The sequence below is a fragment of the Ruegeria sp. N7 genome (assembly GCF_056531345.1).
This window is the reverse complement of record NZ_JBQFLR010000001.1, coordinates 626,400-682,910: the sequence shown is the minus strand read 5'-3', so window position 1 is coordinate 682,910 and position 56,511 is coordinate 626,400. Positions and strand designations below refer to the sequence as shown.

General features: G+C 58.3%; 52 protein-coding genes (2 of these 52 running past the window's edge). 29 read left to right on the top strand and 23 right to left on the bottom strand.

From position 1 onward, the window contains the following. The 4 genes from ACR0ES_RS03360 to ACR0ES_RS03345 all read left to right on the top strand — a co-directional run. A protein-coding gene (locus ACR0ES_RS03360) for a YhdP family protein (protein WP_480869490.1) crosses the window boundary here: on the top strand, positions 1-1,574 show its 3' end. It extends 1,810 nt beyond the left edge of the window; only the last 1,574 of its 3,384 coding nucleotides appear in the window; the start codon falls outside the window, past its left edge; its stop codon occupies positions 1,572-1,574. A gap of 42 nt (positions 1,575-1,616) precedes the next feature. Further along, on the top strand, positions 1,617-2,666 hold the full coding sequence (gene queA / locus ACR0ES_RS03355) for a tRNA preQ1(34) S-adenosylmethionine ribosyltransferase-isomerase QueA (protein ID WP_480869487.1): 1,050 nt from the start codon (positions 1,617-1,619) through the stop codon (positions 2,664-2,666). 108 nt (positions 2,667-2,774) lie between these two features. After that, a complete protein-coding gene (locus ACR0ES_RS03350) occupies positions 2,775-4,052 on the top strand; it encodes an MFS transporter (protein WP_480504774.1) in 1,278 nt (425 codons plus the stop codon). 109 nt (positions 4,053-4,161) lie between these two features. Beyond that, on the top strand, positions 4,162-4,737 hold the full coding sequence (locus tag ACR0ES_RS03345; RefSeq protein ID WP_480869681.1) for a DUF924 family protein: 576 nt from the start codon (positions 4,162-4,164) through the stop codon (positions 4,735-4,737). A gap of 38 nt (positions 4,738-4,775) precedes the next feature. Here the strand turns inward: ACR0ES_RS03345 and ACR0ES_RS03340 are convergent, their stop codons facing one another. After that, positions 4,776-5,210, bottom strand: coding sequence for a hypothetical protein (locus ACR0ES_RS03340; protein WP_480558145.1), 435 nt, complete (start codon positions 5,208-5,210; stop codon positions 4,776-4,778). Between the two features lie 215 nt (positions 5,211-5,425). Here ACR0ES_RS03340 and lpdA point away from each other — a divergent pair, with 215 nt between their 5' ends. Next, a complete protein-coding gene (gene lpdA, locus ACR0ES_RS03335) occupies positions 5,426-6,820 on the top strand; it encodes a dihydrolipoyl dehydrogenase (protein ID WP_267364003.1) in 1,395 nt (464 codons plus the stop codon). A 153-nt stretch (positions 6,821-6,973) separates the two neighbouring features. Here lpdA and ACR0ES_RS03330 read toward each other — a convergent pair whose 3' ends face one another. Further along, entirely contained in the window at positions 6,974-8,359 is a 1,386-nt protein-coding gene (locus tag ACR0ES_RS03330; RefSeq protein WP_480869485.1) for a M20/M25/M40 family metallo-hydrolase, read from the bottom strand. Positions 8,360-8,686: 327 nt separating this feature from the next. On the opposite strand from ACR0ES_RS03330, the gene hemA reads away from it, so the two are divergent. The 4 genes from hemA to ACR0ES_RS03310 all read left to right on the top strand — a co-directional run bounded on the left by hemA (position 8,687) and on the right by ACR0ES_RS03310 (position 13,422). Further along, the gene (gene hemA, locus ACR0ES_RS03325) at positions 8,687-9,910 is read left to right on the top strand and encodes a 5-aminolevulinate synthase (RefSeq protein ID WP_480584809.1); all 1,224 of its coding nucleotides are present in this window, start codon (positions 8,687-8,689) and stop codon (positions 9,908-9,910) included. A 129-nt stretch (positions 9,911-10,039) separates the two neighbouring features. Further along, positions 10,040-11,245 (top strand): helix-turn-helix domain-containing protein, encoded by a 1,206-nt coding sequence (locus ACR0ES_RS03320; RefSeq protein WP_480869483.1) that lies wholly within the window; start codon positions 10,040-10,042, stop codon positions 11,243-11,245. Between the two features lie 71 nt (positions 11,246-11,316). Beyond that, the gene (ispG, locus tag ACR0ES_RS03315; RefSeq protein WP_209503626.1) at positions 11,317-12,438 is read left to right on the top strand and encodes a flavodoxin-dependent (E)-4-hydroxy-3-methylbut-2-enyl-diphosphate synthase; all 1,122 of its coding nucleotides are present in this window, start codon (positions 11,317-11,319) and stop codon (positions 12,436-12,438) included. A gap of 165 nt (positions 12,439-12,603) precedes the next feature. Further along, positions 12,604-13,422 carry a DUF2189 domain-containing protein gene (locus tag ACR0ES_RS03310; protein ID WP_480480460.1) on the top strand — a complete coding sequence of 273 codons (819 nt, stop codon included), beginning with the start codon at positions 12,604-12,606 and terminating at the stop codon, positions 13,420-13,422. Positions 13,423-13,479: 57 nt separating this feature from the next. Here ACR0ES_RS03310 and ACR0ES_RS03305 read toward each other — a convergent pair whose 3' ends face one another. Together ACR0ES_RS03305 and ACR0ES_RS03300 are read right to left on the bottom strand one after the other, a co-directional pair. Beyond that, positions 13,480-14,238: a DsbA family protein gene (locus tag ACR0ES_RS03305; protein ID WP_480558133.1), complete on the bottom strand. Its 759-nt coding sequence runs from the start codon at positions 14,236-14,238 to the stop codon at positions 13,480-13,482. Beyond that, positions 14,235-15,617 (bottom strand): M48 family metalloprotease, encoded by a 1,383-nt coding sequence (locus ACR0ES_RS03300; RefSeq protein WP_480869480.1) that lies wholly within the window; start codon positions 15,615-15,617, stop codon positions 14,235-14,237. Before ACR0ES_RS03300 ends, ACR0ES_RS03305 begins: the two co-directional genes overlap by 4 nt. On the opposite strand from ACR0ES_RS03300, the gene ACR0ES_RS03295 reads away from it, so the two are divergent. The 3 genes from ACR0ES_RS03295 to ACR0ES_RS03285 all read left to right on the top strand — a co-directional run bounded on the left by ACR0ES_RS03295 (position 15,616) and on the right by ACR0ES_RS03285 (position 20,650). After that, on the top strand, positions 15,616-16,779 hold the full coding sequence (locus ACR0ES_RS03295) for a pyridoxal phosphate-dependent aminotransferase (protein ID WP_480545439.1): 1,164 nt from the start codon (positions 15,616-15,618) through the stop codon (positions 16,777-16,779). The genes ACR0ES_RS03300 and ACR0ES_RS03295 overlap by 2 nt on opposite strands. Positions 16,780-16,845: 66 nt before the next feature. Further along, entirely contained in the window at positions 16,846-18,066 is a 1,221-nt protein-coding gene (locus tag ACR0ES_RS03290; protein ID WP_480545441.1) for an N-acetylmuramoyl-L-alanine amidase, read from the top strand. A 94-nt stretch (positions 18,067-18,160) separates the two neighbouring features. Then, the gene (locus ACR0ES_RS03285; RefSeq protein ID WP_480869478.1) at positions 18,161-20,650 is read left to right on the top strand and encodes a penicillin-binding protein 1A; all 2,490 of its coding nucleotides are present in this window, start codon (positions 18,161-18,163) and stop codon (positions 20,648-20,650) included. Here the strand turns inward: ACR0ES_RS03285 and ACR0ES_RS03280 are convergent. Beyond that, a complete protein-coding gene (locus ACR0ES_RS03280; protein WP_480504794.1) occupies positions 20,644-21,474 on the bottom strand; it encodes an aminoglycoside phosphotransferase family protein in 831 nt (276 codons plus the stop codon). The genes ACR0ES_RS03285 and ACR0ES_RS03280 overlap by 7 nt on opposite strands. Before the next feature lie 78 nt (positions 21,475-21,552). On the opposite strand from ACR0ES_RS03280, the gene prfB reads away from it, so the two are divergent. The 4 genes from prfB to ACR0ES_RS03260 all read left to right on the top strand — a co-directional run bounded on the left by prfB (position 21,553) and on the right by ACR0ES_RS03260 (position 25,700). Beyond that, complete coding sequence (gene prfB / locus ACR0ES_RS03275) at positions 21,553-22,680, top strand: peptide chain release factor 2 (RefSeq protein WP_267364019.1); 1,128 nt, start codon at positions 21,553-21,555, stop codon at positions 22,678-22,680. A 1-nt stretch (position 22,681) separates the two neighbouring features. Further along, complete coding sequence (locus tag ACR0ES_RS03270; RefSeq protein ID WP_480869476.1) at positions 22,682-23,386, top strand: M50 family metallopeptidase; 705 nt, start codon at positions 22,682-22,684, stop codon at positions 23,384-23,386. 102 nt (positions 23,387-23,488) lie between these two features. Further along, positions 23,489-24,889, top strand: a complete 1,401-nt coding sequence (locus ACR0ES_RS03265) for an amidase (protein ID WP_480869473.1) — start codon at positions 23,489-23,491, stop codon at positions 24,887-24,889. Positions 24,890-24,914: 25 nt separating this feature from the next. Continuing rightward, on the top strand, positions 24,915-25,700 hold the full coding sequence (locus ACR0ES_RS03260; RefSeq protein WP_480869470.1) for a DUF2189 domain-containing protein: 786 nt from the start codon (positions 24,915-24,917) through the stop codon (positions 25,698-25,700). 9 nt (positions 25,701-25,709) lie between these two features. Here the strand turns inward: ACR0ES_RS03260 and ACR0ES_RS03255 are convergent, their stop codons facing one another. The 3 genes from ACR0ES_RS03255 to ACR0ES_RS03245 all read right to left on the bottom strand — a co-directional run bounded on the left by ACR0ES_RS03255 (position 25,710) and on the right by ACR0ES_RS03245 (position 29,123). Continuing rightward, the gene (locus ACR0ES_RS03255) at positions 25,710-26,429 is read right to left on the bottom strand and encodes a helix-turn-helix domain-containing protein (protein ID WP_480869468.1); all 720 of its coding nucleotides are present in this window, start codon (positions 26,427-26,429) and stop codon (positions 25,710-25,712) included. A 313-nt stretch (positions 26,430-26,742) separates the two neighbouring features. Beyond that, on the bottom strand, positions 26,743-27,303 hold the full coding sequence (gene ilvN, locus ACR0ES_RS03250) for an acetolactate synthase small subunit (RefSeq protein ID WP_209503637.1): 561 nt from the start codon (positions 27,301-27,303) through the stop codon (positions 26,743-26,745). A 68-nt stretch (positions 27,304-27,371) separates the two neighbouring features. After that, positions 27,372-29,123, bottom strand: coding sequence for an acetolactate synthase 3 large subunit (locus ACR0ES_RS03245; protein WP_480772832.1), 1,752 nt, complete (start codon positions 29,121-29,123; stop codon positions 27,372-27,374). A 420-nt stretch (positions 29,124-29,543) separates the two neighbouring features. On the opposite strand from ACR0ES_RS03245, the gene ACR0ES_RS03240 reads away from it, so the two are divergent. After that, positions 29,544-30,389, top strand: coding sequence for a HalD/BesD family halogenase (locus tag ACR0ES_RS03240; RefSeq protein ID WP_267363842.1), 846 nt, complete (start codon positions 29,544-29,546; stop codon positions 30,387-30,389). 91 nt (positions 30,390-30,480) lie between these two features. Here the strand turns inward: ACR0ES_RS03240 and ACR0ES_RS03235 are convergent, their stop codons facing one another. Both ACR0ES_RS03235 and ACR0ES_RS03230 read right to left on the bottom strand, forming a co-directional pair. Continuing rightward, positions 30,481-31,128, bottom strand: coding sequence for a response regulator transcription factor (locus tag ACR0ES_RS03235; protein WP_267363844.1), 648 nt, complete (start codon positions 31,126-31,128; stop codon positions 30,481-30,483). After that, a complete protein-coding gene (locus tag ACR0ES_RS03230; protein ID WP_209503642.1) occupies positions 31,125-32,558 on the bottom strand; it encodes a cache domain-containing protein in 1,434 nt (477 codons plus the stop codon). Before ACR0ES_RS03230 ends, ACR0ES_RS03235 begins: the two co-directional genes overlap by 4 nt. Positions 32,559-32,803: 245 nt before the next feature. Here ACR0ES_RS03230 and ACR0ES_RS03225 point away from each other — a divergent pair, with 245 nt between their 5' ends. The 3 genes from ACR0ES_RS03225 (at position 32,804) to ACR0ES_RS03215 (ending at position 37,307) form a co-directional block, all read left to right on the top strand. Next, a complete protein-coding gene (locus ACR0ES_RS03225; RefSeq protein ID WP_209503643.1) occupies positions 32,804-33,886 on the top strand; it encodes a TRAP transporter substrate-binding protein in 1,083 nt (360 codons plus the stop codon). A 122-nt stretch (positions 33,887-34,008) separates the two neighbouring features. Continuing rightward, positions 34,009-34,935 carry a TRAP transporter small permease subunit gene (locus ACR0ES_RS03220; protein ID WP_209503644.1) on the top strand — a complete coding sequence of 309 codons (927 nt, stop codon included), beginning with the start codon at positions 34,009-34,011 and terminating at the stop codon, positions 34,933-34,935. A 17-nt stretch (positions 34,936-34,952) separates the two neighbouring features. Further along, positions 34,953-37,307 (top strand): TRAP transporter large permease, encoded by a 2,355-nt coding sequence (locus ACR0ES_RS03215; protein WP_480480486.1) that lies wholly within the window; start codon positions 34,953-34,955, stop codon positions 37,305-37,307. Positions 37,308-37,441: 134 nt separating this feature from the next. Here ACR0ES_RS03215 and ACR0ES_RS03210 read toward each other — a convergent pair whose 3' ends face one another. The 4 genes from ACR0ES_RS03210 to ACR0ES_RS03195 all read right to left on the bottom strand — a co-directional run bounded on the left by ACR0ES_RS03210 (position 37,442) and on the right by ACR0ES_RS03195 (position 39,659). After that, positions 37,442-37,831 (bottom strand): VOC family protein, encoded by a 390-nt coding sequence (locus ACR0ES_RS03210; protein ID WP_480558104.1) that lies wholly within the window; start codon positions 37,829-37,831, stop codon positions 37,442-37,444. A 7-nt stretch (positions 37,832-37,838) separates the two neighbouring features. Next, complete coding sequence (locus tag ACR0ES_RS03205) at positions 37,839-38,663, bottom strand: arginyltransferase (RefSeq protein WP_480480490.1); 825 nt, start codon at positions 38,661-38,663, stop codon at positions 37,839-37,841. Positions 38,664-38,738: 75 nt separating this feature from the next. After that, the gene (locus ACR0ES_RS03200) at positions 38,739-39,170 is read right to left on the bottom strand and encodes an RDD family protein (RefSeq protein ID WP_209503648.1); all 432 of its coding nucleotides are present in this window, start codon (positions 39,168-39,170) and stop codon (positions 38,739-38,741) included. 66 nt (positions 39,171-39,236) lie between these two features. Beyond that, complete coding sequence (locus ACR0ES_RS03195) at positions 39,237-39,659, bottom strand: DUF2852 domain-containing protein (protein ID WP_209596676.1); 423 nt, start codon at positions 39,657-39,659, stop codon at positions 39,237-39,239. Positions 39,660-39,807: 148 nt separating this feature from the next. Here ACR0ES_RS03195 and ACR0ES_RS03190 point away from each other — a divergent pair, with 148 nt between their 5' ends. From ACR0ES_RS03190 to ACR0ES_RS03170, 5 genes are read left to right on the top strand one after another with little or no spacing between them, the layout of a single operon-like run. Next, complete coding sequence (locus tag ACR0ES_RS03190) at positions 39,808-40,191, top strand: DUF4440 domain-containing protein (RefSeq protein ID WP_480538074.1); 384 nt, start codon at positions 39,808-39,810, stop codon at positions 40,189-40,191. Between the two features lie 49 nt (positions 40,192-40,240). After that, complete coding sequence (locus ACR0ES_RS03185; protein ID WP_480869465.1) at positions 40,241-43,036, top strand: [protein-PII] uridylyltransferase family protein; 2,796 nt, start codon at positions 40,241-40,243, stop codon at positions 43,034-43,036. Next, a complete protein-coding gene (locus ACR0ES_RS03180) occupies positions 43,020-43,292 on the top strand; it encodes a hypothetical protein (RefSeq protein ID WP_480504821.1) in 273 nt (90 codons plus the stop codon). The genes ACR0ES_RS03185 and ACR0ES_RS03180 overlap by 17 nt, the downstream gene beginning before the upstream one ends. A 38-nt stretch (positions 43,293-43,330) precedes the next feature. Next, on the top strand, positions 43,331-44,533 hold the full coding sequence (locus tag ACR0ES_RS03175) for an RSP_2647 family RNA methyltransferase (protein WP_480869463.1): 1,203 nt from the start codon (positions 43,331-43,333) through the stop codon (positions 44,531-44,533). Then, positions 44,530-45,072, top strand: coding sequence for an RSP_2648 family PIN domain-containing protein (locus ACR0ES_RS03170; RefSeq protein ID WP_480480498.1), 543 nt, complete (start codon positions 44,530-44,532; stop codon positions 45,070-45,072). Before ACR0ES_RS03175 ends, ACR0ES_RS03170 begins: the two co-directional genes overlap by 4 nt. A 71-nt stretch (positions 45,073-45,143) precedes the next feature. Here ACR0ES_RS03170 and ACR0ES_RS03165 read toward each other — a convergent pair whose 3' ends face one another. The 7 genes from ACR0ES_RS03165 to ACR0ES_RS03135 all read right to left on the bottom strand — a co-directional run bounded on the left by ACR0ES_RS03165 (position 45,144) and on the right by ACR0ES_RS03135 (position 50,764). Beyond that, positions 45,144-45,830 (bottom strand): M48 family metallopeptidase, encoded by a 687-nt coding sequence (locus tag ACR0ES_RS03165; RefSeq protein ID WP_480869460.1) that lies wholly within the window; start codon positions 45,828-45,830, stop codon positions 45,144-45,146. A gap of 100 nt (positions 45,831-45,930) precedes the next feature. After that, on the bottom strand, positions 45,931-46,527 hold the full coding sequence (locus tag ACR0ES_RS03160; protein WP_480485358.1) for an NAD(P)H-dependent oxidoreductase: 597 nt from the start codon (positions 46,525-46,527) through the stop codon (positions 45,931-45,933). A 101-nt stretch (positions 46,528-46,628) separates the two neighbouring features. Beyond that, positions 46,629-47,813 (bottom strand): vWA domain-containing protein, encoded by a 1,185-nt coding sequence (locus tag ACR0ES_RS03155; protein ID WP_480869457.1) that lies wholly within the window; start codon positions 47,811-47,813, stop codon positions 46,629-46,631. Positions 47,814-47,817: 4 nt separating this feature from the next. After that, positions 47,818-47,988: a hypothetical protein gene (locus ACR0ES_RS03150; RefSeq protein ID WP_209503658.1), complete on the bottom strand. Its 171-nt coding sequence runs from the start codon at positions 47,986-47,988 to the stop codon at positions 47,818-47,820. A gap of 7 nt (positions 47,989-47,995) precedes the next feature. Next, positions 47,996-49,363, bottom strand: a complete 1,368-nt coding sequence (locus ACR0ES_RS03145; RefSeq protein WP_480869455.1) for a DUF2927 domain-containing protein — start codon at positions 49,361-49,363, stop codon at positions 47,996-47,998. Next, a complete protein-coding gene (locus ACR0ES_RS03140; RefSeq protein WP_480480508.1) occupies positions 49,360-49,809 on the bottom strand; it encodes an N-acetyltransferase family protein in 450 nt (149 codons plus the stop codon). The genes ACR0ES_RS03145 and ACR0ES_RS03140 overlap by 4 nt, the downstream gene beginning before the upstream one ends. Before the next feature lie 109 nt (positions 49,810-49,918). Further along, positions 49,919-50,764 (bottom strand): AAA family ATPase, encoded by an 846-nt coding sequence (locus tag ACR0ES_RS03135; RefSeq protein ID WP_480504831.1) that lies wholly within the window; start codon positions 50,762-50,764, stop codon positions 49,919-49,921. Positions 50,765-51,145: 381 nt separating this feature from the next. Between ACR0ES_RS03135 and dksA the strand changes: the two genes are divergently transcribed. After that, a complete protein-coding gene (gene dksA, locus ACR0ES_RS03130; RefSeq protein WP_209504868.1) occupies positions 51,146-51,568 on the top strand; it encodes an RNA polymerase-binding protein DksA in 423 nt (140 codons plus the stop codon). Positions 51,569-51,639: 71 nt separating this feature from the next. Then, the gene (locus tag ACR0ES_RS03125) at positions 51,640-52,788 is read left to right on the top strand and encodes an FAD-dependent monooxygenase (RefSeq protein ID WP_480772825.1); all 1,149 of its coding nucleotides are present in this window, start codon (positions 51,640-51,642) and stop codon (positions 52,786-52,788) included. Between the two features lie 4 nt (positions 52,789-52,792). On the opposite strand, the gene xth is transcribed toward ACR0ES_RS03125, so the two are convergent. Beyond that, on the bottom strand, positions 52,793-53,572 hold the full coding sequence (gene xth, locus ACR0ES_RS03120; RefSeq protein WP_480538056.1) for an exodeoxyribonuclease III: 780 nt from the start codon (positions 53,570-53,572) through the stop codon (positions 52,793-52,795). Between the two features lie 279 nt (positions 53,573-53,851). Next, positions 53,852-54,175, bottom strand: coding sequence for a HesB/IscA family protein (locus ACR0ES_RS03115; RefSeq protein WP_480538054.1), 324 nt, complete (start codon positions 54,173-54,175; stop codon positions 53,852-53,854). A 76-nt stretch (positions 54,176-54,251) separates the two neighbouring features. Between ACR0ES_RS03115 and ACR0ES_RS03110 the strand changes: the two genes are divergently transcribed. Continuing rightward, positions 54,252-55,391, top strand: coding sequence for a deoxyguanosinetriphosphate triphosphohydrolase (locus ACR0ES_RS03110; RefSeq protein WP_480480518.1), 1,140 nt, complete (start codon positions 54,252-54,254; stop codon positions 55,389-55,391). Between the two features lie 252 nt (positions 55,392-55,643). After that, positions 55,644-56,511 carry the beginning of an arginine--tRNA ligase gene (gene argS / locus ACR0ES_RS03105; protein ID WP_480772822.1) on the top strand. It continues 878 nt past the right edge of the window, so only the first 868 of its 1,746 coding nucleotides appear in the window; the start codon lies at positions 55,644-55,646; its stop codon lies beyond the right edge, outside the window.

Genomic DNA, 56,511 nt, shown 5'->3' with positions numbered 1-56,511 from the left:
TTGCCAAAGGCACGGTTGCGTTGACCGGAACGCTGTCCCTGCCGCTGATAAAAGAGCTAAAGTTTCAGGATACCGAATTTCACTTCAACGGAACGCTGGCCAATCTGTCCAGTGACCGTCTGGTGCCGGGATTTTCCGTAAGTGCCCCGATGCTGGATATTTCCGGCAATCAGTCGGGTGTTCAGATTCAGGGGCTGGGTCAGTTCGGCGATGTTCCGCTAGAAGCACTTTGGCAGCAGCCTATTGACGGCGAAACCGAACAGCGCAGCACCTTGACCGGCCAGATCGAACTGTCCCCGCGTCTGATGGATGAGATCAGGGCCGGCCTGCCGCCGGGGATGCTGACGGGCAAAGGGGTTGCCGATATTACACTGGGCCTGGGCGCTGGGGCACCTCCGAAACTGTCTGTTGCTTCGGACCTTCAGGGCGTCGCACTTGCCATCCCTGAACTCGGCTGGCGCAAGGCGGCGAACACCAAAGGATCGCTGACTGCCGACGCGACGTTGGGCGCGCAGCTGAAGGTGGACGACCTGCGGATCAACGCAGCGGGACTGCGCACAACCGCATCCATTTCCTTTCACGAAAACGGTGAATATGACCGTGTCCAGTTCAGCTCGTTCGATCTGGGGGACTGGCTCGCGGTTCCGGCGGAACTGATCGGGCGGGGGGCTGCTGTCCCGGATATCCGCGTCTTAGGCGGTGTGCTGAACATGGGGCGTGCAAACTTCGGGGAAAGCGGCGGATCGGGCGGAGGCGGAGGTGCCGGACCAAAACTGGACGTGACATTGGACCGTCTTCAGGTCACCGAAACTGTTGCGCTGACAGGTTTCCGGGGTGCGTTCCAGACGACCGGTGGCGTAAATGGCACCTTCACAGCGCGGGTGAACGGCGGTGCGGCTGTTTCCGGTCAAGTGACCCCGCGAGGAAATCGAAGCGCCGTTGACCTGACGTCGAAAGACGCGGGGGCCGTTTTGCGATCAGCCGGGGTTCTGACACAGGCGCGCGGCGGTGATCTGGACCTAAAGCTTGAACCAGTAGCTGCGCCCGGCAGTTACGACGTGATCCTGAAGATCGTTAATACCCGGATCACCGATGCCCCGGCCATGGCCGCGATCCTGAACGCGATCAGCCTTGTTGGTCTGCTGGACGAGATGGCCGGGCAGGGGATCTTCTTTTCGGCGATTGACAGCCGCATGAGGATATCACCCACCGACATCAAAGTGCTGAGTGGCAGCGCTGTTGGCCCGTCAATGGGGCTTTCGTTTGATGGCACAATCGACACCGTGAACAGCCTGCTGAACCTGCGGGGGGCGATTTCACCGATTTACCTTCTCAATGCCGTTGGCAGCGTATTTACCCGCAAGGGTGAAGGCGTCTTTGGGTTCAATTACACGCTCACCGGGCCGATATCCTCGCCCAAAGTCGCGGTGAACCCTCTGTCCGGTCTGGCGCCCCTTTTTCTGCGTGATCTCTTGCGTCAGCCTGCGCCAACGGTCTCGGACGGCCCCAATGCTGCGCCGGTGGAACCTGACGAGCCGAAACCGACTTTTGGCTCTCCTCCCAGTGACCGCTGACGGGATATGGCAGAATCTTTTGCGGGGTTGTAAGGCGCGGTCATGAAGCTCAGCGATTTTGATTTTGACCTGCCCGACGACCTGATTGCCACGCGGCCTGCCAGCCCGCGATCCTCTGCGCGCCTGCTTGTGGCGCAGGGGGGTGCTACAGTGGACAGCGACGTGTTCGATCTGCCCGATTTCCTGCGGCCGGGCGACCGGCTGGTGCTGAACGACACGCGCGTTATCCCGGCGCGCCTGAACGGGCGGCGCCACAGGGACAGCGCGCAAGGCCCGGTTTCCGCCGGGATCGAGGCCACTCTGCTGGATCCGCAAGCCGATGGCACCTGGTCTGCGCTCATCAAGCCGCTGAAGAAAGTGAAGCCGGGGGAAGTGATCGTGTTTTCGGCCGATCTGAGCGCGACGCTGGATCGGGTGGAAGACGGGCAGGCCATTTTGCGCTTCAATCTTAGCGGAGAAGATTTCGACAAGGCGCTGGATCAGGCCGGTGCGATGCCGTTGCCGCCCTATATCGCCGCCAAACGTCCGGCGGATGAGCAGGACAAGACGGATTATCAGACCATCTGGGCCCGCAGGTCCGGTGCGGTGGCAGCCCCGACCGCCTCGTTGCATTTTGACGATGCCCTGATGCAGGCTTTGTCGGAACGGGGTGTCGCCGTCACACATGTGACCCTGCATGTTGGCGCCGGAACCTTCCTGCCGGTCAAGGTCGAGGATGTGACAACCCACAAGATGCATGCCGAATGGGGGCAGGTCAGCGCCGAGGCTGTCGCCGAGATACAGGCCACCAAAGCTGCTGGCGGGCGTGTCATCCCGGTGGGCACCACTGCCCTGCGCCTGATCGAAAGTGCTGCGCGTTCGGGCACGATCGAACCGTGGGAAGGTGACACCGATATCTTCATCTATCCCGGTTTCCGGTTTCACGTTACCGATGCGCTGATGACAAATTTTCATCTGCCGAAATCCACGTTGCTGATGCTGGTTTCGGCGTTGATGGGTCAGGACCGGATGCGCGAGGTTTACGCCCATGCCATCGCGCAGAAATACCGTTTCTTTTCTTATGGCGATGCGTCGCTTTTGATCCCCGGATAGGCGCGCATACGGCATCACCGACAGGGAATGTCGTAGACAAGCGCGATGGAAGCGGTCTTTGATCGCAGAACAAAACTCAAACCAGCTTGGCACCTATCGGAGGCCCAAATGATTCAGGTTCTGTCCAGCGCATGGGCATTGTTGCTCGGCATGGGGTTGCTGATGGTCGGAAACGGCCTTCAGGGCACGATCCTGGGTGTTCGCGGACAACTCGAGGGGTTTTCAACTCTTGAGATGTCTTTTGTAATGTCAGCATATTTTGTTGGTTTTCTGGGCGGTTCACGGCTTGCGCCCGAGATGATCCGGCGTGTTGGCCATGTGCGGGTCTTTGCGGCACTGGCGTCTTTCATTTCGGCCGTGATGATCATGTATCCGATGCTGGCAGACCCGATTGCCTGGGTTCTGGGGCGCGTGGTGATCGGGTTCTGTTTCTCGGGTGTTTACGTCACTGCGGAAAGCTGGCTCAACAACGCAGCCAATAATGAAAACCGCGGTCAGGCCCTGTCGCTTTACATGATCGTTCAGATGTTGGGTATCATCGGCGCGCAGGGCCTTTTCCTGTTGGGCGACCCGGCCGGGTACGAAACATTCGTGATCGCCTCGATCCTTGTTTCGGTTTCTTTCGCACCGATTTTGCTGTCGATCTCACCAACTCCGGCGTTCGATACCACCAAGCCGATGACGTTGCGGGAGTTGATGAAAAGCTCTCCGCTGGGGTGTGTCGGCATGTTCCTGCTGGGGGGCGTGTTTTCGGCGCAGTTCGGGATGTCGGCGGTTTATGGGGCTCAGGCCGGATTGTCCTTGGTTGAAATCTCGGCATTTGTGGCGGCGTTCTATGTTGGGGCAATTGTCCTGCAATACCCGCTGGGCTGGTTTTCCGACAGGATGGACAGGCGTTTTCTGATCCTGTTGGTTGCGGCAACCGGGGCTGTTGGCGCCGTCAGTGGTATGCTTTATGGCTTTTCCTTCGAAATCCTTCTGGCGTCTGCTTTTGTGATCGGCGGAATGACCAACCCTTTGTATTCATTGCTGATTGCGCACACCAACGATTTTCTGGAATACGAAGATATGGCCGCAGCATCCGGCGGCCTGATCTTTATCAACGGCCTTGGTGCAATTACCGGACCTGTTATCACAGGTTGGCTGATGGGGGATGCAGTGTTTGGCCCTCCGGGCTTTTTCCTGATCATCGCCGTGTTGCTTGTCGCGTTGGCCGCCTATTCGGTCTACCGGATGACCCAGCGTGCAGCCATTCCTGTTGATGAAACCAGCACCATGTCGACGCTTTATCCAACCGCATCGCCCGTTGCATTCGAGGTTGCACAGGAAGTTGCGATAGAGGCGGCAGAAGCCGAGTTCGAAGAGGGTTCGCGCGAAACCGCTTGAGACACGGAATTATGTCGTTTGTGTTGCAATATGTTACTGTAACAGTTCTGTAAAAGGGACTTAAATGACGTTACGTCTGGGGCGCGGGCAATTGACGGAGTTTAAGGCAATGGTAACGCCTGAAGAAGTATTGAGTTTTTGGTTAGATGAAGTTGGCCCTAAGGGCTGGTATATTGAAAATGAGGCGCTGGACGCAGACATTCGGGCGCGGTTTCAGCCAACTTGGGAAGCAGCGGCAGCAGGCCGGTTTTCGCTCTGGCTGACTTATCCCAGCGGGGCGCTTGCTTATATCATCCTGACAGATCAGTTCCCACGTAACATGTTCCGGGGGGAGGCGCGTGCCTTCTCGACCGATCGTGCGGCATTGGCGGCAGCAAAATGCGCAGTCGACAAAGGCTGGGACAAGAAGATCGACGAACCGGCCAGACAGTTCTTTTACCTGCCCATGATGCACTCGGAAAACCTGTGTGATCAGGAACGCTGTGTGCGTCTGATCTGCCAAAACATGAGCAGCGACGCAAGCAACCTGCTGCACGCCAGAGCGCATCGCGAGGTGATCCGCAAGTTTGGTCGTTTCCCGTATCGGAACGCAGCGTTGTCCCGCAGCTCGACCCCGCACGAAACTGCTTATGTCGACATGGGCGGGTACGGGACAACCGTGCGCGAACTACAGGCAACGGGCTAAGCGCTAAACCGCAACCGCGCTTTGGCCGCGGCTGCGCTTTATGACTTAGGCGTGCATCCACTTAATGCCAGAACGCGTTCCGCTGCGATATCGGCACCGGTTTGGATCGCCTGCGCAATCAGCACTTCTGGCGTGTCAGCAAGTTCCGAAATCCGCTCCTGAACCGTTTGCAGCTTCTGTTCTGCTGCATTCAGGCGGCCCAGCGTTGCCTGGAGGTTTTGCGCGGCTTGGCTGTCTGCCAACGTGTCTTGATGTGAAATCGCCGCCAAATCAGTCCGCAGCGCCGCAAGCTCGTCCCGAATGCCCTTCGCCTCATCCCGGAGGGGGGCCACGGCCTGAACCGTATGCGAGACTTCAGCAGTGATGCTTTCGGCTTTCGACGCCAGTTTCCAGCCCAGAAACAGGCACAGCGCAACAAGTATCAATGTGGCGTTGAGCAGGGCAAGCAGCAGATCTTTCAGAGTTTTGGCCATGGTCAGCCCCTTGAATGGGTTGAGAAAAGAATAGGTCCGACCGGTGTCGGCGTTTCTTTTCTAGCCATTGCATGGCCCGGGGTATAGGCTGAAATCCGCAAGTTCAGGCATCGCTTACCCTGCGTCCTATTTGTCGCGGGACGGGTATATTGATGCGTTCCGAATAATAGTTTAATGGTAAACTAAATTTTCAACTCCTGCGCCGAGAGGAACACATGGCTGCACAATCCTATGATCTGATCGTAATCGGGGCTGGCCCCGGCGGCTATGTCGCTGCAATCCGCGCAGCCCAGCTGGGCTTGAAAACCGCGGTTGTCGAGCGCGAGCATTTGGGGGGGATCTGCCTGAACTGGGGCTGTATTCCCACCAAGGCGCTGTTGCGGTCGTCCGAAGTGTTCCATCTGATGGAGCGCGCCAAGGATTTCGGTCTGAAAGCCGAAAAGATCGGATATGATCTGGATGCGGTGGTCAAACGATCCCGTGGCGTGGCCGCACAGCTGTCAGGTGGCATCGGCCATCTGCTGAAGAAGAACAAGGTTGCCGTTGTGATGGGTCAGGCCACGATCCCCGCAAAGGGCAGGGTCAGCGTCAAGACCGACAAAGGCACCGAGGAACTGACCGCCAAGAACATCATTCTCGCAACCGGGGCACGGGCACGGGAACTGCCGGGCCTTGAAGCTGACGGCGATCTGGTCTGGACCTACAAGCACGCGCTGCAACCGCCGCGGATGCCGAAAAAACTGCTCGTCATCGGGTCTGGTGCAATCGGCATCGAGTTTGCCAGTTTCTACAATACACTGGGCGCAGACACCACGGTCGTTGAGGTGATGGACCGGGTGTTGCCGGTAGAAGATGCCGAGATCAGCGCATTGGCCAAGAAGGCGTTCACCAAACAGGGCATGACCATCATGGAAAAGGCCATGGTCAAGCAGTTGGATCGTGGCAAGGGGAAAGTGACCGCGCATATCGAGGTTAAAGGCAAGGTTGAAAAACACGAGTTCGACACAGTGATCTCGGCCGTCGGGATCGTTGGCAATGTCGAAAACCTCGGTCTGGAAGCTCTGGGTGTCAAGATCGACCGGACACATGTGGTCACGGACGCGTATTGCCGCACCGGGGTTGAGGGACTTTATGCGATCGGTGACATCGCGGGCGCGCCCTGGCTTGCGCACAAAGCAAGCCACGAGGGTGTCATGGTCGCGGACCTCATCGCTGGTCAACATGCGCATCCGGTCAAACCCGAAAGCATCGCAGGGTGCACCTATTGCCAGCCTCAGGTTGCCTCGGTTGGATATACCGAAGCAAAAGCTAAAGAACTGGGTTACGACATCAAAGTCGGCCGCTTCCCCTTTATCGGCAATGGCAAGGCCATCGCTTTGGGTGAACCGGACGGGCTGATCAAAACCGTATTCGATGCAAAAACAGGCGAGTTGCTGGGCGCCCACATGATCGGTGCCGAAGTCACCGAACTGATTCAGGGATACGTGGTTGGTCGCCAGTTGGAGACAACGGAAGAAGACCTGATGAACACCGTCTTCCCGCACCCGACACTGTCAGAGATGATGCACGAAAGCGTGCTGGATGCCTATGGCCGCGTGATCCATATGTAAGATCGGCGTATTTGCCCCGACCGGGTGGGGGCTCTGCCCCCGCCGCGCGTGCCGCGCGCCTCCCCCGGGATATTTTGGGCCAGATGAAGCAGGGATCCTTTATTCATCTGGCTGCAAATATCCCGGAGCGCGAGGCAGAGCCTCGCAAAAAACCTATGTGTTCAAAGCATCCAGAATGCGCGCCCATGACCGGATGCCCTTGTGGAAGCTTTTCACGTCATATTTCTCGTTCGGCGAATGGATGGCATCATCTTCGTTTGCATATCCAACCAGCATCGAGTCGAGCCCCAGAACGGTGTTGAAATAGCCGACAACAGGGATTGATCCCCCCATGCCGGTGAACACTGCCTCGCGGTCCCATTCATCCGACAGCGCGCCGCGCGCGGCTTCGAATTCGGAGCGGGTGATATTCATGACCGAAGCGGGAGAGCCTTCCATGTCGTTGTCCCAGACCACTTTGGCGTCAGGGGAGAGCCGATCCTCGACATGTTTGCGGATTTTGGCGCGCAGCGCGTCCGGGTCCATGTCACCAACAAGGCGGCAGGTAATTTTGCAATGGGCCTTGGACGGAATAACGGTTTTGGAGCCCGCACCGTTATAACCGCCCCACAGACCGTTCACTTCGAGCGTTGGTCGTGCCCATTGTTGCTCCAAGGTGGAGTACCCCTTTTCGCCATGCGGTTGGGTGTAGCCGACCGAATTCAGATAATCCGCTTCGTCGAAGCCGCAATTCTGCCATTGGCGCAACTGGTCTTCGGGTACTTCATGCACACCTTCGTAGAACCCGTCGACCGCGACCCGCCCGGTTTCGTCGTCATAAAAAGAGGTCACGATTTTCGACAGTTCGCGCAGCGGGTTCAGGCCCGGGCCGCCATAGTGGCCGGAATGCAGGTCGATGCGTGGTCCCACGATGGTAAATTCGTCCTTCAGCATGCCCCTCAACTGCGCCGCAATCGACGGAACGCCGCGTGACACCATGGATGTATCGCAGACCAGCGCCAGATCCGCTTTGAGTTCGGCGGCATTTTCCTTGAGGAAAGGAACCAGTGAGGGCGAGCCTGATTCTTCTTCGCCCTCGAAAAAGAAAGTGATGCGGCAGGGCAAGGATCCGTGCACGGCCTTCCAGGCGCGGCAGGCTTCGACAAAAGTCATCAGCTGACCCTTGTCGTCTGATGCTCCGCGTCCGCGGATGACCGGACCGGTTTCGGTGTCCTCAATGGCGGGATCGAACGGATCCCGTTTCCACAGGTTCAGCGGATCGACCGGCTGCACATCGTAGTGGCCGTAAAACAGGAAATGCGGCGCAGTCGCCTCCTCACCCACGTGACCGACAACCATTGGGTGGCCCGGTGTTTCCCGTTTCTCAGCCGCAATTCCGATACTGTTCAGATCGGCAACCAGCCAGTCTGCGGCGCGGCTGACCTCGGCCTTGTATGCGGGGTCGGTCGAAATCGACGGGATGCGCAGCAGTTCCATCAGGCGGTCGATCGAGGTTTGCAAATCTTCGTCAATCCGGTTCAGCACGGCGTCTAGCGACATGGGGGGCTCCTGCCTGTTTTTTTGTTCCTGCGAACCCTAGCAGCGTTGTCGGCGCCGTCCAGAGGTGTTGACACGGATTGCGGCCCGGCAGTGTAAGCTTGGGTAGGGCGGCGAGCCCTGCGTCGTTTCCACGCGTCCGATGGCCGTAACTTTACTTGTCGGACGGGGTGCAAACTTATATTTGATGCAAATCAAAGTTGGGTTCACCTTTTCGGCTGTAACCAGCTGAATAAGGGAACACAAAGCCACCGAAACAGGGTAAGCTGTGGGATGTGGCGAAAATATCGCCCAGTGGGAAACCGGATACGGGCGTTCAAGGAGGGTCCTTTGGACTATACTGCTCAGCTCGATTCAGCGATTGCCAGGCTGCATGATGAAGGTCGTTACCGGACCTTTATCGATATCGAACGTCGCAATGGACATTTCCCCCATGCGGTGCGCACGCGTCCGGACGGGTCACAGCAGAATATCACCGTATGGTGCGGCAACGATTATCTGGGCATGGGGCAAAACCCCTTCGTTCTGAATGCAATGCACGAAGCTGTTGATGCAGCCGGTGCAGGTTCGGGCGGTACACGCAATATCTCGGGCACCACAGTTTATCACAAAAGGCTTGAGGCTGAACTGGCCGATCTGCACGGCAAGGAAGCCGCGCTGCTTTTTACCAGCGCCTATATCGCCAATGACGCAACGCTCAGCACGCTGCCCAAACTGTTCCCGGGCCTGATCATCTATTCTGACGCGCTGAACCATGCCTCGATGATCGAAGGCGTACGCCGGAATGGCGGGGCTAAGCGCATCTTCCGGCACAATGACGTGGCGCATCTGCGCGAACTGCTTGAGGCGGATGACCCCGCCGCGCCCAAACTGGTCGTATTCGAGTCGGTTTATTCAATGGATGGCGATTTTGGTCCAATCGAAGAAATCTGTGATCTGGCAGATGAATTCGGCGCGCTGACCTATATCGATGAAGTGCATGCCGTGGGCATGTATGGCCCCCGCGGGGGCGGTGTGACCGAGCGCGATAACCTTGCCCACCGGATCGACATCATCAACGGCACGCTGGCAAAAGCCTATGGCGTGATGGGCGGCTATATCGCGGCCAGCGCCAAGATGTGCGACGCCGTGCGGTCATACGCACCGGGCTTTATCTTTACCACGTCCCTGCCACCTGCGGTTGCGGCCGGGGCTGCAGCATCTGTTGCCTACCTGAAAACTGCACCTGAACTGCGCGAGCAGCATCAGACGCAGGCCAAAATCCTCAAGCTGCGGTTGAAGGGGATGGGACTGCCGCTGATCGACCACGGAAGCCATATCGTGCCCGTGATCGTCGGAAACCCGGTCCATACCAAGAAGCTCAGCGATATGCTGTTGGATGATTACGGCATTTATGTGCAACCGATCAATTTCCCGACCGTTCCGCGCGGAACCGAGCGTCTGCGCTTTACCCCTTCTCCGGTGCATGGACCTGACGAAATGAACCGTCTGGTACAGGCGATGGACGAACTTTGGTCACATTGTGCGCTAAATCGCGCCGAACTTGCCGGTTAACCTCACGCCAAAGTGTGCAACGTATTTGCCGCGTGTTAAGCTTACGCTAACAAAATTGGCAGACGAATCGTTTTGGGGATGATTCGCCGCTAACGCGAAACACGCGACAGGCAGAATGGGGCAGCAGGAATGATTGGGCGCAGATCACAGCGCGAATCTGATAAGGACGTAGATGTCAGACCCAAAGGGTTTGATGACTACGAGGTACGCCTTGGTGACAAGATGCGCGGCGAACGCGCAACCATGGGCAAATCCCTGTTGGATGTTCAGCGCGAGTTGAGGATCAAAGCCAACTACATTGCTGCCATCGAAAACGCGGATCCCGACGCCTTTGACACGCCCGGCTTTATCGCCGGGTATGTGCGTTCTTATGCGCGTTATCTGGGTATGAACCCGGATGAAACATTCTCGACTTTCTGCGCGGAAAGCGGTTTTTCGGTCGCGCATGGCATGTCGGCCGAGGCTTCGGTGGTGCGAAAGCCGACCGGTGCGCTTCCGGCGCGTGGGCCAATGGGGCGCGATCCCTTCATCTCGCCCAATACGCCGTACATTCCGGGCAAGGAATCTCTGGTCAGTCAGATTGAACCGCGCGCCATCGGCTCGTCGCTGGTGCTGTTGGCGGTAATTGGCGGCATCGGCTATGGCGGGTGGGCCGTTCTGAACAAGATCCAGCAGGTGCAGGTCAGCCCGGTTGAACAAGCGCCTGTGGTGCTGTCCGACCTTGATCCGCTGGATGCCGTGCGCGGCGGCGTTGTCGATGATGTGGTTGCTGCGGCGAATACCGAAGCACTGGACCGTCTCTATCGTCCGCAGGCCTTGGATGTTCCGGTTCTGGTCGCTCGGGATGCGCCGATTTCGACCCTTGATCCGCGCGATGTCGGAACCTTCCGCCCGCCAAGCCTGCCGCAGTTCGAAGTTGCCGAAGTGCACACGGTTGAACGACCAGCTTTGCCTCAGGTCGTGGAACAGGTTGATACCACGCTGAAAATCGTTGCTGTCGATCCATCTTGGATGCGGGTAACGGCGGGAGATGGCAGTGTCATTTTCGAAGGGACGCTTGGGACGGTCGAGCAAGGCAGTGTCTTTGAGGTTCCGCTGACAGAAGAACCGCCGCTGTTGCGGGCAGGGGCGTCGGGATCGGTTTATTTCTCGATGAACGGCGAGCACTATGGCCCGGCAGGGGCACCCGGCACGGTTGCCAAAGGGGTGATCCTTTCGAAAGACGCAGTTTCGGAAGTTTATGCCGTTGCCGATCTTGAAGCGGATCAGAACAGCGCGCTCAAGCAGCTGGTGGCTGAACTGCAAACCGCGGCGACAGAAGCGCCCGCCGAGTGATCTTGCCATTGCGGTAACCCCTTTGCCGGACTATCTACTGTCGCAACTCAGGCAGACGCGGATCCGTCCTTATGTCCCTTAATCACGTGCGCCCTTGGCGCGACATTTATCGTCGTAAATCCCGTCAAATCATGGTCGGCAACGTCCCTGTCGGGGGCGATGCCCCGATCGCCGTTCAGACCATGACCAACACCCTGACCACCGATGTGGCGGCAACAGTGGCGCAGGTTCAGGCCGCGGCGGAGGCTGGCGCGGATATCGTGCGCGTTTCAGTCCCCGATGAGGCGTCGGCTAAGGCATTGAAAGAGATCGTGCGCGAAAGCCCGGTGCCCATCGTTGCGGACATCCATTTTCACTATCGTCGTGGTATCGAAGCGGCCGAGGCAGGCGCTGCCTGTCTGCGCATCAATCCCGGCAACATCGGCGATGAACGCCGGGTGAAAGAAGTCATTCAGGCCGCGCGCGACCACAATTGCTCGATCCGGATCGGCGTGAATGCGGGCAGTCTGGAAAAGCACCTGCTTGAGAAATATGGCGAGCCGTGCCCCGAAGCGATGGTCGAAAGCGGGTTGGAACATATCCGCATCCTTCAGGACAATGATTTTCATGAGTTCAAAATCAGTGTGAAGGCCAGCGACGTTTTCCTGTCCGCCGCCGCGTATCAGGGCATAGCCGAAGCCACTGATGCGCCCATCCATCTGGGTATCACCGAGGCGGGCGGACTGGTGTCCGGCACCATCAAATCTGCCATCGGGTTGGGCAACCTGCTGTGGATGGGGATCGGCGACACGATCCGCGTCAGCCTGTCTGCCGATCCGGTGGAAGAGGTGAAGGTTGGCTTTGAAATCCTCAAATCCCTTGGTCTGCGCCACCGGGGCGTCAACATCATCTCATGCCCGTCCTGCGCACGGCAGGGGTTTGACGTCATCAAGACCGTCGAGGCGCTGGAACGCCGTCTGGAACACATCAAGACACCGATGAGCCTGTCGATTATCGGTTGCGTGGTCAACGGACCGGGCGAGGCGCTGATGACCGATGTCGGGTTTACCGGTGGCGGGGCAGGATCCGGGATGGTTTATCTGGCGGGCAAGGCCAGCCACAAGATGTCCAACGATCAGATGATCGACCACATCGTGGAACAGGTCGAAAAGAAAGCGGCTGAACTGGACGCGGCTGCGGAAGCGGCAGAGTAGTGTGGGGTCGGCTGTGTCGGTAACGCAGGCATAGCGACCTTACTCATCCCTTGCCCCAGTGCCTGAGCTGTTGCTAACTTGTTTCGTGACTGAACTTGCCTGTTTCGCCGCTGGTTCCGTCGGTAAGCAGACCAGCGCGGACCCATGCTTTGGGAGGAGTGTGTCATGACATCCAAGACCGCAGGCCCTACGCCACCCGAGAACCTGACGCCACACCAGCAGGCCATGCCCAAGGTCAATCGTGTTACTTCGGATGATATAAAGGCGTCACTGAAAGCTGGGTTTTCCGATTTTCTGGCGCGCCCCTTCATGAGCGGTTTCTTCGGGCTTTTCTATGCAGCTTTCGGAATCCTGATGGTCTGGAGCTTGGTCTGGCTTGGCAAGATCTGGATGATCATTCCTGCGATTGTCGGATTTCCTCTGGTCGCGCCTTTCGCCGCTGCAGGACTTTATGAGATGTCCCGGCGGTTACAGAAGGGCGAGAGTTTTGGCTGGTATGAAATCCTCACTGTCATGGCCGATCAACGCAAGCGCGAAATGGGCTGGATGGCCTTTGTCACGCTGTTCATTTTCTGGGTTTGGGTTTATCAGGTCCGGCTTTGGCTTGCGATCATCCTGCAGAATTCATCCTTTTCGGATTTCGATGGATTCTTGAACATCATCTTGTTCACTCCGCAGGGGTGGACATTCCTTGCAATCGGCACCTGTGTCGGGGCGTTCCTGTCGGCTGTCCTGTTTTCGGTAACTGTCGTCGCCATGCCTATGCTTCTGGACCGGGAAACAAATTTCGTTTCAGCCATGTTGACGTCTTTACGCGTCGTCTCGGAAAGCCCTGTGGTCATGCTTGGCTGGGCAGCGATCATCTCGGTCACAATGTTGTTGTCGATGGTTCCGGCGTTTATGGGCTTGATCTTTACCTTGCCGATCCTTGGCCATACAACGTGGCATCTCTATCAACGGGCCGTGGAACCGGCAGACGGCTGAGGTCAGTGATCAGTCCGCCTTTTTGTCTGGGGGCAGCTGTGCCGCCCCCAATACCTATCAACCCTGTTCTGCGCGAACGCCATCTGCAATCTGCTGCATCTGATCGGCGGGCAGATAGCCGCGCAGCAACTCGGTTCCCAACACGAATGAGGGCGTGCCCGAAATCTGCATCCGTTGCGCCAGGGCACGGGTGCGGCTGATCTCATCCGTGACGCTGTCGCTGTCCATCGCGGCGATGATCGCGTCACTGTCCAGACCCAGCCCGTCAGAGATGCGGCGCAGGGTAACTTCGGACGGTTCGCCGTTGAAGGCCATCAGGGCATCGTGAACCTGTTTATAGGCGTCACCACCAGCGACGTGTTTGGTGGCCACGGCAAAGCGCGAGGACAAAACAGATGCGTCGCCCAGAATTGGCAGCTCTTTGATCACAAACCGGATATTGCCGTCGCTGGCCAGCAGGTTTGCCACTTCGGGCACCGCACGGCGGCAATAGCCGCAGCGGTAGTCCATGAATTCGACCAGCGTGATATCGCCATCCGGGTTGCCGCCGACCCAGCTATAGCCATCGTCGAACAGTTCGGCCGCATTGGCGGCGACCAGTTCTTTGTCGGCGGCCGCTTCGGCCACTGCGTTTCGCTGTTCGAGGATATTGATTGCCTCGATAATGACTTCGGGGTTCTCCAGCAGGTATTCGCGTACCTGAGCGCCAAACTCTGCCTTTTCGGCATCATTCATCGCGTTTAGGTCCAGCGCCTGTGCTGAGGTCGCCGCCATGGAAAGCCCCAGAAGGGCAGGTGCAGCATGTCTGAGGATCATTTCCGTTTCCTTTTATCTTTCTTGAGTCGTTCTGAGGCAATCAGCACGTCTTGTGCCCTTTGCCAACCCGGAGAGCCTTCGGGCAACTGTCCTACAGCCCGTTTCGCGTGAATTCCGGCATCCTCCATCCGACCTTGCAGCGCGTAACGCTCTGCCGTCACGGTCGAAGCCATACCGTTATTTCCGACCTGCGCGTAAGCCACACCCAAGTCCTGCATCAGGCGTGCGTTACGAAAGTCGCGCGCACGCGCCTGTTCCAATGCATTCAATGCCTGTTTTGTTTCCCCTTGCGCCAGCAGGGCGCGCCCATAGCCCGCAAGGATCAACGCATTGTTCGGGGCCTTTTCAACAGCGCTTGCATAGGCTTTAACAGCCTCGCTTACCCTTCTGTTTTCCAACAGGATTTGTCCTTTCAGATCGAAATAGAACGGGTCATCAGGACGTTCGGCAAGTGCCGCGTCTATCGCGGCACGGGCGCGGGACAGATCGCGGTTCTGATGATAGGCCGAAGCCTCTCGCATCAGGCGGATGTCGCGATAGGGTTCTTCACCGGCACGCCGCAAGGTCCAACTGGGCGACCGCAGAAAGGCCGACAGCTTGCCTTTAACCCGCGCAAACCAGTAATCCGAATTGGGGTTTGGAACGGCGCGGTCGCCAAACTCGTCCAGGAACGCCTCGGCGGCGCGCAGACGATCACGGCTTGTTGGGTGTGAGCGCATATAGGGGTCCTGATTGGCGACACTCAGCAGTTCCTGACCGGCGAACTTCCGGTGCAGTTCCACCATCCCGCTGGGTGAGATTTCGGCCCATCGCAGGTAACTTGCGGCACTGCGGTCGGCGGATGCCTCTTCCGCGCGGGTGTGACCCAGAAAACCGCGAATTGCTGCGCCTTGGGTGCCAGCAGCGATCCCGATGGCGGCCTCGCCCCCACCCGCCGCAGCTGCCAGTAGGGCCAAAGCCGTGCCGAGGCTGGCGTTGCGCTGCGCCGCTTTCAGGTTCTCAGCCCGTCGTGCCAGATGACCATTCGAGATATGGGCGGCCTCGTGGGCGATGACAGCCTGCAACATCTCGGGGCTTTCGACGGTCAGAATCAGCCCGTAGTTCACATAAATCGCGTTGTAGTCGATGACGAATGCATTGAACGTGTTGTCGTTTACGACCAGAATCTGAACCCGGTTCGTGTTCAGCCCCGCAGCCCGCAACACCGGAAAGGCCAGTTCACGCAGGCCATGTTCGATATCAGGGTCGCGGATCAGGCTTTGCGCGTGCGATTGCACCGCTGCCGCCAGCCAGACGACAACGGCAACCATCAAGGCCGGGATTGACGCCAACCGGGATACGCGCTCAAAAGCCATGACTGCAACATGGGAGATGGGCATGAGAAACTCAACCCGGTCCGGGGTCGATCCCTTCATCGTGATGGATGTGATGGAGGCGGCACGCAAGGCCGAAGAGGCAGGTCGCCACGTGATCCACATGGAAGTCGGCCAGCCCGGAACCGGCGCGCCCAAGGGTGCGACCGAAGCTTTGGCCGCGGCGATGGAGCAAGGCCCGCTGGGCTATACGGTTGCCCTGGGTCTGCCCGCCCTGAGGCAGCGGATCGCCCGGCTTTACGGCGATTGGTATAATGTCGACCTGAACCCCGAGCGGGTGGTGATCACACCTGGCTCGTCCGGCGGATTCCTGCTGACCTTTACCGCTTTGTTCGACAGTGGCGACCGTGTCGGTATCGGGGCGCCCGGCTATCCGTCCTATCGCCAGATCCTGAAGGCGCTGGGTCTGGTCCCGGTCGACCTGCCGACCGCGCCGGAAAACAGGTTGCAGCCTGTCGCAGCGGATATTCAGGGGATGGACCTGAAAGGGCTGATGGTGGCTTCACCCGCAAACCCGACCGGTACGATGTTGGATCGCGCCGCCATGGGTGCCCTGATCGAGGCGGCGCACGGGCAGGGCGCGTCGTTCATCAGTGACGAGATTTACCACGGGCTGGAATACGAAGCCAAGGCCGTGACGGCGCTGGAACTGACAGATGAATGCTATGTGATCAACTCGTTCTCGAAGTACTTTTCGATGACCGGATGGCGCGTAGGCTGGATGGTGGTGCCCGAGGATCAGGTGCGCGTGGTCGAACGGATCGCTCAGAACATGTTCATCTGCGCCCCCCACGCCAGTCAGGTCGCGGCGCTGGCTGCGATGGATTGCGACAACGAATTGCAAGCCAATCTGGACGTGTACCGCCGCAATCGCGCGCTGATGCTGGACGGGCTGCCCAAGGCCGGGTTTTCGAACATCGCGCCGCCCGACGGGGCGTTTTATGTCTATGCCGATGTGTCTGATCTGACCGATGACAGCCGCGCATTTGCGGCCGAGATTCTGGAACAGGCCGGTGTGGCTGTGACACCCGGGCTGGATTTTGACCCGCAGCGCGGCCATACCACATTGCGTTTTTCCTATGCGCGCGCGACGGATGACATTCAGGAAGGGCTTGAGCGTTTGCGCCTGTTTATGATCCGGCGCGGTGCTGTCACGGAACGGGCCTGAGCCGTTCACAAACCGCCCCTTGTGGTATAGGGTGACCGACAAACGATCTCGGGAAAACTTGAGGCCATGAGCAGGATCTTCTTTAGCATTGCGCTGTTCTGGGCGTTGGCTGGTGGTGCCATTGCGCAGGATTTCAGCGCGTTGGCGCGTGTCCAGCCTGACCAGAGCCGTATTACGGATGTCGGGCGTACCGGTGTTCGGGTGGACATCGCCCTCAGTCAGGGCGTTCCCTACAGGATTTTCACCTTGCAGGATCCCTACCGTATGGTTCTGGACTTCAACGAAGTGGATTGGGCCGGGCTGACCCGCGAAGATTTCCTGCAATCCGATCGCATCAGCGGTGTGCAGTTTGGCGCATATGTTCCGGGTTGGTCACGTCTGGTGCTGGAACTGGGTGCGCCGATGGCAGTGACGAAGGCAGAATTGTCGGTGGCAGAGGATTCGGGGGCCGCATTGCTGTCGCTCGACCTCAAGGGGACGGATTTCGATGCTTTCAACGCCTCGGCAGGTGCGCCGCGAAACCCGGGCTGGGACTTGCCGGAACCGGCGGATGTGCCGCAAGCCGCGGTGCGCAGTGCCGACCGACCCTTGCGTGTCATGCTGGATCCGGGCCACGGAGGCATTGATCCGGGGGCCGAGACTGACGCGATTGATGAAAAAACCCTGATGCTGACTTTCGCGCGTGAGCTGCGCGAAATCCTTCTAAGATCAGGCGGGTACGAGGTGGTTTTGACACGGGTCGACGATCAGTTCGTCTCGTTGGAGCGCCGAATTGCGCTGGCGCACCGGGCCGGTGCGGACCTGTTCATTTCGCTGCACGCTGATTCCCTGTCCGAAGGGCGGGCGCATGGTGCGGTGGTTTATACCCTGTCCAACGATGCCTCGGATGTGGCCAGTGCGAAGCTGGCGGAACGGCACGACCGCGGGGATTTGATTTCCGGTGTCGATCTGAACGGGGCAGATGATCAGATCACGGATGTTCTGCTGGACATGGCCCGTCAGGAAACGATGCCACGCACAAGCGCGCTGGCCAAGGCCATTGCAAACGGTCTGGCACAACAAGGGGGGCCGATGAACGGCAAACCCCTGCGTACTGCGTCTTTTTCAGTACTCAAGGCGGCGGACATCCCGTCGGTTCTGGTCGAGCTTGGATTTCTGTCCAGCCCCAGAGACCTGAAGAACCTCAATGATCCTGATTGGCGGGCGAGAATGGCGCTGGGAATTCATCGGGGGCTTGAAGATTGGCGCCAGCAGGATGTGATCCGCAAATCCCTTATTGGCCAGTGACCTTGCGGCGCAAAACGGCTAGAATACGCTCGGTGTTTTGACCCTTGGGCGGCGCATCACTATATAGGCGGCACCGCGAGAAAAAGGCAGTAACGTGATCCGGTTCATTCTTTCGATTTTCGGGGCGATTTTCAGCCTCGTGACATTGGGTATTTTCATGGCCGCGCTGGTGATCGGTGCGGTGTTCTGGATGTATGGGCGCGATCTGCCCAGCCACGAGTCGCTGGCACAGTACAAACCACCCACAATCAGCCGGATCTATTCGGGTGAAGGCAAGCTGATTGATGAATTCGCGCAGGAACGCCGCCTGTTCACCCCGTCCGAGGAAATCCCGGATCTGGTGAAGCAGGCGTTTATTTCGGCGGAAGACAAGAATTTCTACAACCATCAGGGCTATGACCCGCGCGGCATCATTGCCGCCGGGGTCGAGGCGGTGCGGACCAAGGGCGAAACCGTACGCGGTGCGTCGACCATCACGCAGCAGGTCATGAAGAACTTTCTGCTGTCCGGTGACCGCCGGGCTGAGCGCAAGATCAAGGAAATCATTCTTGCGACCCGGCTTGAGGATACATTGGACAAAGAACAGATACTCGAACTTTATATGAACGAGATCTTTCTGGGCCAGAACTCTTATGGTGTGACTGCCGCCGCACAGACCTATTTCAACAAGACCCTCCAGGAACTGGCCCCGCATGAGGCCGCCATGCTGGCTGCCATGCCCAAAGCGCCGTCAGATTACCACCCCGTTTGGCAAAAAGAGCGCCTTCTGGCCCGCCGCAATTACGTGTTACGCGAGATGCAGCAGAACGGTTACATCGATCAGGCGACTTATGAGGCCGAGGTCGAATTGCCATTGCGTTCGGTCCAGAACGGAGATTTTGAAAGCTTCCGTACAGCCCTGCCGCCCCGCGACTATTTCACCGACGAAATCCGTCGCCAGCTGAGCGAAGATTTTGGTGAGGGCGAGTTCTTTACCGGCGGCTTTACCGTGCGTGCATCGGTGGATGAGGAAATGCAGGTTGAGGCCGCACGTGCCCTGCGCGAGGCGCTTGAGAAATACGACCGCTCCCGAGGCAAATGGCGCGGAACAGGTGACGTGATCCCGGAAGAAAAACTGGCGGATGAGGCGCAATGGCGCGAGGCGCTGGCGGCCGTGGAAGTTCCGCGCGACGTCATTCTGCCAACCCGGTGGTATCCCGCTGTGGTTTTGGGCATGACCGACCAGCAACTGACCGTTGGTGTCGAAGAAGGTCCTGCCGATGGGATAATCCCGCGCGCGGACATCAAATGGATGCAGGGTGATTTTGCGGCCAACTTCAAGCGCGGCGATGTCATTTTTGTTGTTGCGGGTGAAGATGGGCAATGGTCAGCCCGCCAGGTGCCAGAGGTGCAGGGTGCCTTTGTCGCGATGGATGTGAACTCGGGTCGCGTTCTGGCGATGCAGGGCGGGTTCTCGTATCAGGATACCGTGTTCAACCGGGCCACACAGGCACAGCGCCAGCCGGGATCGTCCTTCAAGCCGTTTGTTTATGCTGCTGCGCTTGACAGCGGATACAGCCCCGCGACCATCGTCGTCGATGCGCCGATCGAAGTGAACACGCCGCAGGGGCTGTGGCGCCCCAAGAACTCTTCCAACAAGTTCTACGGCCCCACACCTTTGCGTACAGGGATCGAACAGTCGCGGAACCTGATGACCATCCGTCTGGCGCAGGAAGTTACAATGCCTGTCGTTGCGGGCTATGCGGAACGGTTCGGTGTCTATGACAGGATGGGCGCATTTTTGGCCAACTCGCTGGGGGCCGAGGAAACCACGCTTTACAAGATGGTCGCGGCCTATGCGATGTTCGCCAATGGCGGCCAGCGTGTGGAACCCACTCTGGTCGACCGCATTCAGGACCGGTTCGGAAAAACCATCTATCGCCACGATGACCGTCAGTGTCTGGACTGTAACTCGACCTGGCTGGAACCAGATGAATCGCCCACCCTTGTCACGGATCGCGCGCAGGTCATGGATGCGATCACCGCCTATCAGCTGACATCGATGATGAAGGGTGTGGTCGATCGCGGGACGGCATCCAGCGTTGTGAATCTGCCCGTGCCAACAGCGGGCAAAACCGGAACCACCAACGACTCCAAGGATGCGTGGTTCATCGGCTTTACGTCGAACATCGTGGCCGGTTGCTATATCGGTTATGACCGACCGCGTCCGATGGGACGTGGGGCCTATGGTGGCACGCTGTGTGGCCCTGTGTTCCAGAGCTTCATGGAAAAAGCGGTCGAAAAATACGGCGGCGGTCCGTTTGAAGTGCCGGAAGGCGGTCATTTCATCAAGATCGACCGCTTCAGCGGGGCCCGTCTGCCCGATGATGCCACCGGTGACTATGTCGTGGCCGAATTCTTCCGCGACGGCGTCGATGGTTTTATCGACCGTGTCTATGATGGTGGTTTTGCCATCGGATCGGACCTGCCATTGTTTGAAGAAGTCCAGCGCGCTGGTGTACAGGTTCAGACGTCGACGGGCCAGACCGTGACCGTTGGTCCGAAAGCTTCCCAAGGGGACCTGAGCACCGGCGGGCTTTACTGACCGGCCGCTTTCAGAAACAGGTTTAGTAGATCAGCTTCTGCGTCACCGCAGATCGGGCCGTCAGATCGCCAGTAGATGGACAATGCGCATTTCGCGGCAGCCCATTGAGCCAGCCGTATTCGTGGAACACTCATTGCTTTGGAATACTCCGACAGACAGGTTTCGATTTGCAGGGGTTGGCGCACAAGATCCGGCATTCCCTTAGGGTGTCGCAACGCGTTGGCCAGTTCAAAAGCGGGATCGCCTAGATAACCTTTTGCATCGATGATCCGGGGTCCTGATAGTGTCATAATGACATTGTCTGGATGAAAGTCCCCGTGAAGAGGTACGGGTGAAGGTTGGCTGTCTAACAAGTCTTCACTTAGTGCAATCGCTGACTTCACCGCGTTACGCAGTTGGGCAGGGCACTCGGCCGCAAAGGTGCATTCAGCCAAGGGGGCGAACACCTGTTGCAAGGGTTTCATTCCAGTGGCGCTGACCGGGTCCCCTGCGTGCAAACACGCTGCTGTTTCCGCAAGTGTCTTGACGGCTTCTTCGGGCCTGCCCGCGCGGGCGATATCTCCCAGAGATGGTCCATCCAACCACTCCATCAGTACGGCGCTCCGTGCCTCTTCCAAAATCCGAACAGCGCCCCTGTCGCGCCACCCGACCAACAAGTTTGTGCCCGGTTTTTCGTTCCCGCGATCTTGCCTGCGATAAAGCTTCAAGGCAGCTGGGCCGCAATTGGATTGTACTTTCCACACTCTTGCATGGCCGGTGTCCGCAACCAGTTCAGGAAAGTGCAAATCCCATCTGCCCAGAAACTCTTCGACTGTGTTTTGCATTCAGCATCCAGCCTGTCTTGTGGTGTCTCGCACCTCTTGCTATCACGCAGGCCTGATTGAGCAAGTTGGGACAAGACCATGCGCGCCGAAACCCAGAACATCGTGGCGGATATCAAAAAGTCGCTGGAGCTGCTGGCGCAGCGTATGGACTATGAAACCGCACCGCATCGCCTTGAGGAATTCAACGCGCGCGTCGAAGACCCCAACCTTTGGGATAACCCTGAAAACGCGCAGAAACTGATGCGCGAGCGGCAGATGCTGGTCGATGCAATCGAGACGTATGAATCCATCAAGACCGACCTCAACGACAATATCGAACTGATCGAGTTGGGCGAGATGGAGGAAGACCAAGAAGTCGTTCAGGATGCCGAAGCGGCGATCAAGACGCTGAAAGCCAGAGCCGCCAAAAAAGAGCTTGAGGCGCTGCTGGACGGTGAGGCCGACAGCAATGATACGTTCCTCGAAATCAACTCGGGCGCGGGGGGAACCGAAAGCTGCGACTGGGCGTCGATGCTGGCGCGCATGTATGTGCGCTGGGCCGAGAAAAAGGGTTACACTGTCGAGCTGCAATCCGAGACACCGGGCGAAGAAGCGGGGATCAAATCCGCAGCCTACAAGATTTCCGGTCACAACGCCTATGGCTGGCTGAAATCGGAAAGCGGCGTACACCGGCTGGTGCGGATCTCGCCCTATGACTCGGCAGCAAAACGCCACACGTCTTTCAGCTCGGTCTGGGTCTATCCGGTGGTCGACGACAATATCGAGATCGAGGTGAACCCGGCCGATATTCGCATCGACACCTACCGCTCTTCGGGGGCTGGCGGCCAGCACGTGAACACCACCGACTCGGCTGTTCGGATCACGCACATCCCGACCGGGATTGTTGTGACCAGCTCGGAAAAGTCGCAGCACCAGAACCGTGATATTGCCATGAAAGCCCTGAAATCGCGCCTGTACCAGCAGGAACTGGATCGCCGCAACGCGGATATCAACGCGGCGCACGAGGCTAAGGGCGATGCGGGCTGGGGCAACCAAATCCGGTCTTACGTCTTGCAGCCCTATCAGATGGTCAAGGACCTGCGAACCAATCACGAAACCTCGGATACCAAAGGGGTTCTGGACGGGGACCTGGACGGTTTCATGGCGGCAACCTTGGCCCTGAACGTGGCAGGCAAAAGCCGATCCGAGGCGCAGGGCGACAGCTAAGGTGACACGCCAGCGTTCCTTTCCGGACCTGCTGAAAGGGCACTGGCAGCTAATCCTGATCACCGGTCTGGTCTTTGCGCTCTGGAACACGCCGTTTGTTGTTCCGCTGAAAATTCTGGTCGTCTTTCTGCATGAGCTGTCTCATGCCGTGACAATCCTATTGACTGGCGGCTCGGTCGAGAGTTTCACGATCTCACCCCAGCAAGGCGGAATGGTGATCGGCCGAGGCGGCAGCAGGTTTCTCAGCCTGTCCGCCGGCTATCTCGGCTCGCTTGTGTTTGGTATGGCGCTTTTGATCATCGCCTTGAGGACAAATGCTGACCGGGCTGTTCTGGCTGTTTTTGGCGCAATCATGTGTCTGATCGCACTGCTGTACATACGCGATGCTTTCGCCTTGCTGTTTTGCGCAGGCGTCGGGGCGGCAATGATTGCGACAGCGTGGTTTCTGAGCCACGAGGTCAGTGATCTGGTGCTGCGCGTTGTCGGGCTGACCAGCATGATCTACGTGCCGTTTGATATCTTTGATGACACCATCCGACGATCCGGCGCACGCTCGGACGCGTTCCTGTTGGCCGAGGAATTCGGCGGCACCGCGATGCTGTGGGGTGGGGTCTGGCTGGTGTTGAGTGGTGGCGCCATTGCCCTTTGTCTATGGTATTGGTTGGGCCGGGACAGCAACCTGCCATTGCACCGCAGAGCGTTGTGATGCTGTTGTTTGTGAGACAAGAAAAGACACATCTAAACAGTGGGTTTAAATGAGGTGAACCGCTCGCTAGGCTGTTGAAGACCAACAACAGACTGGCGTGTTATGGACCTGACCCGGATATCTGCCACAGAGCTTCTGAACCAACTGGCTACCCGGCAGGTTTCGGCCACAGAAGTCATGCGGGCCACGCTGGATCGCATTGCCAAAGTCAACGGTGACGTGAACGCCATCGTGGCGCTGCGGGACAAGGGCGAGCTGAAGGCCGAAGCGCAGGCCCGCGACAGCGGTCCTGTCACTGGCCCGCTGCACGGCCTGCCAATTGCGGTCAAGGATTTGGTCAATGTGGCAGGTATTGTCTCGTCGCATGGATCGCCTGTTTTCAGGGATGTCGTCCCTGACAGGGATGATCTGATTGCCGCCAGGATGCGGGCCGCGGGCGCCATCCTGATCGGCAAGACCAATACGCCGGAATTCGGGCTGGGCTCGCACACGTTCAACCCGGTCTATGGTGCGACGCGCAATCCGTATGACGCCAGTTACACCTGCGGTGGCTCATCCGGTGGGGCGGCAGTGGCTTTGGCGACGGGTATGGTGGCATTGGCCGACGGGTCCGACATGATGGGCAGCCTGCGCAACCCGGCGGCCTGGAACAACGTCTACGGCTTTCGCCCAAGCTGGGGCAGGGTGCCGTCTGATCCGGTCGGCGATAGTTTCCTGCATCAGCTGTCCACATTGGGTCCAATGGCGCGCAGTCCTGAAGATCTTGGCATCCTGCTCGACGTGATCTCGGGGCCCGATCCGCGCCTGCCATTGGTCGGAGAATATGCACCGGTTTCCCCGGTTGTCGCAGCAGATCTGAACGGGCTGCGCATTGGCTGGCTGGGCGATTGGGGCGGGGCCTTTCCAGTTGAAGCCGGAATCCTTGAGCTGTGCCGAGATGCGTTGAAGGTGTTCGAAGCGCGGGGCGCGCGTGTTGAACATGTCGCCCCGCCTTTCGATGCCGAACGGTTATGGACCAGTTGGATCACCCTGCGGTCCTGGACTGTCGCCGCAGGGCTGGAACCTTTGGCTGAACGACGGGACCATCTGAAAGACACAGCCCAGTGGGAGCTGGACCGGGGTCTGACGATGAGTGCCATGGACGTGCATCACGCCAGCGTAATCCGGTCAGAATGGTTCCGGTGCGCGGCGGAACTGTTCGAGCAGTTTGATGCCCTGGTCCTGCCATCCGCACAGGTTTGGCCGTTTGGGATCGAAACACCTTACCCCACCCGGGTCGCGGACCGCGCAATGGATACATATCATCGCTGGATGCATGTCACGGTACCGGTCAGCCTGATTGGCTTGCCTTGTCTGGCCGCGCCCGCGGGATTTGGTGTGCAGGGCCTGCCCATGGGCTTTCAACTGTTTGGACCAAGAGGGTCGGATCACAAATTACTGTCGGTCGGAGCGGCTTATCACGCCGAAACCGACTGGCCAAACAAGAGACCGGCGATGTCATAACGTCGGTAAGGGAGGAGAAGACGACATGGAAAAGCCTTTTGGTGTTCCGGACATGCGCCCGGTAGATACCGCTATGCTGCGCACGGCGTTGAAGCGCGCCTGGGCCGACTTTCGGCACGCGCCGCAGTTCGGGTTGATCTTTGCCGGGTTCTACGTGCTTGCGGGATGGGCGATGGCATGGGTCACCATCCAGACCGGTACAACCTTCTGGCTGGTTCTGGCAGCCATTGGCTTTCCGTTGATCGGCCCGTTTGCCGCTGTTGGCCTTTACGAAGTGTCGCACCGGCTGGAACAGGGCGAACCGCTGGGCCTTGGCGCGATCTTTGGTGTCGTGCTGCAACAAAGCCGTCGGCAATTGCCGTCGATCTGTGCCATCATTGTCGTGGTGTTTCTGTTCTGGTTTTTTCTGGGGCACATGATCTTTGCCCTGTTCCTTGGGCTGGCTACGATGACAAACGTGTCGTCCTCGCTTGAAGTCTTTCTGACGGCAAATGGCCTGACAATGCTGGCTGTGGGCACGGTGGTTGGGGCGGTTTTCGCAACCGTTCTGTATATGATCACCGTTTTGTCGATCCCACTGCTGTTGGATCGCGAACTGGATTTTGTCACTGCGATGATTGCAAGCTTTACCTATGTGTCCGGAAACTTTCCGGTGATGCTTGTCTGGGGGGTAATCATCGCTGTTCTGACGTTCCTGGCCATGGTGCCCTGGTTTCTGGGCCTTCTGGTGGTTCTGCCACTGTTGGGCCACGCCAGTTGGCACCTGTATAGGCAAATCACCCAAGTCGAAGGGGAGGGCACATCGTCCTGAGATAACAGGTCAGAGTTGCTGAGCCGGATTGTTCGTGGACAGCCGCGCAGCGGCGAAAATTGCAGCTGCATCATGCCCGAGATATTTCAGAACCACGGGCTCCGGTGCTTCAGGGGTGGCGGGGCTGATAACCGTACCCCGCCACTGAACCGCTGTTCCCGTCGGATCGGGTGAAATCATATAAACGCGACTGTTTTGACCCTCCCGCTGAGAGGTCAGCATATAGACGGAACTGCCGGTGCAGGCGACGATCCCTTGTATTTCGCGCGCTTGCGGCGTTGCCTCAGGCATCGCCGCGCGCGACACATATCCGCGTATCAATGTGCATTGGGCCTGTGGCCGGGCGTGCAGAAGGGTCATACGGTGCGAGGCCGAGACGCTTTCGATCACGGCATAAAACCCCGGAGAAAACGCAGTTCTGGCGATCATGTCCACACCTGACCCCAGAAACTCGGTCAAGGCAGTTTTCGCGGCGTGATCCTCGACCTTTTCAATTTCGTCCAGCGGCTTCAGAAGAATGCGCGCATCCACGTCGAAAAACCGACAGATGCGATCCAGAACATCTGGCCGTGGAACACTTTCGCCCGAAAGATACCTGTTGAATTGCGTGCGATTTACGCCAAGCTTGCGGCACAGTGCCGAGACCGACCGATACCTTCGTGCCAATTGCCGCAGGTTCGCGCCAAACATCGCGCGAACTTCAGCCGGGCTGCGAATGTCGTTGGTCATGGATGCCCACGTCTTGCTGAGATTCCTGAAAAACCATCGCAGCACTGGAACCAAGCCCCGGCGCGCAGTGAAAAATCGTACAGATTGACCCCAAGCAACGTATCCCCACGTCGCGTTGCGCGTTGAGGCTAATGCCATAAAGCGCAATGGCAATAGGCTTTATCTGAAAATGCCTAATCTTTATCCGGAAAAGCTTACCCTATGGCAAATTTAGCGCATAGAAGGACGCGTGGGTTGATTTTGCAAATGCCCACCAACTTAAAGATGTGCTCCCGCCTTGGATGCAGGAAAAGCCCCAAGGCGGGTATATTGTTCAGTCGCCGCGCAGCAGGGCCGCCACGCCGGTGCGGGCGATTTCCATCAGGCCCAACGGGCGCATCAGGTCAGCAAAAGCGTCGATCTTGTCCGGCGCGCCGGTGATCTCGAAGATGAAAGAGTTCAGGGTGCTGTCGACCACATTGGCACGGAAGATGTCAGCCAGGCGCAGCGCCTCGACGCGTTTGTCGCCTTCACCCACGACCTTGATGATGGCCAGTTCGCGTTCAACCGAAGGGCCTTCGACCGTCAGGTCATGCACGTCATGGACAGTCACGATCCGCCCCAGCTGCGCCTTGATCTGTTCGATCACCTGCGGTGTGCCGGTGGTGACAATGGTGATGCGGCTCAGGTGTCCTGTGTGATCCACCTCGGCCACGGTCAGGCTTTCGATGTTGTATCCGCGCCCCGAGAACAGACCGATCACACGGGCCAGGACACCGGGTTCGTTCTCGACCAGCACGGCAATGGTGTGGCGTTCCTGCACGTCCGAGAAGGTAGGCCGTAGGTTATAGGCCGAATGGCGATTGGAGCCTTTTTTGATATGTAGGGCAGACATTTATGTCCCTTTCATCATCCTGTGTTTGCCGGGCGCAATGGTCGCCCGGCGGTAATCCTCGGACGGTATCAGACCAGAACCGAACCTTTGCTGTCGATCACGCCCTGCGTTTCGGCCTCACCCAGAAGCATCTCGTTATGCGCTTTGCCGGACGGGATCATCGGGAAGCAGTTCTCGTGCTTTTCGACCAGACAGTCGAAGATCACTGGGCCGTCGTAGTTGATCATCTCCATGATCGCATCGTCCAGATCGGCGGGGTCGGAACACAGGATACCTTTGGCGCCAAACGCCTCGGCGAGTTTCACGAAATCGGGCAGGGCTTCGGACCAGCTGTGCGAATAGCGCTCGCCATGCAGCAGTTCCTGCCACTGCCGGACCATGCCCAGACGCTCGTTGTTCAGGATGAACTGCTTGACGGGCAGGCGGTACTGAACGGCCGTGCCCATTTCCTGCATGTTCATGAGCCAAGAGGCTTCACCGGCGACGTTGATTACCAACGCGTCAGGATGTGCCATCTGCACACCGATGGAGGCGGGGAAGCCGTAGCCCATAGTGCCCAACCCGCCCGATGTCATCCAGCGGTTGGGATCTTCGAACCCAAGATATTGTGCCGCCCACATCTGATGCTGCCCAACCTCGGTCGTGATATAGCGATCATGCTTTTTCGTGAGCTCTTCAAGACGTTGCAGCGCGTATTGCGGTTTGATCGACTTTTCGCTGTTGGTGTAGGACAGACAGTTGATCTTGCGCCATTCAGAGATCTGCGCCTGCCATTTCTTGACGGCTGCCGCATCGGTCTTGCGCCCGCGTGACTTCCACACCTTCAGAATGTCTTCCAGTACATGCGCCACGTCGCCGACAATCGGGATGTCCACACGGATGACCTTGTTGATCGAAGACGGATCAATATCGATATGGGCTTTCTTCGACTTTGGAGAGAACGCGTCGATGCGCCCGGTGATCCGGTCGTCGAACCGTGCGCCGATGTTGATCATCAGGTCACAGCCATGCATCGCAAGGTTCGCCTCGTAGAGGCCATGCATCCCCAGCATCCCCAACCAGTTTTCGCCCGACGCCGGATAGGCACCCAGACCCATCAGGGTTGAGGTGATCGGGAAGCCCGTGGAATCCACCAACTCGCGCAGCAACTGGCTGGCTGCGGGGCCAGAGTTGATGACACCACCACCCGTGTAGAAAACTGGTTTCTTGGCTTTTTCAATGGCTGCAACAAGTTCGTTGATTTCCTCCAGATCGCCTTTCAGCACTGGCTGGTAATGCGAGGTCGAAGGTTTGGGACTGTTGTATTCACCCGTGGCAAACTGCACATCCTTGGGAATGTCGATCAGAACCGGGCCGGGACGGCCCGACTTGGCCACATGGAACGCCTCGTGCAGCGTTTCGGCCAGCGAATTCGTGTCCTTTACCAGCCAGTTATGCTTGGTGCAGGGGCGGGTGATGCCAACGGTGTCGGCTTCCTGAAAGGCATCCGATCCGATCATGAAGGTCGGGACCTGCCCGGTCAGAACCACAATCGGAATCGAATCCAGCAACGCATCAGTCAGGCCAGTAACGGCGTTTGTGGCACCGGGACCAGAGGTTACAAGCGCAACACCCGGCTTACCGGTCGACCGCGCATAGCCTTCGGCGGCGTGGATCGCACCCTGTTCGTGACGCACCAGAATGTGGCGAATGTCGTTTTGCAGAAAGATCTCGTCATAGATCGGTAGGACGGCGCCACCGGGGTATCCGAAAACCGTGTCCACGCCCTGATCCTTGAGGGCCTGAACCACCATCTTTGCGCCGGTCATCTCACGTGTCATCTGCTTTGCTCCGTTCGCGACATGTGTCTTGCGTTTGACAAAAAAAAGCCCCCGAATTTTCGGAGGCGCATGGGTTCGATTATGGTTTACCGTTACCGGCCCATGCGCGTGGTTCCTACGATTACGACTAGCGTTCTCATCGCCAGAGGCTCCTTTTTGCTTGGAGGGGACATTATGGTCGGGGGGGAGGAGCGTCAACAGGCAAATCCACCAATTTTCTATCTCAATGGCGGTATTTTGCGAAATTTTGTTGCGCAGATTGCCGCATGCCGGGAATTTCCGGGAAAAGGGCAGTCGTTTTCCTGAGGGCGGGACAAGTATGAAGGTCTGAATGCGTCAGGCCGATGTCTGAAACTGGCATGATCCGGTGTTTTGTCTGGGTCACGCTGACCTTGTGGTCGCAAACGAGGGAGGCGGAGCATGTTACAGGACCTGGTAGATCTGGGACGATATCCGATCGATCGCCCGGATTCGCCAGCTTACAGGCGATTGATCGAGGATTTGCGGCGCGAGTTGGAACAGGACGGATGTGCGGTTCTACCGGGTTTCGCACATGCACAGGGGATCGAGCTTTTGGTGCAAGAGGCAGACGAGGTGGCGCCCAATGCACACCGGTCTTTCAATCGTACAAATGCCTATTTCACCAAAGACGACCCACGGTTCGACGCCGCCCATCCGATCAGACGGTTCTATGACCGTTCGAACGCGTTTGTTCCTGCCGACAATTTTGCGCAGTCCGGTCCTTTGCGCAGGATTTACGAGTTTAGCGGATTTCTTCCCTTCATTCGGGATGCGCTGGATGAGCCTGAGGACCGCTTCTTTCGTTACGACGACCCGTTGGCGGACGTGATCATCAATGTCGTGGAAGAGGGGCAGGGCTTTCCCTGGCATTTCGACACCAACAACTACACCGTGACACTAGCGATCCAGAATGGCGAGCAGGGCGGTGCATTCGAATACGCGCCCAATCTGCGCTCAGCCGAGGATGAGAATTTCGATCAGGTCGCTTCGGTTCTGGATGGAAACACGGCGCGTGTTCATCGGCTGGAATTGCGACCTGGGGACTTGCAGATATTCAAAGGCCGCTATTCTCTGCACAGGGTCGCACCGGTCAAGGGCACGCGGCGGCGGTATGTGGGTATCTTTTCATTTGTCGAGGCCGAAGGCATGTGCGGCGGGATCGAACGGACGCAGCAGCTTTATGGACGCGTGTTGCCGCATCATTATGAGCGTGAGGGTTTGCGAAAGGATCAGTTGCTGGATTGAAGGGGCACTACCGGAGGTGAACGCTCCCGCCCGCCGTCAACGCGCCTGTGGCGCGTCTTCTCTGGTTGGGCCGGGCAGCGCTGCGCAAGGATCAGAAACCGACCCCGGTGCCTTGCAGCATGCCATGTTCCAGCGCGTAGCGGGTCAGCCCGGCAGTCGAGGAAATTCCCAGTTTGCGCTTGATGTTCTTGCGATGCGTTTCAACCGTGCGCACCGAGATATCCAGCTTTTGCGCAACCTCTTTGTTTGATTTGCCCTGCGCCAGTTCCAGCAGAATTGTTTGCTCGCGCCCTGTCAGCGCCTCGCGTGCGTTGTCGCCTTTGGGTTTCAGGGACCCACTGGCACCGGTGCACAGATACTGCTCACCCCGCATGACCGCATCGATGGCCTGCTTGATCTCTTCGGTTGGGACATCTTTGAGAACATAGCCTTTTGCGCCGTGGCTGAGCGCGGTCGAAATGTATTCGGGGCTGTCATGCATCGACAGGATCAGGATGCGCGTATCGGGCAGGCGTTCCAGAATGATCTCCGTGGCGCTGAGACCACCGAGGCCAGGCATGTTCAGGTCCATCAGGATGACATCCGGGGCGAGGCCAACCGCCTGATCCACCGCGGCCTGACCGCTGCCGAGTGTTCCAACCACTTCGATATCGTCGTAGCTTTCAAGGATCGACTGAATGCCCTCGGCCACCATGGGATGATCGTCGACAATTAGAACTCGGATGTTTTTGGCGCTCATGTACCGGCCTTTCGGTTCGGAGTTGCGTCTTCCTGCGGTGGCAACAGGTGGCTCAGCGGCAGACTGGCCTCGATCACTGTTCCGCCGCGCGGCCCGCGTGATGACAGAATACGCAGCGATCCGTCAAGTTGTTCAATTCGTTCCTGCATGTTGCGCAGGCCGATGCCGGTGGTCGGGGTCCCTGATTCTGCGCGCAACCCACGGCCATTGTCGGTGATCCGCATGGTTGCGCCTTTCTTGTGGCCGCGCAGATCAATCGTAACATAAGAGGCATCCGCGTGGCGTTCGATATTTGTCAGCGCCTCTTGTGCGATGCGATAAAGCGCGATCTTGCTGTCCTGATCCAGCCGGTTTCGGAAAACGACGGTGGAAAATTCGGTCTCGATCCCGGTTCGTTCGCGAAAATCGTCGGTCAGAGCCTTCAGCGCAGGTCCAAGGCCAAGGTCGTCCAGCACGCCGGGGCGCAGGTCGCGGCTGATGCGGCGCACCTCGGTGATGGCGGTGCGAAGATGGTCGATGCCTTTGTCCAGCGGATCGCGCGCACCTGCATCATCGCCGCGCAACAGACGGCGGCGCGCATTGTCCAGCGCATAGCGTACACCCACAAGGATCTGGCTGATGCCATCATGCAGTTCGCGGGCAACCCGGCCGCGTTCCTCTTCCTGCGCGTCGAAGACACGTTGCGTCAGTTCCTTCAGCTTGGCATCCGCCAACCGTCGCTCGCGAATGTTCAGCAACATGCCCGAGGCAAAGACAATCAGAACGGCGGCAACAACAATGGCGCCGATATACATGAAGGTGCGTTGCACGCGGGCCTCGACCTCGGCTCTTGCGTTGGCGACCGTGGCGACAATGTCGTCAATGAAGACCCCGGTACCCACGACCCAGCGCCAGTCCTGCAACCCGACGACATAGGCGATCATTTGCGCCTCATCCCCGGTCGAGGGTTTTTCCCACATGAAGCTGTGCCACCCGGCCCCCTGACGGGCGAGGCGAATGAACTCGTCAACGATGGGCGTGCCATCGCTGTCGGTCAGACCTTCCCAGTTGCGGTTGATAAATTGTGTCTGACGGGGGCTGACCAGATTGTTGCCATCATAGTCGTAAACAAAAAAGAACCCGTCCTGCCCATAGATCATTGCCGAGAGTATCTGCGAGACAAGGTTCTTTGATACCTCGTCATCCGGTTCAGCGCGGCCATAGATATAGGCAAAACCATTGCGCGCCTGCGTCACGTAGTTGCGCAGTTCTTCTTTCTTGGCTTCTATCAGGCTGCGCTCCAGGGCTTCGATCTCGCGCTCGGCGGTCGCACGTGCCTCATAGGCTACAAGCACAGCGATTGCGGCCACGGCCACAACCAGCGGGATTGCGGCCACCAGCGACAGTTTCTGCGCATAGGTCAGCGAGACCAGATGTCGAAGTCTTTGCATGGACGAATCGATACGCAAGCGGCGGCAAAAATGCAAAAAGATTGGCGTTGGTCTGTGAAATTCCGGTATTTGGGCCGTTTTTGTTGGAGTTTTCGTTCGGAAATTTCACCGCATCCCCAAAAGAAATCGATTCTCTACGCAGTAGTAGGTATTCCCTTTCGCTTCGCTCACATTAGGCTGACGCGCACTGAATGCGACAGGTCCGGTTCTGCCGGATCGTGACTATGAAGGGGAGGAACACTCATATGGATCGTCGTTCATTTCTGAAAAAATCCGCGCTGGGCGGCTCGGCAGCTGCAGCAACCGCTCTGGCGGCTCCGGCCTATGCGCAGGGACAGCGCACACTGACCATGGTGACCTCGTGGGGTCGTGGTCTGGCTGGCGTGTTTGACAGCGCGCAGCGTTGTGCCGACAGCATCAACGCGATGTCGGATGGCAGCCTGAATGTCGAGATCAAAGCGGCAGGCGAACTGGTTGGCGCGTTCGAGGTGTTTGACGCGGTGTCGTCCGGTCAGGCCGACATGTATCACGCCGCTGACTATTACTTTGTCGGTCAGCACCCGGGCTATGCGTTCTTTACGGCCGTGCCCTTCGGCATGACCGCACAGGAACTGGTGAACTGGTACTATCATGACGGCGGTATGGAGCTGCATGATGAGCTGGGCGAAATCTTTGGCCTGAAGTCCTTCTTGGCCGGTAACACCGGTGCGCAGGCGGGCGGCTGGTTCTCGAAAGAGATCAACAGCCCCGAAGACTTCAATGGTCTGAAGTTCCGTATGCCCGGTCTGGGCGGTAAAGCACTGGGCAAACTGGGCGCGTCCGTTCAGAACATCCCCGGTTCTGAAGTGTATCAGGCGCTGTCGTCCGGCGCGATTGACGGAACCGAGTGGATCGGACCCTGGGCCGATGAAAAAGCGGGCTTCCAGGAAATCACCAAGACCTACTACACCGCGGGCTTCCACGAGCCGGGCGCAGGTCTGTCGCTGGCAACCAACCGCGACGTGTTCAATGAACTGACCCCGGCCCAGCAGAAGATCATCGAGATCGCTGCCGCAGAAGCACACCAGTGGAACCTGGCGCAGTTCCTGGCCAACAATGGTGCAGCGCTGCAGCGCCTGCAGGCCGGTGGCGTCAAGGTCCTGGAATTCCCCGACAGTGTCTGGGATGCGTTCGGCAAGGCCAGCCAGGAAGTTCTGGACGAGAACATGAGCGATGAGCTGTTCAAGAAGATCCACGACAGCGCGATGTCGTCGATGGCGGCTTCGTCGGCATGGAACAACCTGTCGTCGGGTGTCTACACCGCACAGCGTGACCGTGTTCGCGGCTAAGCCTTCCTGATCAAAGGAAAAACGGTTTCCCCGCGCCTTGCGGGGAAGCCTTTCCCGTTGCGTGAAGGGACTTGGGCAAGCCACAATAGGCCTGCGCGCAACTGAGACGACCTGGGGACAACATGCAGGACGAAAACGGTATCTCGTTCTTCGGCGCCCTGTGGAATGGACTGGTCTGGTTCATTCAGAACATTGCCGAAGCCTTCTATAATTTCGGATATGCGGTCACGCATCCGCAGCTCTGGCTGGACTGGTCTGACAAGGCGTCGATCATGCGCTTTGTCTATTACGGCGGCTCGGTCGAGTTCTTCTTTGTGGTGTTCACCTTCTTTTTGGTTCTGACAGCCGTCGGGTTGTATTATCGGAACTTCATGTGGGCCATCGTGCGCGGCCTGGAAGGTTTTGCAAACACCACCGGGCGGTTCTTTGCCTGGGCGGGTCTGCTGATGGTGATTCAGCAGATCGTCATCGTATTCATGCAACGGGTCTTTACCCGTCCTGATATGTCCTTCGGTCTGGGAATACCGTTCCAGATGGATATCAGCTGGTTCGCGGAAGAGCTGAAACTGTATAACGCCATGGTTGTTTGTCTGTGTTGTACCTACACATTTGTGCAGGGCGGGCATGTGCGCGTTGATCTGATCTATGCCGGTATCAGCCACCGCGCCAAGCGTGTGGTCGATATGTGCGGTGCGTTGCTGTTCATGATGCCAATGGCGGTGCTGACCTGGATGTACGGCTGGTTCTTCCTGTGGCGTCACCTGATCGTGCCGAACCCTTCGGCCAGTGACGCGCTGGACCGTCTGGTGGCCAAATCCCGCGCCTTGCGCTGGAACGTGGAAACCATCGGGTTCAGCCCCAACGGGTTCAATGCCTACTTCCTGTTCAAGATCCTTCTGGTGGCGTTTGCGGCCATGGTGTTCCTGCACGCCATCGCGTTTTTGTACCGGTCGTATCTGGAATACGTGGAAGGACCGGACAGCGTTGGAAAATACCTCGACAAGGACAGCCTTGGTGAGGGCGAAGAAGCCTATGAAGGCGCGCATTAAGGGCGGAGACAAAGACAATGCTATTCGGACTTGATGGCGTCGAGATAGGCCTTATTATCGTATTCTTTTGCCTTTTCGGGGGCATTCTTTCCGGCTTTCCGGTGGCTTTTGCCATCGGCGGGGCAGGGATTATATCCTTTGGCATCATCGCCGCGCTGGACAGTGCGGGGTTGCTGATCCACCAGGCGATTGACGTTGGATCGCAAAGTTATCGGGACCTTGTGAATTCCGGGATCAAGCCGGACACCATATCGGTGTTCCGATACCCGGATTTGCCAAGGCTCGCCGAACCGGTTTTTGCCTCGGGCTGGGAAACCGCGCTGGACCGCAACGTGTCGTTCATCGTGAACCGCATGAACGAGCGGGTTCTGGCCGGTCAATCCATCGAGACCCTTCTGGCCGTGCTCATGTTTGTTCTGATGGGCATCACGCTGGAACGTTCAAAGATTGCCAACGATCTTCTGACGACGATGGCACGTGTTTTTGGCCCACTTCCGGGTGGTCTGGCCGTGTCGATCGTGGTTGTGGGGGCGTTCCTTGCGGCTTCGACCGGTATCGTTGGCGCGACCGTTGTGACGATGGGCCTGCTGGCGCTTCCAACCATGTTGCGCAACAACTATTCGCCGGAACTGGCGACCGGTGTGATCGCGGCATCGGGCACCTTGGGGCAAATCATTCCACCGTCGATCGTGATCGTCCTGCTGGGCACATTGGCGGGGGATCTGTATTCGACAGCGCAGGAAACCCGGGCTGTTGAAGCCGGTTGTACCGACGCGCTGACCTATCTGGGTGAGCCTGCGGTTGTCTCGGTCGGGACATTGTTCCAGGCTGCGCTGTTGCCAGGGATCATGCTGGCGCTGCTCTATGCGCTCTATGCCTTTGGTTATGCATTGCTGAATCCACACAAAGCGCCCGCTGTGGCTGTGTCCGGTGGTTCCGGGGAACCCATTACGCGGTCAGAAGGCCTGACATGGTTGCTGGGTGCGCCTGTAGCCCTGATCGTCGGTGCGGTCCTTTTGGGCAATGTCGGTGTGATCGGAAGCCAGAATATCTCGGTCTCGGCCTTCTCGGATATCGGCGAGGGTGCGTCGCTGAGGACCAACGTTTCGGCAGAGTGCAAGGCGTCGATGATCGATCTGCACGGGCAAGTTGCCTGGGATCAGGCTGTTGCCGAGCAGGAGGCCATTGATGCCGCTGGCGGCACAACCGAAGCGCATCGCCTGACAGAAGAGGAACTGGCTGCTGAACAACAAAAAAGGATTGCCGACGCGGCGCCGATCGGCACTGGAGTGGCGGTTACCCTTGTTCTGCTTGGTCTGACCCTGGTTCTCGGCCGTGGTATCGCACCGTCGCGGTCACCGCAGCCGCTGATCCTTGGCGCGATCGGGCTGTTGCTGATGGCACTGGTCGATATCCTGATGATATCGCCGACCACATCCTCTGGCGTGACTTTCGTGCTGCTCGCCCTGCCGTTCGCGCTGGCCATGTATGGTTGCAAAGAGGCTGCGGCCCGCTGTGCCACAAACGATCTGATCCGCGTGGTCTTCCCGCCGCTTGTTCTGATCATAGCGGTGCTGGGCTCGATCCTGGGAGGTGTCACCAATCCGACACCAGCGGCTGCGCTGGGCGCGGGTGGCGCGATCATGCTGGCGGCCTATCGCAAGCTGCAGGATCAGGGCCGTTCGGGCAAAGTGGTCATCTGGTCGACCTTCGCCGTTGTCATTGCACTGCTGATGGGGGTCAACTTTGACCTGCGTATCAATCAAGGCAGTGTGACGGTGGAAACCTGGATCGCCTTCATCATTGCTTATGCGGCCTATCTGTACGCCCTGTTCGGGCTGCTGTACGGATGCTGGGTGCTCTATTCCAGCGGTGTTTTGACCCCGGTGGTGCGTGAGACAGCCAAAGTGACCTCGATGGTGTTCACCATCCTGATCGGATCGCAGTTGCTGAACCTCGTGGTGATTTCATTCGGAGGGGAGCATTATATCCAGCAATTCCTGAAGAGCTTTGACAACGAGTTCACGGTTTTCCTGATCGTGATGCTGGTGCTGTTCATTCTGGGGTTCGTGCTGGATTTCCTCGAGATCATCTACATCGTGATCCCCATCGTGGGCCCGGTGATCTATGGCGGCTCGTTCGATCCGAAATGGGTCACGATCATGGTGGCGGTGAACCTTCAGACGTCGTTCCTGACGCCACCTTTCGGGTTTGCGTTGTTCTACCTTCGGGGGGTTGCGCCGAAGGAGGTCACTACAGGTCATATTTATCGCGGGATCGTTCCGTTTGTTCTGATCCAGGTGATGGGGATCGCGATCTTGTGGTTCTTCCCGACGATTGTCACGATCGTTCCGGACCTGATGCCAAACTGATCCGATCCGGAAGAGAATATTGCAAAGGGGGCCGATTGGCCCCCTTTTCTGTTTATTTCGGGCAAGGGGCCAGCCCCTTCTTGGGCTGCGGCCAATTCATCCCCGGGATATTTTTGGCCAGATGAAGATGCGGATCAGGTGAACTGGATCAGGTCCCAGCGATTGCCGAAGGGATCACGCCAGACAGCGACGACGCCATAGGATTCTTGGCGGGGTTCTTCTTCGAAGTGGATATCCCTGGCGCGCATGTTCGCATGGTCGCGATAGAAATCATCGGTTTGCAGGAAGAACCCAACGCGCCCGCCGGTCTGGTTGCCTATGGCGGCGGTTTGTTCAGGTCCGTCAGCCTTTGCCAGAAGAAGGCAGCCGCTGTCTGAACCGGGAGGCGCGACCAGAACCCAGCGCTTGCCATTGCCGAGGTCGATGTCCTTGATAAGTTGGAAGCTGAGCGTCTTTGTATAAAACAAGATGGCGTCGTCGTAATCCGGCACCACAAGGGTGACGGCATGCAGGCTTTGTTTCATCGCGCGGTCAGCCTTTGGTCGGGTGCCGGTCAGGGAGCTGGATATTGGCGACCTGTTCGGCGATTGGCGGCGCCGACAAGGGGTGATGCGATGTGCCGGTATAGGCATCCGGATCGCTGATTTTTTGCCAGCCCCCCTGAATATAGGCCTCGAGCCCTGAAAACTTGGCTTTGTAGCCCATCTTGGGGCTGCCGGGGACCCAGTACCCCAGATAGATATAGGGCAGGCCCGCCTCACGTGCGATGTCGATATGGTCGAGGATCATGTAGGTGCCGAGTGAGTTTTGCGGCTGTTCCGGGTCGTAGAAAGAATAGACCATACTTAGCCCGTCATCGAGCACATCGGTCAGGCTGACGGCGATCAACTCGCCCGTTTCAGGATCGGCATATTCCACAACGCGGCTGCGGATCGGTGTTTCCTCGATCATCGCGGCGAATTCGAAAACATCCATGTCAGCCATGCCGCCATCGGCGTGACGGGTATCAAGATAGCGGCGGAACAGCTCGTATTGCTCATCCGTGGCCCATGGCGAGGTTGCGCGGCGTTCCAGGTAACCATTCCGCCTTGCTGCGCGCTTCTGGCTTTTGGTCGGCCGGAAGGCTGAAACATCGATCCGGGCCGACAGGCAGGCTGCGCAATCCGTACACGAAGGACGGTAGAGTACATTCTGAGACCGGCGAAATCCTTGTTGAGACAGGGAGTTGTTCAGCTGTTCAGCCCCTTCGCCTTGCAGGGCGGTGAACAGTTTACGTTCCATCCTGCCGCCAAGATAAGGGCAGGGCTGCGGTGCCGTGACATAGAATTGTGGCGCAATTGGCAGCGTATGTCGCATGAAATCCCCATCCAACCTCGGGAGGGATGATAGCAACCGTTCCCGAGACCGCCAAGTGTTTCACGCAACCTTGCGTCAGGCCCGTTGGTTGATCATCACGGTGCCCAGAAAACTGTCGGTCAGACCCTGGCCACGGGCGCTGGTCATCATCATGATGACCGAGATGATCTGGACCACGGGAAAGGCCATGCTGACAAAATAGCCGGCAGTGTGGGCAAGCGCCTTGCCCAGGTCCATTCGTTCTCCGAACGCGTCGCGCAGCTCGATCCCCATAAAGCGCATTCCCAGCGTGGCAGAGCCGTTGGCGATGGTCACCACCCGGTAGACGAAACTAACGACGGCGTAGATCAGGGCCAGGAAAAACAGACCCAGAAACGCAGTAAAGAGGATTGCCACCGTGCAAAGCAGCGAAATGAAGGCGATATCGAACAGCCAGGCGACGAAGCGTTTGGTTGTCACGGAACGATAGAAATCGGGTTGGGTGTCGGGGTCGGGCAGATGGTTCATTCGATGGGTCCGAAAAACTGGGGTAGGGGTACCCTGTCCCGAAACACCGGGGCAGGGCAAGGTCAATCAGGCGGGCTCGCCCTTGCCGTCTTCGTCATGGTTCTCGCGGGCGCGTTCATCCATGAATTGGTCGAATTCGGCCTTGTCCTTGGCGTCACGCAGACGACGCAGGAAAGCTTCGAAATCCTGTTGTTCACGTTCCAGTCGGGCCAGGGTATCTGCTTTGTAGGCGTCAAAGGCGCTGTTGCCCGAGGGCTTCATCGCACTCATGTGGCTTTGCCAGGATTTGCGGCGGTTGCAGGATTTGCTGAACATGCGTTTGCTCCAGATCATATAGGCCAGCAGGGCAAGGCCAACGGGCCAGAAGAAGATGAAACCAAGAACCATGGCGGCGATCCAGGCCCCTTTGCCTTTGTCATCCAGCCAGGCTTCGGTTCGATAAAGCCATCCCGGATTCGCGGGGACGGCGGGGTCGGACAATGCGGTCATTTGAGCTCTCCAGGTTTGATGTAAACTCTATTCACATTGCATAGATGGGGTGCCGTTTGGACGGGCGCAAGGGGTAATGTGAAAAAGATTTACATTATGCAATCCGGTTGACGTTTCAGGAACTGGCTCGCAGGGTCGGAGTATGGATATGACGGACAACAAAGCTGCCCCTGCACTAAAGGACATACTTGAACTGGAAACACAGGTCTGGGTGGCGCTGGTTGAAGGTAATGCAAGCGCCGACCGCGCCTTGCTGAGCGCGGATTTTCTGGGCGTTTATCCCACGGGTTTTGCCAATCGGGACGATCACGTCGGGCAATTTGCAGATGCGCCAACGATGGCCGAGTTTGATCTGAGTGATGCCCGGTTACGCATTCTGACCCCGGATATCGTCTTGTTGTCCTACCGTGCCGATTACCTGCGCCCGGGCGCAGATCGGCGCGAGGCAATGCTGATTTCATCTTTGTGGGAAAGAAGAAACGACGTTTGGATCAACAGCTTCAGTCAGGATACGCCGGTTCAGGTAACCTGATCAGAATGCCCCATTGACGATTACGAGCCGCAATGCGCAGGGTGCGTGCATGACTGACGCTCTTGCCATTACCCGCCTTCCGCGTGCGTTTGATCCGTCTTTGGGCGATGAAACCCGCGCTCTGATACCTGATCTGTCGCAGGAGATGGGAGAGCTGGTGGCGGGAACAGCCGGGTCCAGCCCATATCTGAAAGGCCTGATCGAGCGTGAAAGGGAATGGCTGCCTGATGCCTTATTGCGCCCGGATCAGGCGCTGTCTGAAGTCATGGCGGATGCGCGTGAGCTGCCGCCGGATCAGCTGAAATCCGGCTTGCGGCAGGCCAAGCGGCGTGTGGCGCTGTTGACCGCGCTTGCCGACATTTCAGGTGCCTGGCCGCTTGAGAAAGTCACCGCGGCGCTGACCGATTTCGGTGCACTGGCCGCGGATACTGCGGCCAAGGCCGAGATTGCGACGTTGATCCGGCGCAACAAACTGCCGGGTATGACCGAGGACGATATCGAAACTGCCGCCGGGATGGTCATTCTGGCCATGGGCAAGATGGGCGCGCATGAGCTGAACTACAGCTCGGATATCGATTTGATTGTGCTGTTTGATGAGACGCGGTTCGATCCCGATGACTTCTACGAGGCCCGGCAGGGCATGGTGCGGGCAACGCGGAACTTCTGCGCGACGCTCAGCGACAAGACTGCCGATGGCTATGTTTTCCGTACCGATCTGAGGCTGAGGCCAGATCCTGCCGTAACACCGGTCTGCATGGCGATGGAGGCCGCTGAACGGTACTACGAAAGCCTCGGCCGCACGTGGGAGCGCGCGGCGTATATCAAGGCCCGTCCCTGTGCCGGAGACTTGGCTGCGGGGCAGCGGTTTCTGGATACATTGCGCCCCTTTGTCTGGCGTCGCCATCTGGATTTTGCCGCCATTCAGGACGCGCATGATATGCGTCTTCGGATTCGCGAAAACAAAGGTACGGGCGGGGCCTTGTCGATTCCCGGCCACGACATGAAGCTGGGGCAGGGCGGTATTCGCGAGATCGAGTTCTTCACCCAGACCCGTCAGCTGATCGCAGGTGGTCGCGATCCGGATTTACGGGTGCGCGGAACGGTTCCGGGGTTGGCGGCGTTGGCGTCAAAAGGCTGGGTGCCGCAGGATGTCGCGGATAAATTGACCGATCATTACCGGGCACATCGCGAAGTCGAACACCGCATTCAGATGGTTCATGATGCACAGACGCATAAGGTGCCGAAATCACCGGAAGGCATCGAACGTATCGCCTGTCTGATGGGGATCGGCGGCGATGAACTGAAACAGGACCTGAAAAACCGCCTGACCGAAGTGCACGAACTGACTGAAGGTTTTTTTGCGCCTGGACCCGGTCCTGCACCTGTGGCGGTGCAGGATGTGGAGTTTGACCAGAGTATTCTGGCCCGGTGGACGACATATCCCGCCTTAAGGTCCCAGCGCGGGTCGCGGATATTCGAACGGTTGCGGCCCGAGTTGCTGTCGCGTCTTGCTAAGACCGCCAAACCGGATGAGGCGTTGATGGCGCTGGATGGGTTTCTGTCTGGCCTTCCCGCCGGGGTTCAGCTGTTTTCCTTGTTCGAGGCCAATCCGCAACTGATCGACCTGCTGGTCGATATCGTTGGCACATCTCATGCTCTGGCTTCGCATCTGTCGCGCAATGCCTCGGTTTTCGACGCGGTGATCGGCGGCAGTTTCTTTGCCGATTGGCCGGGGCAGAAGGCATTGCAAATCGAACTGGCCCGTGCGCTGGCGGAAGAGCCTGACTATGAAACCCGGCTCGACCTTGCACGGCGCTGGTGCAAGGAATGGCATTTCCGGGTCGGTGTCCACCACTTGCGGGGTCTGATCGACGGGGCACAGGCAGGTCGGCAATATGCAGAACTTGCACAATCGGTGATTGCCGCCATCCTGCCCTATGTTGCCGAGAATTTCGCCCGCAAACACGGGCCCGCCCCGGGGCGCGGAGCGGCGGTGTTGGGCATGGGGTCGCTGGGCGCAGGACGGATCAATTCGCAATCCGATCTGGACATGATTGTGATCTATGACCCGCAGGATCAGGACATGTCCGATGGTCCGCGTCCTCTGGCCACGCGCACCTATTATGCGCGGTTCACGCAGGCGCTGATCACGGCACTTTCGGCACCGATGTCACAGGGGCGGCTGTATGAGGTCGACATGCGCCTGCGCCCGTCCGGCAATCAGGGGCCGGTCGCCACCAGTTGGGCCAGCTTTACCAATTATCAGCAGAATGAGGCCTGGGTATGGGAACATCTGGCCCTGACCCGTGCTCATGTCGTTGCGGGTGATGCCGGTTTGGCAAATGATATCGAAGCGTTCCGCGCCGGGTTTCTGTCGCGCCCACGCGAGCGGGACAAGGTTTTGCGCGAAGTCGCCGAGATGCGAACGCGTCTGGCCGCGGCCAAGGCACCCGCCGGGATCTGGGATGCTAAAAACGGGCCCGGCCGCCTGATGGATATCGAACTGATGGCCGAAACCGGTGCCTTGCTGGCAGGGACTACGGCACGCGATGTGTCCTCAGGCCTCGATGGTGCCGTCGCTACCGGATTGCTGGATGTCGCGCAGGCGCAATCCCTGAAAGACTGCTACAGCCTATGCTGGTCGGTGCAATGTGCGGCCCGGCTTCTTTCGGGCAAGGTCATCGAGGCGGAACAGATCGGTGAAGGAGGTGTGGATTTCCTGTGCCGCGCCACCGGGTTTAAACAGGTCGATGCACTGCAACGGGCATTACAGAAGAGTTACACAACCGCGGCCGACCTGATCGGCAGCGTGATCCAAGAGGGCGAAAATGGCACGCAGCACTGATCCCAATGACCACAAAGGTCTGATCCAGGAAGCCTATCGCATCGAAGGCATCACCTTGCCGGAATGCCGCAGCATATTTCTGGACTGGGCGCTCAGCCTGCCCGAAGAGCGTGACCAGAACACGGCGCTGACCGAGTTGCACGCGGCATACGCGCTGCACAGCCCGGATCATCCCATGACTCAGGTTCTGTCCGAGGGCCTTCAGGCGGCCCAAACCCCGAAACGGCGTGGCGGCTGGCGCTCTCGGAACCGCTAGGGCTTTTCCATCGGCACATTCGCGACTAAGAGGGCGCCATGACCCAAACTGCCGACCGCCCCCGTATCCGCCTGAAACCCAAAGCCAACGCGCGCGGGCTGCGCCATGGCTTCCCCTGGGTCTATGCAAATGACATTGTCACCGACCGCCGTACGCGCAAGATCCCCGCGGGCGCACTGGCGATTCTCGAGGATGACAACCGCGCGGCGCTTGCGCTGGTGGCGGTCAACCCTGACTCAAAAATCATGTGCAGGGTGCTGGATCGTGATACCACCGCACAATTGGACAATACTTGGTTCGAAACCCGCCTTAGCCGCGCCCTTGCACTGCGTGAACGCTTGTTTGATGCGCCTTTCTACCGTCTGGTCCATGCCGAGGCCGATGGCTTTCCCGGTGTGATCATCGACAGGTTTGGCGATAGCTGTGTCATCCAGCCCAACGCGGCCTGGGCAGAGATGCATCTGGATACGCTCACCGACGCGCTGATCAAGGTCGCAGGCGTGACGACGGTGCTGAAAAACGCCTCGGGCCGTACGCGCGGGCTGGAAGGGCTGGACGATGAGAACCTGACTTTGCACGGCACCGCACCCGACGCACCCCTGCCTGTGCCGATGAATGGTGCCACGTATATGGCCGACCTGACCGGAGGTCAGAAAACCGGCCTGTTTTACGATCAACGCCCCAACCATGCCTTTGCCGCACGGCTGGTACATCCCGGAGCGCAGGTGCTTGACGTGTTCAGCCATGTTGGCGGCTTTGGCCTGGCGATGCTGGCCGCAGGAGCCGGACAAGCCCTGTCCGTCGATGGGTCTGCTGCCGCGCTGGAACTGGCCGCCAAAGGTGCCGAGGCTTCGGGCCTTGCCGACAGGTTCCAGACCCGACAGGGCGACGCGTTCGATGTGTTGACCCAATTGGGGGACGAGGGTGCGGCGTTTGACGTGGTCATCTGTGATCCACCTGCCTTTGCCCCCTCAAAACAAGCGCTGGACGCGGGGTTGCGCGCTTATGAGCGTATCGCACGGCTTGCCGCACCTCTGGTCAAACCCGGCGGCTATCTGGGGCTGTGCTCGTGTTCTCATGCCGCCGATCTGGGGCGGTTCCGCGATGCCTCCTCCCGCGGGATCGGCCGGGCGGGTCGACAGGCGCAACTCATCCACACCGGATTTGCCGGGCCGGATCACCCGCAACTGCCGCAACTGGCGGAAAGCGGCTACCTCAAAGCGGTGTTCTACCGCCTATGAAGGCTGTTCTCGACACTTGCGTCCTCTATCCCACGGTCATGCGCGAGATGCTGTTGGGTGCTGCGCGATTGGGGCATTTCACCCCGCTCTGGTCCGCCCGCATCCTCGAAGAATGGGCCCGCGCCGCCCGTAAGCTGGGCCCGACGGGTGAGGCGCAGGCGCGCGCCGAGATCGCGTTGGTGCAAGCGGCCTGGCCGGATGCTGAACGTCCAACGAATGAGGGTCTTCAAAACCGTCTGTGGCTGCCGGACGCCGCAGATATCCACGTGCTGGCTACAGCAATAGCTGCTTCCGCTGATCTGATTGTCACGGTTAATGCCAAGGATTTTCCCAGAAATATCCTGACTGATGAAGGGCTTGACCGGCAAGACCCCGACAGCCTGCTGTACGGCTTTTGGCAATCCAATCCAGAAGGCATGAGCACACTTGCCACTCAGGTCCTTGCCGAAGCCAATCGCCTCTCAGCCGAAAAATGGACCCTTCGCGCGCTCATGAAAAAAGCCCGGCTTCCGCGATTGGGCAAGGCACTCGCCACCTGAGTGGGATCCAGCTTCATCTGGCCCAAAATATCCCGGAGAGCGCGAGAGGCTGGCCTCTCGCAGCACAGGCTTCACTGCTGTGCCCAACGCTGTTCAAGCTTTTCCAGCGCCGCAACACGTTCATCTGTCTTGGGATGGCTCATCAGCCAGGCCGGGACCACCCCGGCGCGCTGCTGTGTCAACTCTTCCAGCTTGTGAAACAGTGATTTCTGCGGGCCGATTCCGATACCGGCTTTTGTCAGCAAAGCGGCTGCGTATTCATCCGCCTCATACTCGTCCTGCCGCGACAGGCGCGAGGCGATCAGTGCGGTCAACGCATTGGCAATCATCGCCCCGACAAAGGGGATGAACCTGTTCAGAACCATGATCAGCGCCGTGCGCATCGCATTCTGCCCTGAAAAATCGATCATCCGCCGCCGCGCGTGACCCAGCGCCACATGGCCCAACTCATGCGCGATTACACTGGCCATTTCCTCAGCCGAAACCTCGCCGTTGCGGAACTTGAGGTAAAATCCCCGCGTGATGAATATCCGCCCGTCCGGCGCGGCCAGCCCGTTCACCGGGTCGATCTCGTAGATATAAACCGGAACCCGCTCGATCTCGAGCGCGGCAGCCAGCCGGTCGGTCATGCGCTTGAGGGCCGGGTCAACAAGCTCGGTCGACTTTGCGTCCAGTTCCCGATGGGTGCGCCAGACGGAAATCCGGTACATCACAATTCCATAGGCAATGGCCAGTAGGATAGGGGTCAGGCGAAGCATGGGTTAGATATGGGTTTTCAACACCCCAAGAGCAAATGGAAAATAACAGCTTTTCTCTGTTCTGTTTCATTTCGAAGTGAGGCTGTCGATGTAACCGTGTTCATGGATCGCTTTCAGGTTGCGGAAGCGTAAGTCCAATTTCATAGCAACGTTCCAAAAGCGCCTGTCGACGCAGGGCTGACCCGGTCGCACCATGCAACAGCTCGAGTTTCCGGGGTGAAAACCCGAAATACCCAAACGTGCCATTCGTCCAGAGTGTCTCAAGCGCGTCGGTATATCCTTTGGCTTCCATTTCGTCAGAACGCGCACCGGCTGGCACCAACAATAACCCAGTTCGGGACCTCTGGAGGGACTTTTCCGGATCGTCCAACTGATCGTAGGCCCAGCCCCACATCCACACGCGGTCGACCCAGCCTTTCATCATCGAAGGCATTCCCCACCAGAACAACGGAAAGGCCAGGCAGATTGCATCGGCGCGCGCAATCCGTGTTTGTTCCGCAAGTATGTCTTGCGGTGCGCCAGTGCCTGCTTCGCCTTCTATGTCCGCCATTGACCAGCGTGGATCGAACCCTTCTGCATGCAAATCCGCAATCTCGGTAGTATGGCCAGCCGCCTTTGCGCCTTCGCAGAGTTTCGCGACAGCGGCGGCCGTAAAGGAGTTCGGCTTTGGGTGATCCAGGATTGTCAGCAGATGCACAGTAAGCTCCTCAGGTTTTCAAACGGCAACCGGGTTACTGTGAAAGCTCAACCCTGCTTGAGGTCAAGGTATTAATCAGCAGGAGTATCTGATGGGGTGTGTCAGCGCGTCAGCTCGCGCATTCCCTGTTCCAGACCAGCCAGCGTCATGGGCACCATGCGATCTTCAAAGATGTCGCGGATCATGCTGATGGAATGGGTATATTCCCAGTATTTCTCGGGCACCGGGTTGATCCACAGGTTTGACGCCCACTGTTCGCGCGCGCGTTGCAGCCAGACTTGCCCGGCTTCCTGGTTCCAATGTTCATTGGCACCGCCGGGATAGGCGATTTCATAGGGGCTCATCGAGGCGTCGCCGACAAAGATGCACTTGTAGTCGGATCCATAGGTGCGCAGCACTTCGTGGGTCGGGGTCTGTTGGTTCCAGCGGCGGCGATTGTCGCGCCAGACCCCTTCATACAGGCAATTGTGAAAGTAGTAATATTCCAGATGCTTGAACTCGGTTCTTGCAGCGGAAAACAACTCTTCAACCACTTTGATATGAGGGTCCATCGAGCCGCCGACGTCCAGAAACAACAGTACCTTCACCGCGTTGTGGCGCTCGGGCCGGGTTTTGACATCCAGATAGCCATGCTCGGCCGTGGCACGGATGGTGCCGTCCAGATCCAGCTCTTCAGCTGCTCCCTCCCGCGCCCAGCGGCGCAGGCGTTTCAAGGCGACCTTGATGTTGCGGGTGCCCAGTTCAACCGTGTCGTCGAGGTTCCTGAATTCCCGCTTGTCCCAGACCTTGACCGCACGCTGGTGGCGGCTTTCTTTCTGTCCGATACGGACGCCTTCAGGGTTGTACCCATAAGCCCCGAACGGAGAGGTTCCTGCGGTACCAATCCATTTGTTACCGCCCTGGTGACGGCCTTGTTGTTCCTTGAGGCGCTCGCGCAACGTTTCCATCAGCTTGTCGAAACCGCCGAGCGCTTCGATCTCTGCCTTCTCCTCGTCCGACAGGTGTTTCTCGGCCATCTTGGCGAGCCAATCGGCTGGGATATCGACAGCTTCCAACACCTGATCGAAACTGATCTCGCCCAATCCCTCAAAACTGGCGGCAAAGGCGCGGTCGAATTTGTCGATATTGCGCTCGTCCTTCACCATCGACACCCGGGCAAGGTAATAGAATGCTTCGACATCATAGGTGACCAGACCCTCTTTCATGCCTTCCAGAAAAGTCAGATACTCCCGGAGCGATACCGGGATGCCCGCTTTGCGGAGGTTTTCGAAAAAGGGCAGGAACATCGCGTCACGCCACCATGCGAAGCAGAACCAGCGAGATCACCAGCCCCACAAGCGCAAAAGCGATCCCATATCCGGCGGCATACTGCGCCATGTCGGCGCCGTTTCCATTGCGTTTTTTTGCGGTCAAAGCGCCCAGGATTGCACCCAGTATCGCCATTCCCAGTACTAGCAACATATGCGTTTCATCCGTCTTTCGTGCTGTCAGCGGGGCGTCGGCCACTGTTTTGAACCAGAGATTGAGCCACCAAATCCGAACCGAACCCGTATCGCGCCCATCCAAGGCTGTCCAGCCTGACGGCACGTGCCTGCTGCAATTGACCGGCCTGTTTCAAGGCCTCGGACTTCAGCAGCAGCAAGGTTGCCAGAAGCGAAGCGTTTTCCGCGCGGGTCATCACGTCGATGGCCTGATCCAGTTCGGGCAGGACCTCGGGCCCGCGATCCTGCGCAAGCGCAAAGGCTGCGGTCTGGGTTAAGACATAAGCCTGATGAACCTCGGTTCCGGGCGTCGCGCGAAGAAATTGTTGCGCGATCTTGAACTGCCGCTGGGCTTCTGCCGGGTCACGAAACTGCTCCATCCGGCCCATCAGGTAGTGGGGATAGGCGCGGCGGTGATCCGTCCATCCCAGTTGCTGCCCGATGCGGGCTGCCTTTTGTGCGGCGCGCATCTGTCGGGGGGAACCCGGCCCCGGTCCCAGTGATTTCTGGATCGCGTTGATCCACTCTCGGGGGGTATTTGTGGGGGGTTGCGCAGCTAGTCGGTCGCCGCGTGGATTCAGACGGCTGAGAATTCCGGGGATGACGGCAGCGACCTGATCGCGGGTCATGGCGGTGTGCAGTTCGGGCGCATAAGCCGCGCGCAGGATCAGCATGTCGAACCCGGTCAAGACCGTATGAATATTGTCGTCGTTGAACACCGAATCCGGCAGATGATAGAGGTCGTTCAGAGGACCAAGGGACTGTGCCAGTTCTTCGTGCAGACAATCGCGCATTTCCTGCGGGCTGACATCGTAGGGGATGAAAATCCCCAATCTTTCGCGCTGGCGCAGCTCAACCCAACTGCTTTTGGGTTTGCGGCGGTCGCGCTGATACTCGGTCAGGCTGGACGCGTTTGGCACCACGAAACAGGCCGCGTTTGGCAGAATTTGCAGAATGTCCTTCTGGCTGACCGCTTCGATCGTGATATTGGCCTGCCCGTCGTTGATTTGTCGGATGTTGATACCCGCCTCGCGCTTCAGGCGGTTCAGCAGGCGGGTCAAATCCTGCTGCATACTTTGTGTCGGCGATCCGGTCAGGCGAACGGTGATCGGCGTTTCGAACCGCGTGAACACGGGCAGTGCGGCCCCGCTTTCCAGTTCGAAATGCAGGGACAGGAAATCCGACGCGATGTTCGTATTGGACCGTGCCGGTGGCGAAGGGAGGGGTGCCGCAAAAGACTTGGCCGGCGGCAACGCCACTTCGACATATGGGACATCGTTCCCGAGTTCGATTGTCTCGACAGACGTGCAGCCAGCGATAACCAGCGCCAGAAAAAGGGCGCCCAAACGCATCATGGGCGGGCGTACTTGATGAACGGTGTCAGGGTGCCGATGCGATCATAAAGGTGGCGTGCCGTGGTGTTGAACTCTTGCGTCAGCCAGTAAACGGATGGGGCGCCCTGGCGATCCGCCTCTTCATAAACCGCCTGAATCAAGGCGCGACCGACGCCCGTTCCTCGGGTTTCAGGTCGGGCGAACAGGTCTTGCAGATAACAGACCTTTTCCACTTTCCAGGCGTGGCGATGGAACAGGTAGTGCGTCAGTCCGACCAAAACACCATCCTGTTCCGCGACAAAACAGGAAAAATCCTGCGGGTCGTCGCCCACCAATCTGGAAAAGGTCGTTTCATACACGTTTTCAGGCAGGGTGGTTTCATAAAACGCCAGATAATCCCGCCACATTTCGGCCCACTGATCTTTGTCCTCGGCCCGCAGGGTCCGGATTGTCAGAGCGTTCGCCAAGTGATGACCCCAATACTGCTGCTTTGCAACGCGGTTGCGTCAGGTATCTCGATGCTGACACCCGAGATACCCAATGGCAAGCCGTGATCACAGATTGTTCACACGCAGGCTAGCGTTTGCCACGTGCCATGAATGCAAGACGTTCGAACAGATGCACATCCTGTTCATTTTTCAGCAAAGCGCCATGCAGCTTCGGCAGCGCGCTGGCCCCGTCACGCCTGAGGTCTTCCGCCGTCAGGTCTTCGGCCAGCAACAGCTTCAGCCAGTCCAGCACCTCTGAGGTCGAGGGTTTTTTCTTGAGCCCTTGCGTCTCGCGGATTTCATAGAATTGCGTCAGCGCGGCGGTCAGAAGTGCGTCCTTGATGCCGGGGTGATGCACATCGACGATCCGGCGCATCGTCGCCTCATCCGGAAAGCGGATATAGTGGAAGAAACAGCGGCGCAGGAAGGCGTCGGGCAGCTCTTTTTCGTTGTTCGAAGTTATGATGACGATAGGGCGGTGCTTGGCCCGGACCGTCTCGCCCGTTTCATAGACATGGAACTCCATCTTATCGAGTTCCTGCAACAGGTCATTGGGGAACTCGATATCCGCTTTGTCGATTTCGTCGATCAGCAGAACAACCTTTTCGTCGGCGTCAAAGGCCTGCCACAGCTTGCCCTTGCGGATATAGTTCGACACGTCATGGACGCGCTCTTCGCCCAATTGGCTGTCACGCAGGCGGCTGACGGCATCATATTCATAAAGACCCTGCTGCGCGCGGGTGGTGGATTTCACATTCCACTCGATCATTCTCAGCCCTAGCGCACCGGCCACCTGCCTAGCCAGCTCGGTCTTGCCGGTACCGGGTTCGCCCTTCACCAGCAGGGGGCGTTCCAGCGTGACAGCGGCGTTCACGGCAATGGTCAGATCGTCGGTGGCGACATATTCGGCTGTACCTTGGAAACGTGCGGTCATGGGCCTCTCGTGCGTATATTGTGTTGGACGGGCAGGTTGTGGTTTCCGGGTTACAGAGCGGCAAGGTTTTTTACAACCCGCGTCCCTGCGTCGCCCGGCGGGAATTGTGCTGCAACTCCAAGCCCTTTTGCTTGATTCCGAAATAGACCAATCCCGGGCGCCGTGCCTCTCGCCCCAAAAAAGCCTGTCAAATTTCATAGAAATACAAGGTTTTGTTGATGTTTGTCTCATAGTTAGACAAATCCGCGGGGGTGCACTGTTGCGCAACGTTTGTGTAGTGACATTCCACCGCCCGTCGGCTAAACGCTGCGCAGAAGGGAGAGCCAAATGTCAGCTGAAACAGCCTCGAACGACGTTACTGGCCATACCGAGGGAGCAAATATGAAGCAGGAAGTTTTTCTGCCGGAAGATTACCGTCCGGCCGAAGATGAGCCTTTCATGAATGATCGTCAGCTTGAGTATTTTCGCCGCAAGCTGCTGGATTGGAAGACAGAGTTACTGGCTGGTAGCCGCGACACCATCGAAGGGCTACAAGACAACACCCGTAACATTCCGGACGTCGCGGACCGCGCCAGCGAAGAAACAGACCGTGCGCTGGAGCTGCGGACCCGTGATCGTCAGCGAAAGCTGGTCGCCAAGATCGACTCGGCCCTGCGCCGGATTGATGATGGCGAATACGGGTATTGCGAAATGACGGGCGATCCGATCTCGCTGAAACGTCTGGACGCACGACCGATTGCAACCATGACACTTGAAGCGCAAGAGCGCCACGAGCGTCGCGAAAAGGTCCACCGCGACGATTAATCGCCGGGTATGTGTAAGAAATCCAAACGCCGGGGCCTGTGGCTCCGGCGTTTTTGCGTTATGTGGGTGTCATGAAGATAGACGGATTGAAATTCTGTGTAATCGGCGGTGGAATCGGCGGCCTGGCCTCGGCACTGGCGCTGCAACACCGTGGGGCGCATGTCACGCTTCTGGAGCAAGCCCCGGCCCTGACCGAAGTCGGTGCTGGTTTGCAGATCAGCGAGAACGGGATGCGCGTTCTTCATGCACTTGGCGTCACAGGTCTTTCTGTCGGGCAGAAATCCCATGGAACTGTCTTGCGCGATTACCGAAATGGGCGCGTGGTCAGTCGGCTGCCAGGCCCCGCAGCTGGTCCGACCTACTACTACCACCGTGCCGACCTTCTGAACCTTCTTCATGATGCGGCCTGTGACGCAGGCGTGGATCTCCGGTTGGGTGCCAAAGTTTCGCATGTGCAAAAGCACCCCAACGAGGCAGAGGTGGTCTTGGCGTCAGGCGAGCGAATTCGCGCAGAATGCGCCATTGCGGCCGATGGCGGCCGCAGCGTGCTCCGCCCGGCTCTGAACGGGGCAGAGGCGCCGGAGTTCACGCATCAGGTAGCGTGGCGCGCCACCATCCCCTGGCAGCCCGGTCGTGACCCGGTTTCGGCGTCCCTGACCATGGGGCCTGGGCGGCATGTGGTAACCTATCCGTTGCGTGACGAAAGCCTGATGAACATTGTCGCGGTCGAGGAGCGTTCGGACTGGCGGGAAGAAGGATGGCGTCAGACGGGCGATCCTGACGAGTTGCGTAAGCGATTTGCCGATTTCGGTGGCCCCGCGCGCGACATTCTGTCGAAAGTCACGGATGTGCATCTGTGGGCATTGTTTCTTCGGCCTGTCGCCCAAAACTGGCAGAATGGTCGGTTGGTTCTGCTAGGGGACGCGGCCCATCCAACATTGCCATTTATGGCACAGGGTGCATGTCTGGCGCTCGAGGACGCCTGGGTGCTGACGCGCGCGTTTGACGAACGATCGGGTATCACCAGCGCGTTGGCAACCTATGAAACGACCCGCAAACCAAGGGCGCAGCGCGTTGTCGCGGCGGCCGGATCAAATGCGCGGAACTTTCATCTGCGCGGCCCAGCCCGATTGGCTGCGCAATGTGTGCTGAGAGTCGTTGGTGCCCGGTTGTCCCAACGCTATGAATGGATCTACAGTCACGACGTCACGGTTGCCTAGGGCCTCAAAGATCCAGGTCAATCCAGACGGGAACGTGATCGGATGGCTTTTCGTGCCCCCGAACAGCCGCATCAATCTGGCAATCCTGCATGAGGTCGGCCGCTTGTGGCGTCAACAGGAAATGATCAATCCGAATTCCGTCATTCCGGTTCCACGCGCCAGCCTGATAATCCCAGAAGGAATAGTGGTCGGGACCCTGCGTTGTCGCGCGGAAGGCCTCGGTAAAGCCAAGGTTCAGGATTTTTCGAAAGGCGGCCCGGCTTTCCGGGCGGAACAACGCGTCTTCCCGCCAGGCATCGGGGCGTTTGGCATCCTCGGCCTGTGGGATGATGTTATAATCGCCCGCCATTAGCGCCAGCTCTTCTGATTCCATCAAACCCTTTGCGCGTTCATAAAGCCGTTCCATCCAGGCCAGCTTGTAATCGTATTTCGGTCCGGGTGCCGGATTCCCGTTGGGCAGATACAGCCCACAGAGGCGCAAGGCCTTTTTGCCCACGACGGTCGCCTCGATCCACCGCGCCTGTTCATCATTGTCATCACCGGGAAGGCCGCGTGATACATCCTCCAGCGGAAGCCTCGACAGGATCGCAACACCATTGAAGCTTTTTTGACCGTGTGTTTCCACGTTGTACCCGCGATCTTCAAACATCTCGCGGGGGAAGTTTTCGTCGACGGATTTGATTTCCTGAAGAAGAACAACGTCGGGTTGGGCATCGTCCAGCCAGCGGGGCAGCGCCTCGGTTCGCGCCTTGATGCCATTGATGTTGTACGTGGCGATTTTCATGCGCGATCCTCCGAAACCTTGTGGCAACCTATCGCTCAGAACGGGCCCAGCGGCAAGTCGGAGATCGGATTAGCGAGGCTCTGCCTCGCGCTCCGGGATATTTTTAGCCAGATGAAGAAACGGATCCTTAACCATTTTTCGATACTTGAAGGGGCGGTACAGGCGGGGACGCCGATGACCGCGCCAGGTGAAGCTCTCTGGTCGTTTTGGTCAGAGAGCGGATCCCTGCTTCATCTGGCTGAAAATATCCTGGGGGTGTGGGGGCAAAGCCCCCACCGGTTACATCGAAAACGACGTGCCGCAGCCACAGGAAGAGGTGGCGTTGGGGTTGTCGATCACAAACCGCGCACCAATAAGCTCCTGAGTGAAATCTATCACCGCGTTTTCAAGAAAGGGCAGAGAGATCGGGTCGACGATGACTTTCTGCCCCTTGCCTTCAAGGATGAGATCATCGGCCTTTGGCGTGTCCAGAGCGATTTCATATTGAAAACCGGAACATCCACCGCCCTCCACTGCGACACGCAGGGCTTGCCCCTGTTCCGCGGCACCGATTTCGGCAAGGCGGTCGTAGGCGCGTTCGGTGACTGATGGGGGCAGATTCATGCCGGTCTCCAAAGGTTTATTTCCCAAGCGTCCTACAATATATGAAACCAAAAGACAGGCGACAAGGACAAGGCCTTTGGACAGAGCGGGTTTTGCTTCGGACCCAGACCGCGCAAGGGGGCGGCTGGTGCCAGAGGAAGAGAGCAGCTTCCGGTCAAGCTTTCAGCGTGATCGCGACCGGATCATTCACGCCAGTGCGTTTCGGCGGCTCAAGCACAAGACGCAAGTCTTTGTCGAGCATGAAGGTGACAGTTATCGAACACGGCTGACCCATTCCATCGAAGTTGCTCAGGTCGCGCGAACAATTTCAGGGGCGTTGGGCCTGAATGCTGAACTCACCGAAGCTGTAGCGCTGGCGCACGACCTGGGTCATACGCCCTTTGGTCATACGGGTGAGGACGCCCTCCACGCGCTGATGGCACCTTACGGGGGGTTTGATCACAACGCGCAGGCCATTCGGATCGTAACCAAGCTGGAGCGGCATTATGCCGGGTTTGACGGATGCAACCTGACCTGGGAGTGCCTGGAGGGTATCGCCAAGCATAACGGTCCGGTTGTTGGCGATCTGCCCTGGGCCCTGGCTGAATGCAACCAGGGCTTTGACCTTGAACTTCATACCCATGCAAGTGCCGAGGCGCAGGTGGCGGCCTTGTCTGATGACATTGCTTACAACAATCACGACCTTCTGGATGGGTTGCGTGCGGGGTTGTTTGAAGATGATGATCTGCGCCACCTTCCGATCGTGGGGGCGTGTTACGCAGATGTGGATGCGAAATACCCCGGTCTTGATCCGTATCGGCGGCGTCATGAAGCACTGCGGAGGGTTTTTGGGGTCATGGTGGCGGACGTCATCACAACGTCGCGCGACTTGATCGCGGCCTCGGGCGCGCAGTCGGTCGAAGAGATTCGCCATCTTGGGCATCCTGTCATCCAATTCTCGGTCGGGACTTGGGCGGATCTGAAACAAATCAGGGCGTTCCTGTTCACCCGGATGTATCGCGCGCCCAGCGTCATGAAGGTGCGGGCCGAGGTTGCAACGGTTGTCGAAGACCTGTTCCCGATCTACCTGAACGATCCGAAACAGATGCCCGCACGCTGGCACGAGGATATTGAAGCTGCGGCGGACGAGACTGCTCTGGCCCGGATCGTATCGGACTATATTGCAGGAATGACCGACCGTTTCGCTTTGCAGGATCACGCGCGGCTGACGGGCTGACTGGGCCGCAATGACACGGGTAATGGTCCATGTTTGCGACCTTTATTGCGGGTTGATTAGTACCTTGCGCGGGCGGGAAGCGATGATCAGAAGCCGTACGACGGACAGCGCGCAGGGTATTTGAAATTTCAGACAGAGGATATCTGGGCGCCATTGGCAGACATTGGGCGCAAACCATGTCCAAACAATAGGCGTCCATTGACCTTGCCGTGATGCGTGGTAAACCGCCGGGCAAGCAAAAGGACATCCGAAATGAACCTGTTTTCCGAGATCCGCGGCCTTGTACTGGACGCGCTGGCACAGATGCAGTCCGAAGGCGCGTTGCCCGAGGGGCTGAATTTTGACAACGTGGCGGTCGAACCGCCGCGTGATGCGGCGCATGGCGACATGGCGACCAACGCGGCGATGGTGCTGGCAAAACCGGCTAGGATGAAACCGCGTGACATTGCCGAGGCATTGGCAGGGAAGCTGGTGGCGGATGATCGGATCACCAGCGCCGATGTGGCGGGTCCGGGCTTTCTCAATTTGCGGCTGGCACCGTCGGTCTGGCAAGGCGTGCTGGCGGCTGTGCTGGAGAAGGGCACCGATTATGGCCGCTCGACTATGGGCCATGGGCAGAAGGTCAACGTGGAATATGTTTCGGCCAACCCAACCGGACCGCTGCACGTGGGTCATACACGGGGTGCAGTGTTCGGGGATGCTCTGGCAAGCTTGCTGGCCTATTCCGGCCATGACGTGACCCGCGAGTATTACATCAACGACGGCGGCGCGCAGGTGGATGTGCTGGCGCGCTCGGCTTACGAACGCTATCGCGAGGCCAATGGTCTGAGCCCCGAAATTGCCGAAGGTCTTTATCCTGGCGACTACCTGATCCCGATCGGTGAGGCGTTGAAAGAGAAATACGGCGACAGCCTGATCGACAAGCCGGAAAGTGACTGGCTGGAAGAGGTGCGTGAGTTCTCGACTGACGCGATGATGGATCTGATCCGCGCTGACCTGAAAGCGCTGGGCGTCGAGATGGATGTGTTCTTCTCGGAAAAATCTCTCTATGGCACTGGTCGGATTGAGGCCGCATTGCAATCGCTGACTGACAAGGGCCTGATTTACGAAGGCGTGCTCG

What these genes read in the sequence shown, in the direction of transcription:
- ACR0ES_RS03205 (WP_480480490.1), bottom strand. Translation starts at nt 38,663, where the DNA reads ATGCGACATACGCTGCCAATTGCGCCACAATTCTATGTCACGGCACCG.
- xth (WP_480538056.1), bottom strand. Translation starts at nt 53,572, where the DNA reads ATGAAAATCGCCACGTACAACATCAATGGCATCAAGGCGCGAACCGAG.
- ACR0ES_RS03200 (WP_209503648.1), bottom strand. Translation starts at nt 39,170, where the DNA reads ATGAACCATCTGCCCGACCCCGACACCCAACCCGATTTCTATCGTTCC.
- ACR0ES_RS03350 (WP_480504774.1), top strand. Translation starts at nt 2,775, where the DNA reads ATGATTCAGGTTCTGTCCAGCGCATGGGCATTGTTGCTCGGCATGGGG.
- ispG (WP_209503626.1), top strand. Translation starts at nt 11,317, where the DNA reads ATGTCCCTTAATCACGTGCGCCCTTGGCGCGACATTTATCGTCGTAAA.
- ACR0ES_RS03150 (WP_209503658.1), bottom strand. Translation starts at nt 47,988, where the DNA reads ATGTTGCTAGTACTGGGAATGGCGATACTGGGTGCAATCCTGGGCGCT.
- ACR0ES_RS03115 (WP_480538054.1), bottom strand. Translation starts at nt 54,175, where the DNA reads ATGAATCTGCCCCCATCAGTCACCGAACGCGCCTACGACCGCCTTGCC.
- ACR0ES_RS03245 (WP_480772832.1), bottom strand. Translation starts at nt 29,123, where the DNA reads ATGACACGTGAGATGACCGGCGCAAAGATGGTGGTTCAGGCCCTCAAG.
- ACR0ES_RS03225 (WP_209503643.1), top strand. Translation starts at nt 32,804, where the DNA reads ATGGATCGTCGTTCATTTCTGAAAAAATCCGCGCTGGGCGGCTCGGCA.
- ACR0ES_RS03180 (WP_480504821.1), top strand. Translation starts at nt 43,020, where the DNA reads ATGGCACGCAGCACTGATCCCAATGACCACAAAGGTCTGATCCAGGAA.
- ACR0ES_RS03260 (WP_480869470.1), top strand. Translation starts at nt 24,915, where the DNA reads ATGGAAAAGCCTTTTGGTGTTCCGGACATGCGCCCGGTAGATACCGCT.
- ACR0ES_RS03255 (WP_480869468.1), bottom strand. Translation starts at nt 26,429, where the DNA reads ATGACCAACGACATTCGCAGCCCGGCTGAAGTTCGCGCGATGTTTGGC.
- ACR0ES_RS03210 (WP_480558104.1), bottom strand. Translation starts at nt 37,831, where the DNA reads ATGAAACAAAGCCTGCATGCCGTCACCCTTGTGGTGCCGGATTACGAC.
- ACR0ES_RS03340 (WP_480558145.1), bottom strand. Translation starts at nt 5,210, where the DNA reads ATGGCCAAAACTCTGAAAGATCTGCTGCTTGCCCTGCTCAACGCCACA.
- ACR0ES_RS03305 (WP_480558133.1), bottom strand. Translation starts at nt 14,238, where the DNA reads ATGATCCTCAGACATGCTGCACCTGCCCTTCTGGGGCTTTCCATGGCG.
- ACR0ES_RS03215 (WP_480480486.1), top strand. Translation starts at nt 34,953, where the DNA reads ATGCTATTCGGACTTGATGGCGTCGAGATAGGCCTTATTATCGTATTC.
- lpdA (WP_267364003.1), top strand. Translation starts at nt 5,426, where the DNA reads ATGGCTGCACAATCCTATGATCTGATCGTAATCGGGGCTGGCCCCGGC.
- ACR0ES_RS03300 (WP_480869480.1), bottom strand. Translation starts at nt 15,617, where the DNA reads ATGCCCATCTCCCATGTTGCAGTCATGGCTTTTGAGCGCGTATCCCGG.
- ACR0ES_RS03230 (WP_209503642.1), bottom strand. Translation starts at nt 32,558, where the DNA reads ATGCAAAGACTTCGACATCTGGTCTCGCTGACCTATGCGCAGAAACTG.
- ACR0ES_RS03280 (WP_480504794.1), bottom strand. Translation starts at nt 21,474, where the DNA reads ATGCAAAACACAGTCGAAGAGTTTCTGGGCAGATGGGATTTGCACTTT.
- ACR0ES_RS03185 (WP_480869465.1), top strand. Translation starts at nt 40,241, where the DNA reads ATGACTGACGCTCTTGCCATTACCCGCCTTCCGCGTGCGTTTGATCCG.
- prfB (WP_267364019.1), top strand. Translation starts at nt 21,553, where the DNA reads ATGCGCGCCGAAACCCAGAACATCGTGGCGGATATCAAAAAGTCGCTG.
- ACR0ES_RS03145 (WP_480869455.1), bottom strand. Translation starts at nt 49,363, where the DNA reads ATGATGCGTTTGGGCGCCCTTTTTCTGGCGCTGGTTATCGCTGGCTGC.
- ACR0ES_RS03310 (WP_480480460.1), top strand. Translation starts at nt 12,604, where the DNA reads ATGACATCCAAGACCGCAGGCCCTACGCCACCCGAGAACCTGACGCCA.
- ACR0ES_RS03165 (WP_480869460.1), bottom strand. Translation starts at nt 45,830, where the DNA reads ATGCTTCGCCTGACCCCTATCCTACTGGCCATTGCCTATGGAATTGTG.
- ACR0ES_RS03240 (WP_267363842.1), top strand. Translation starts at nt 29,544, where the DNA reads ATGTTACAGGACCTGGTAGATCTGGGACGATATCCGATCGATCGCCCG.
- ACR0ES_RS03295 (WP_480545439.1), top strand. Translation starts at nt 15,616, where the DNA reads ATGAGAAACTCAACCCGGTCCGGGGTCGATCCCTTCATCGTGATGGAT.
- ACR0ES_RS03330 (WP_480869485.1), bottom strand. Translation starts at nt 8,359, where the DNA reads ATGTCGCTAGACGCCGTGCTGAACCGGATTGACGAAGATTTGCAAACC.
- ACR0ES_RS03320 (WP_480869483.1), top strand. Translation starts at nt 10,040, where the DNA reads ATGATTGGGCGCAGATCACAGCGCGAATCTGATAAGGACGTAGATGTC.
- ACR0ES_RS03345 (WP_480869681.1), top strand. Translation starts at nt 4,162, where the DNA reads ATGGTAACGCCTGAAGAAGTATTGAGTTTTTGGTTAGATGAAGTTGGC.
- ACR0ES_RS03195 (WP_209596676.1), bottom strand. Translation starts at nt 39,659, where the DNA reads ATGACCGCATTGTCCGACCCCGCCGTCCCCGCGAATCCGGGATGGCTT.
- queA (WP_480869487.1), top strand. Translation starts at nt 1,617, where the DNA reads ATGAAGCTCAGCGATTTTGATTTTGACCTGCCCGACGACCTGATTGCC.
- ACR0ES_RS03175 (WP_480869463.1), top strand. Translation starts at nt 43,331, where the DNA reads ATGACCCAAACTGCCGACCGCCCCCGTATCCGCCTGAAACCCAAAGCC.
- ACR0ES_RS03190 (WP_480538074.1), top strand. Translation starts at nt 39,808, where the DNA reads ATGACGGACAACAAAGCTGCCCCTGCACTAAAGGACATACTTGAACTG.
- ACR0ES_RS03235 (WP_267363844.1), bottom strand. Translation starts at nt 31,128, where the DNA reads ATGAGCGCCAAAAACATCCGAGTTCTAATTGTCGACGATCATCCCATG.
- ACR0ES_RS03170 (WP_480480498.1), top strand. Translation starts at nt 44,530, where the DNA reads ATGAAGGCTGTTCTCGACACTTGCGTCCTCTATCCCACGGTCATGCGC.
- ACR0ES_RS03290 (WP_480545441.1), top strand. Translation starts at nt 16,846, where the DNA reads ATGAGCAGGATCTTCTTTAGCATTGCGCTGTTCTGGGCGTTGGCTGGT.
- ilvN (WP_209503637.1), bottom strand. Translation starts at nt 27,303, where the DNA reads ATGTCTGCCCTACATATCAAAAAAGGCTCCAATCGCCATTCGGCCTAT.
- ACR0ES_RS03135 (WP_480504831.1), bottom strand. Translation starts at nt 50,764, where the DNA reads ATGACCGCACGTTTCCAAGGTACAGCCGAATATGTCGCCACCGACGAT.
- dksA (WP_209504868.1), top strand. Translation starts at nt 51,146, where the DNA reads ATGAAGCAGGAAGTTTTTCTGCCGGAAGATTACCGTCCGGCCGAAGAT.
- ACR0ES_RS03265 (WP_480869473.1), top strand. Translation starts at nt 23,489, where the DNA reads ATGGACCTGACCCGGATATCTGCCACAGAGCTTCTGAACCAACTGGCT.
- ACR0ES_RS03155 (WP_480869457.1), bottom strand. Translation starts at nt 47,813, where the DNA reads ATGTTCCTGCCCTTTTTCGAAAACCTCCGCAAAGCGGGCATCCCGGTA.
- ACR0ES_RS03125 (WP_480772825.1), top strand. Translation starts at nt 51,640, where the DNA reads ATGAAGATAGACGGATTGAAATTCTGTGTAATCGGCGGTGGAATCGGC.
- ACR0ES_RS03220 (WP_209503644.1), top strand. Translation starts at nt 34,009, where the DNA reads ATGCAGGACGAAAACGGTATCTCGTTCTTCGGCGCCCTGTGGAATGGA.